The 41,673-nt window shown below is 46.1% G+C and carries 32 protein-coding genes (1 of these 32 cut by a window edge); 8 read left to right on the top strand and 24 right to left on the bottom strand.

Features of this window, described 5'->3' with window-relative positions; translation table 11 throughout:
• The 3 genes from LX69_RS17980 to LX69_RS10445 all read right to left on the bottom strand — a co-directional run.
• On the bottom strand, positions 1–253 hold a 253-nt coding region (locus LX69_RS17980; RefSeq protein WP_221621338.1), incomplete at its 3' end, for a hypothetical protein.
• Positions 254–539: 286 nt separating this feature from the next.
• Complete coding sequence (locus LX69_RS10450) at positions 540–1,307, bottom strand: ABC transporter ATP-binding protein (RefSeq protein ID WP_111445970.1); 768 nt, start codon at positions 1,305–1,307, stop codon at positions 540–542.
• Positions 1,304–2,044 carry an MlaE family ABC transporter permease gene (locus LX69_RS10445; protein ID WP_111445969.1) on the bottom strand — a complete coding sequence of 247 codons (741 nt, stop codon included), beginning with the start codon at positions 2,042–2,044 and terminating at the stop codon, positions 1,304–1,306. Before LX69_RS10445 ends, LX69_RS10450 begins: the two co-directional genes overlap by 4 nt.
• 78 nt (positions 2,045–2,122) lie before the next feature.
• Between LX69_RS10445 and LX69_RS10440 the strand changes: the two genes are divergently transcribed.
• Positions 2,123–3,202 (top strand): mannose-1-phosphate guanylyltransferase, encoded by a 1,080-nt coding sequence (locus LX69_RS10440; RefSeq protein ID WP_111445968.1) that lies wholly within the window; start codon positions 2,123–2,125, stop codon positions 3,200–3,202.
• 71 nt (positions 3,203–3,273) lie between these two features.
• Here LX69_RS10440 and porN read toward each other — a convergent pair whose 3' ends face one another.
• From porN to topA, 7 genes are read right to left on the bottom strand one after another with little or no spacing between them, the layout of a single operon-like run.
• Positions 3,274–4,149, bottom strand: coding sequence for a type IX secretion system ring subunit PorN/GldN (porN, locus tag LX69_RS10435; protein WP_170124328.1), 876 nt, complete (start codon positions 4,147–4,149; stop codon positions 3,274–3,276).
• A gap of 21 nt (positions 4,150–4,170) precedes the next feature.
• Positions 4,171–5,718 carry a type IX secretion system motor protein PorM/GldM gene (porM, locus tag LX69_RS10430; RefSeq protein WP_111445966.1) on the bottom strand — a complete coding sequence of 516 codons (1,548 nt, stop codon included), beginning with the start codon at positions 5,716–5,718 and terminating at the stop codon, positions 4,171–4,173.
• Positions 5,719–5,748: 30 nt separating this feature from the next.
• Positions 5,749–6,744, bottom strand: coding sequence for a type IX secretion system motor protein PorL/GldL (porL, locus tag LX69_RS10425; protein WP_111445965.1), 996 nt, complete (start codon positions 6,742–6,744; stop codon positions 5,749–5,751).
• A gap of 57 nt (positions 6,745–6,801) precedes the next feature.
• Positions 6,802–8,130 (bottom strand): T9SS ring complex lipoprotein PorK/GldK, encoded by a 1,329-nt coding sequence (gene porK, locus LX69_RS10420; RefSeq protein WP_111445964.1) that lies wholly within the window; start codon positions 8,128–8,130, stop codon positions 6,802–6,804.
• 35 nt (positions 8,131–8,165) lie between these two features.
• Positions 8,166–9,257 (bottom strand): PorP/SprF family type IX secretion system membrane protein, encoded by a 1,092-nt coding sequence (locus LX69_RS10415; RefSeq protein ID WP_146260710.1) that lies wholly within the window; start codon positions 9,255–9,257, stop codon positions 8,166–8,168.
• A 21-nt stretch (positions 9,258–9,278) separates the two neighbouring features.
• The gene (locus tag LX69_RS10410; protein WP_111445962.1) at positions 9,279–10,451 is read right to left on the bottom strand and encodes an arginase family protein; all 1,173 of its coding nucleotides are present in this window, start codon (positions 10,449–10,451) and stop codon (positions 9,279–9,281) included.
• A 6-nt stretch (positions 10,452–10,457) separates the two neighbouring features.
• Positions 10,458–12,929, bottom strand: coding sequence for a type I DNA topoisomerase (gene topA, locus LX69_RS10405; RefSeq protein ID WP_111445961.1), 2,472 nt, complete (start codon positions 12,927–12,929; stop codon positions 10,458–10,460).
• 311 nt (positions 12,930–13,240) lie between these two features.
• Between topA and LX69_RS10400 the strand changes: the two genes are divergently transcribed.
• From LX69_RS10400 to radA, 3 genes are all read left to right on the top strand, one after another.
• On the top strand, positions 13,241–15,604 hold the full coding sequence (locus LX69_RS10400; RefSeq protein ID WP_111445960.1) for a transglycosylase domain-containing protein: 2,364 nt from the start codon (positions 13,241–13,243) through the stop codon (positions 15,602–15,604).
• 161 nt (positions 15,605–15,765) lie between these two features.
• Positions 15,766–16,260 (top strand): D-glycero-beta-D-manno-heptose 1-phosphate adenylyltransferase, encoded by a 495-nt coding sequence (gene rfaE2 / locus LX69_RS10395; RefSeq protein ID WP_111445959.1) that lies wholly within the window; start codon positions 15,766–15,768, stop codon positions 16,258–16,260.
• Between the two features lie 2 nt (positions 16,261–16,262).
• A complete protein-coding gene (radA, locus tag LX69_RS10390; protein ID WP_111445958.1) occupies positions 16,263–17,636 on the top strand; it encodes a DNA repair protein RadA in 1,374 nt (457 codons plus the stop codon).
• An 81-nt stretch (positions 17,637–17,717) separates the two neighbouring features.
• On the opposite strand, the gene LX69_RS10385 is transcribed toward radA, so the two are convergent.
• The gene (locus LX69_RS10385) at positions 17,718–19,646 is read right to left on the bottom strand and encodes a glycoside hydrolase family 97 protein (RefSeq protein WP_111445957.1); all 1,929 of its coding nucleotides are present in this window, start codon (positions 19,644–19,646) and stop codon (positions 17,718–17,720) included.
• A gap of 214 nt (positions 19,647–19,860) precedes the next feature.
• On the opposite strand from LX69_RS10385, the gene LX69_RS10380 reads away from it, so the two are divergent.
• Entirely contained in the window at positions 19,861–21,000 is a 1,140-nt protein-coding gene (locus LX69_RS10380) for a hypothetical protein (protein ID WP_111445956.1), read from the top strand.
• Between the two features lie 166 nt (positions 21,001–21,166).
• A complete protein-coding gene (locus LX69_RS10375; protein ID WP_111445955.1) occupies positions 21,167–21,640 on the top strand; it encodes a hypothetical protein in 474 nt (157 codons plus the stop codon).
• A gap of 1,060 nt (positions 21,641–22,700) precedes the next feature.
• Here LX69_RS10375 and LX69_RS10370 read toward each other — a convergent pair.
• Positions 22,701–23,225 carry a DNA-3-methyladenine glycosylase gene (locus LX69_RS10370; RefSeq protein WP_111445954.1) on the bottom strand — a complete coding sequence of 175 codons (525 nt, stop codon included), beginning with the start codon at positions 23,223–23,225 and terminating at the stop codon, positions 22,701–22,703.
• A gap of 268 nt (positions 23,226–23,493) precedes the next feature.
• Between LX69_RS10370 and LX69_RS10365 the strand changes: the two genes are divergently transcribed.
• Positions 23,494–24,555: a glycoside hydrolase family 43 protein gene (locus tag LX69_RS10365; RefSeq protein WP_111445980.1), complete on the top strand. Its 1,062-nt coding sequence runs from the start codon at positions 23,494–23,496 to the stop codon at positions 24,553–24,555.
• Between the two features lie 48 nt (positions 24,556–24,603).
• On the opposite strand, the gene LX69_RS10360 is transcribed toward LX69_RS10365, so the two are convergent.
• The 12 genes from LX69_RS10360 to rplM all read right to left on the bottom strand — a co-directional run bounded on the left by LX69_RS10360 (position 24,604) and on the right by rplM (position 40,650).
• Positions 24,604–25,527 carry an alpha/beta hydrolase gene (locus LX69_RS10360; protein WP_185741712.1) on the bottom strand — a complete coding sequence of 308 codons (924 nt, stop codon included), beginning with the start codon at positions 25,525–25,527 and terminating at the stop codon, positions 24,604–24,606.
• Positions 25,528–25,605: 78 nt separating this feature from the next.
• Complete coding sequence (locus LX69_RS10355; RefSeq protein WP_111445953.1) at positions 25,606–28,068, bottom strand: glycoside hydrolase family 95 protein; 2,463 nt, start codon at positions 28,066–28,068, stop codon at positions 25,606–25,608.
• A 207-nt stretch (positions 28,069–28,275) separates the two neighbouring features.
• Positions 28,276–29,058, bottom strand: coding sequence for a formate/nitrite transporter family protein (locus tag LX69_RS10350; protein ID WP_111445952.1), 783 nt, complete (start codon positions 29,056–29,058; stop codon positions 28,276–28,278).
• 40 nt (positions 29,059–29,098) lie between these two features.
• A complete protein-coding gene (gene pflA, locus LX69_RS10345) occupies positions 29,099–29,824 on the bottom strand; it encodes a pyruvate formate-lyase-activating protein (protein WP_111445951.1) in 726 nt (241 codons plus the stop codon).
• Between the two features lie 203 nt (positions 29,825–30,027).
• Complete coding sequence (gene pflB, locus LX69_RS10340) at positions 30,028–32,247, bottom strand: formate C-acetyltransferase (protein WP_111445950.1); 2,220 nt, start codon at positions 32,245–32,247, stop codon at positions 30,028–30,030.
• A gap of 467 nt (positions 32,248–32,714) precedes the next feature.
• The gene (locus LX69_RS10335; protein ID WP_245934995.1) at positions 32,715–34,496 is read right to left on the bottom strand and encodes a S41 family peptidase; all 1,782 of its coding nucleotides are present in this window, start codon (positions 34,494–34,496) and stop codon (positions 32,715–32,717) included.
• 98 nt (positions 34,497–34,594) lie between these two features.
• The gene (locus LX69_RS10330; protein WP_111445949.1) at positions 34,595–37,096 is read right to left on the bottom strand and encodes a YfhO family protein; all 2,502 of its coding nucleotides are present in this window, start codon (positions 37,094–37,096) and stop codon (positions 34,595–34,597) included.
• Between the two features lie 83 nt (positions 37,097–37,179).
• Entirely contained in the window at positions 37,180–37,887 is a 708-nt protein-coding gene (gene pyrH, locus LX69_RS10325; protein ID WP_221621337.1) for a UMP kinase, read from the bottom strand.
• 118 nt (positions 37,888–38,005) lie between these two features.
• Positions 38,006–38,830, bottom strand: coding sequence for a translation elongation factor Ts (gene tsf, locus LX69_RS10320; RefSeq protein WP_111445948.1), 825 nt, complete (start codon positions 38,828–38,830; stop codon positions 38,006–38,008).
• A 30-nt stretch (positions 38,831–38,860) separates the two neighbouring features.
• A complete protein-coding gene (rpsB, locus tag LX69_RS10315) occupies positions 38,861–39,700 on the bottom strand; it encodes a 30S ribosomal protein S2 (RefSeq protein WP_111445947.1) in 840 nt (279 codons plus the stop codon).
• Positions 39,701–39,802: 102 nt separating this feature from the next.
• Positions 39,803–40,189, bottom strand: coding sequence for a 30S ribosomal protein S9 (rpsI, locus tag LX69_RS10310; RefSeq protein ID WP_111445946.1), 387 nt, complete (start codon positions 40,187–40,189; stop codon positions 39,803–39,805).
• 5 nt (positions 40,190–40,194) lie between these two features.
• Positions 40,195–40,650, bottom strand: a complete 456-nt coding sequence (rplM, locus tag LX69_RS10305) for a 50S ribosomal protein L13 (RefSeq protein ID WP_111445945.1) — start codon at positions 40,648–40,650, stop codon at positions 40,195–40,197.
• 383 nt (positions 40,651–41,033) lie between these two features.
• Between rplM and LX69_RS10300 the strand changes: the two genes are divergently transcribed.
• Positions 41,034–41,673, top strand: partial view of a TonB-dependent receptor gene (locus LX69_RS10300; protein ID WP_111445944.1) — the start only. Its footprint extends 1,463 nt past the window's final position; the window shows 640 of its 2,103 coding nt (coding positions 1–640); its start codon is at positions 41,034–41,036; its stop codon lies off the right edge, out of view.

Raw genomic sequence — 41,673 nt, 5'->3', positions numbered from 1 at the left:
ACCTTGTATTTAGGTACTTCCCAATATTTTCAAAGATCGTTTCTTGTTGCTTTCGCTTTGCTTGGCTTCCCAAGCGGGCTGCAAAGATAAAGACTTTATTTTTGAACTTCCAAATGTTTTTTCTTTTTTTTTTCGTGACCGAAACCGGTGAAGGTCGATGGTCAAAAGTGAAAAAAATCAGTATTTCAATGGTTTCGTCTTCCGGCTGTGTGTCGCTCTCGTTCGAGCGTCGTGACCGTTTTTGCGGCTGCAAAGATAAAGGATTTATTTTCTAACTTCCAAATCTTTTTTCAAAGTTTTTTCGGTCGGCGTTTTTCGGTGTTTTGTCACCTTATTCGGCCTTTTCATCATCCCTTGTCGGCAGGCTTCCCGTTGAAAGCGGATGCAAAACAACGGCTATTTTTTTGCTTTTCCAAATCATTCGGGCTGTTTCTGGCTAAAGAAATGCTTAAATAGTGTTTTCAGGCTTAGCACGTGGGGGTTACGAGAGAGAGGAAACTGGAATAGCGATAATCAATTCTTTGAATTCCTTATTTGCATTAGCATTTCGCTAGAGAATGCACCCGCCGTATCTTCTTAAATAGTTCCGAAGCAAAAACGAAATCATTCAAAACTTCATTGTCTGAATCAAAAATTTCATCCTTGGTTCCTTCCCAATGCTTCACTCCCTCATGTAAGAATATAATCTTTTCACCAATTCCCATCACCGAATTCATATCATGTGTATTCACAATGGTGGTAATGTCATATTCGGTGGTAATCTCCCGGATCAATTCATCAATTACAATAGATGTTCGTGGATCAAGACCTGAATTTGGTTCGTCACAAATCAAATAACGCGGATTTAAAGAAATGGCACGAGCAATCGCAACCCGCTTTTGCATACCGCCACTAATCTCAGAAGGATAACGTTGATTTGCATTTTCTAAATTAACCCTCTTCAAACAAAAATTGACCCGTTCATCTTTTTCAGACAAACTCATATTTGAAAACATATCCAATGGGAATCGTACATTTTCTTCCACTGTCATATAATCAAACAACGCTGATCCCTGGAATAACATCCCGATTTCCTTCCGGATGTTTTTTCGCTCCAATGAATTCATCCCTATAAAATTTCTTCCATCATACAAAATTGCACCATCATCAATTTGATGTAGCCCCACTATCGATTTAATCAAAACTGTTTTACCAGAGCCACTCTGACCGATAATTAAATTTGTTTTACCTTTTTCAAAACTCGCACTAATATCATCCAATACAATCCGACCTTCAAATGATTTCCTTAATCCAACAATCTCGATCATGTTAACAATAATTGAGTAATCAACAGGTTAAAAAGCAAAATCTGAATACTACTTACCACAACTGCTTTAGTACTTGCTACGCCAACTTCCAAGGCACCACCTGAAGAGAAGTAACCCCAATATGCAGAAACAGTGGAGATAATAAATGCAAAAATGACAGACTTAATCAATGAATAAACCACGTAGAAAGGATTAAATATATATTGAATCCCATAAATAAAATCATCAGAAGGCACCAACCCGGTTAGTAATCCGGCAAGCCACCCTCCTAACAATCCGATCCCCATACTCATCACAACTAAAAAAGGAAAAATAAAAACACACGCAAGTACTTTGGGTAAAACTAGATAATTAACAGAGTTGATCCCCATGATATCAAGAGCATCAATCTGTTCAGTAACTCTCATCGTACCTATCTCTGAAGCAATATTCGAGCCAACACGCCCAGCCAATATTAAACAGACAATGGTCGATGAGAATTCTAATATAATGGAATCACGGGCAACCAAACCGACTGTAAATCGAGGGATTAAAGGACTAAAAATATTCAATGATGTTTGCCAGGTAATGACAGCTCCCATAAACACCGAAATTATAGCCACTATTCCAATTGACTTTAAACCCAAACTTTCTACATCCCGCAAAAACAAACGAGCAAAAATCCCATGTTTCTCTGGTTTATCAAAGATCTGTCTTACAAACAATGAATATCGCCCTATGTGGAAAAACACACTCATACTGTTGAATAAATAGAAATAGCTGCTAATTTAGCGCATTCTTTCATATATTAAAGAAACAAATACCTACAAATAATTATGGCAACACAAAATACCTTCTGTGTGATTATGGCTGGCGGTATCGGCAGTCGATTTTGGCCGCTAAGTAAAGAAAACAGACCTAAACAATTTCTCGATATCTTAGGTACAGGCAAAACGCTTATTCAGCAAACCTACGAACGCATCCTCCCTTTGTGCCCGCAGGAGAACTTTTATGTCGTCACAAATATAGAATATAAACAAACAGTCCTGGATCAGCTCCCGAATTTGTCTCCCCAACAAATTCTTACCGAACCAACTCGCCGCAACACGGCCCCTTGCATCGCTTTTGCAAATGCGCATATTAAAAGAAAAAACCCGAATGCTCTAATTATTGTAGCTCCATCTGATCATTTAATTACCAATGAAGACGTCTTTAGACATAACATCTCAGACGGACTAAAATTCGTCGAAAAAGAAAAAGCTTTACTCACTTTAGGTATTAAACCTCACCGCCCAGAAACAGGTTATGGATACATCCAAATTACTCATGACAACCAAGATAATCCGGTAAATTTTCATCCTGTTAAAACATTTACTGAAAAACCGAACCTAGAATTGGCCAAAGTGTTTTTTGAAAGTGGTGAGTTCTTTTGGAATTCAGGTATTTTTATTTGGTCTTTAAATTCTATTCAAGATGCATTTCAAAAATTCCTACCTGACATGCATGATCTCTTTGAAAACTATTCTCTCGCAATCAACACACCCGATGAGAATAAAATACTTAGCGACACTTTTCTTACATGTAACAGCATCTCTATTGACTATGGCATAATGGAAAAGGCACATAATGTCTACGTGCAAACAGTAAACTTCGGCTGGTCGGATTTAGGTACCTGGACAAGTTTGTTTGAACATTCACAAAAAGATCATAACAACAACGCCATAGTAAGCGGGAAAGTCTTATTGTACCAGTCTAAGGATACTGTGGTTCACTTGCCGGAAAACAAAATTGCAGTCATTCAGGGACTAGAAAATTATATTGTTGTCGAATCGGAAGAAGCACTACTCATTTGTCCCAAACAAAACGAACAACAAATTCGACAGTTTGTTACAGATGTAAAAACAGAACTCTTGTAAAATAAAATCAATAAAAAGAAACAAAAAAAAGGAAGGCTTAAACCTTCCTTTTTTTATTAATATCTACACTATTAAAATTCCCACAAATCATGTTCAAAAGTGGCAATTTCATTTTTTATCCGTTGTGACTCCAACATAGCATCTAAGCCCTGAGCATATTGATCTATTTGACGATTATTATATACGTTTGCTTCTTTCACGATATACGAATTAAAATATCGTTTGGCAAAAATATCATCAAATGTTCGTCTTTGAGCATCATTCTTCGGATTAAAAACCTCATGACTGGCAAAAAGATCCCTTGCTTCATTAAAATAAATCCAGCAAACTTGTTTCTTCTTTACCTGATCATTAGTGCCGTCGGATTCAACAAATTCTCTGATGGGACAAATTCCTAAAATTCGTACATCTAAGCGAGAATAATTGCGATCGAAAAACCAGATCTCCTTAACAAGCAACTGCTTAATCTCATCGGGTTTCATTTCTCCCTCGATAACCTTTTTTTCAAACAAACCTGTCACAACATTTTGAACCTCATGAGTATCTCTGACAGCACCCATCTCATACTTCAATTGATCAAAAGACATGATCGTTTGAAATTCATCATTTGTTTTGGTTGAAAAAGCTGTTAACCCCTTAGATTCAACACCATGCATAATCAAATTTATCAAACTAAATCGATCATCCATACGCTGAATTGGATAATATAGCGGCAAATTGATTCTTTCACGCAAATCAACAATACGCCATACCTTCTTAGCCCACAAAACATCTGCTTCACGGATATATGGAAATGGAATGGGGCGATTATTTTTAACGTGATTCTTTTCAAACAAACCATTCAATCGCTGTGATTCAGTTGTATCACGCTCTTGAACACCTTGCGCCTGACCTGACAATGATACCATCATCAAACCCATTGCCATTATGAAGAACACCTTTTTCATGGTATGCATGTATTATATTTTTCAATCCAATGTTAAGGAAATACCCCCTAAAGCCTTTGAAACTTTATCGGGTCCAACAGCGCGAATCTCAGTTATAAAAACTTTCGATCCACGACCTAAGCTTCTAATCAATTCTTTCTGAGCTGGCGTGAAACGGTTATTTGTTGACGGTTCATCCACACTGTAACCATTCTTAACTGCTGAAACAACAAATCTAGTCACATTGTATTCTAATTCGAAATCAAAATCTTCCATTTCAGCGAAAACACCTGTTTGCTCTAATAGTAAACTCTTTGATATCTTACCTTCTGACTTACCAGCTACTTTAGCAATAGGAGCCGGAATACGCTTAATACGAAAATCCATACTTCCCAGGTTACGTTTTTTCCCATCAATATCAGCAGATACTGATATTGTGGACTTTCCACCAGCCGTTCCTGGTTTAACCCGAACCATATAACCATCTCCTTTTTTTGTAAAGGTAGCATTTGTCATTGATATAGACAACTGATTAGAATTGGCTCCCGGAGCTGATATTGTTACAGGATTTTCAACCCCCTCGTAAAACACATTCATCTTAGTGGGGGATATGACAACCATTGGGTCAATTACTTCATATTCACTTTTTACCGTGTAAGTCTTAGGGGTTCCGTCGGGACCAAAAAGTTGAATTTCAGCATTAATAGGCTTTTTCCCTGTTGAACTTGCAGGTACCCGCAACAAACCAATACCTTTCTCAACAGGAATATCAGAACCATTAACCTTAATTTTAGTATCTGCAGTAGAATCAGATGCAGCGACCATCACTTGAGCCAAAAATTCACCGCCTCTAATTACAACCTTAGAGTTAGCAATGACCAAAGGCTCAATTTTATTAAATTTAAACGTCCCTTCATCATTCTTTGATAGCAAATACCGCAATACATCAGCCTCAGCATTACGTACATCACTCGTTAATTTGCTCATCAATGCCAAAGAAGCAGACATTGGTAAATGTTCAAATTTTTCACTTTCCCATGATCTTTGAATACCCTCTTTAGCAGTTGGATCAGAGGTGCTTAGCATTGCGGAGACATTACTCCTGAGTACGCTGTCAGTTTCAATATACCCCAACAACATATCCTTTAGCTCATTGATCTTGGCTTTAAGTTGTTTTGAACGATCTCCACCCTGCTCAACAATCATCACCTGAGCCGCAATATCCTGATTATCAGCCCCTGTGTAATTATCAGGTGTGGCATTAGGATCATCACTCACTTTCTGAACCATGTACAGTTTAAGATCATTTATTTGTTTTACCAATTCATCTGCTGCAACACGAATTTTCTGAGCATTTTCCCACGATTGTGTGGCTCGAGGATTTACAACAGCGGCATTTTGCAAATCGCCATATAAAATACCACACTTCTTTTCAACAGTACTAACAGATTGTTGTATGCTTTTATCAACCAACTCGAAAGCTTTCAATAATTCACCCGAAACATTTAAAGCCAACATAGCCGTAAGGAAAAGATACATCATACCGATCATCTTTTGCCTCGGGGTTTCGGGACAGTTTCCTCCACTCATAAGTTAAGATTTTTTTGAGTTTGAAAATAGTTATCTAGTCCCTGCATTCATTGCACTCAGCATATTGCCATATATGGTATTTAACTCACCAATAGACTGACTCAGCTTTGAAACCTGTTCTTTATATTGTTTCGTTTCGTTAACCGACTGCAACAATTGCTCTTTCACATCATTCATGCCTTTAATCATGGAATTAGCAACCTCAAACTGTGCTGAATTATTTTTTAATTGTAATTCATACATCGAGTTGATTGAAGATAAATTCTTATTCATACCATCCATTTGCTCAGCATATGATTTACTACTATTGGAAACACGGTCTATTTCCTGGCTCATAGCTTGAGTCAAACGTGTATAAGAACCACTCATCGCTTCAGTAGAACGATTCAATTCTTCTACAAATTTTTTGCCTGAAGCATTTAAGTCGTCTGCCAAACGAGAACCACTCTGAGTTATAGCCTGAGCTGTTGAATCATAAGACTTAGCGAGTTGCGAAGCTGAATCCTCAAGCAACTTGACTGATTTAGTCTGAGTAGAAGTCAAATTACCAACAGACTCAGATGCCTGTTTCAGATTCTTCAAGTAAGAATCAGTAACTAAAGAAGCATCTGTCAAATCAGAAAGTTGTGATGTTGTATTAGAAAGTTTTTTAATTCCCTCAGCTAACTTTTCTACAACAGCAGGTTCTAAATGCCCACTTTCAATTAAAGCAGCTAAATCACTTCCGCCACCACCATGACTCACTCCTGATTTAACGCCACCTGCATGATGAGACTCTTTAGGCTCAAGACCAACAAGTTCTGGGTAAACCAAACTCCAATCGGGCATTTGATGGGGAGGTTCAAAAGCAGATAAGAAGAAAATAATGATTTCGACACCCATCCCAATTACCAACATCGGGCCAGCACCTGGATAGTGTTGAATTTTAAATAATGCTCCTGCTAAAACGACGGCTGCACCCCAACCATAAACTTTTGCCATTAATTTTTTATACCCGGGGCTTTCTACCAATTCTGTAAGACTCATATGACCTGAATTTTTAAGATTTACTTCAAAAAAATAATTATAGATTAAGAATATTTATCAATCTCCAATATAATCACGCACACATCTAAAGCCAACATAAGATTTTGATGAATCCTGGTATTCATAAGTACGCGTACCAGTTTGAAGGAAATACGCAACGTCTTTCCAAGATCCACCTCGAATTACTTTACGCTTCATCACGGTAGGATCATCGGGTAAAGCATTATACTTATATGTGGGATTAAAATCATGAGTAAAACTGTAAGAAGACTCATCAAAAGATCCTGAAGTCCATTCAGCAACATTACCAGCCATATCATAGAGACCAAAATCATTTGGTTGATATGTTGCCACGGCAACCGTATTCATTCCTCCATCATCACCATAACGACCTCGTAAAGGCTTGAAGTTCGCAAGGAAGCAACCTCTATCGTTACGGGTATAATACCCTCCCCATGGGTACATGCCATTGTCCAAACCGCCTCTTGAAGCATATTCCCATTCAGCTTCAGTAGGTAAACGATAATCCATTACCCAAGGTTGACCTTTCGACAACAAGAAATTATTGAGCAATTGAGTTCTCCAGACACAAAATGCTGAAGCCTGCTTCCAATTTACACCTACAACGGGATATTCGTCAAAACCAGGATGCCAAAAATACATTTGTGTCCAAGGTTCGTTAAATGAATAGGTGAAATCAGCAATCCAACAAAGCGTATCAGGATATACATTCACGCGATCCTTCATAATAAAGGCAGAACGATCGGCAATCGCCTTTTCTTTACCATCTAAACCAATGACAGTTCCTTCGTACTTTTTTGTTTCGAAGTTATATCGATTAGATTTTTTTGCAGCTTGCATCAAATCAACCCATTCGTAATCGTACATTAACTTACGAGAATCAATCTCCTTACGACGAAAAAATCTCTCATTTTCAGGAAGGAACATTTCATCAAGGATTTCAGCATACTCCTCATTGGTCCAATCTAAATCAGCACTCCAATCCAAGATAGGCGGATTCAATTCATTCCCAAACTGATCTTCAGTAATTAAAAACTCTTCAAACTGATCGCCCAATAGTCGACGAGCAATTGAATCACGAACCCAATAGACAAATTGGCGATACTCACTGTTGGTAATTTCGGTCTCATCCATCCAGAAAGAACGCATTGAAACCGTTTTGGTTTGTGAGGTCAAAGCCCAGGAAACATCTTGGTCGTTAGGTCCCATGTTGAAGCTCCCGGAAGGGATAAACAACATACCGTAAGGATCCGGCTCATAAAAAGATCCTAATGCCGGAGCTCCTACCAGCTCTCCGTTCCCAGACTTTGAACAACTGCTGAGAATCAGGAGCGCCATACTAAACAGGGCAAGTACTTTCTTCATATTCTGTGTGTATCTGAATTATTCAAATCTCAAAACTATAAAAATCTGACACTTTTGTAACTTTTTCCTTTTTTATCAATTCTTAAATCAAACTGATAACCTACCATAATCTCGTGCGAACCGCCATAATTAGCAGCAAATTGAGAAGCCGGAATATCATAACTGTAACCGATTTTCAGTCCATTTTTCATTTCTATTCCTAACAAAACAATTACAGCATCCTGAAAACGATACCCCAAACCACCCCAGTACCGCTTTTTAAAGGTAGCAGTCATATCAATTTCACCTTGATAAGATGCGACATCAGACATTAGAAGCACTGAAGGTTTCAATACAATTGGTCTGTCAGGTATCGCAAACTCATATCCACCGGTTGCATAAAAAGTTCTGCGAAAATAGTGAAAATAATTGTCATCAAAATCAGGTTGCGGATTAAAGAGGTGCAAAACAGAAAATCCGGCATGCCAATTATGGGTTTGATAAAAGACACCAATCCCCAAATCGAAAGCATTTCCAGATAATTCAGAAGAAACCATTAATCCATCCTGATTTGAATGAAAATCGGACAACCCATATTTATCGCCCAGATACCACTCCGGCTTCAAAACATGATTGATCACCCCCATGCTTACCCCTGCATTTAACATCCCATCTTGAAGACGAAAGATTGCACTCCCCATCAGGTTGATTGCAATTTCGTTGAAAAAGCCGATTTGATCATTTGAAAAAACAATGCCCAAACCTGCTTCATTCCCCAAAAAGTTTATCGGAAAATCGGCTCCAAAAACCGTTGTTTTTGGTCCACCACTGACACCAACCCACTGTTGTCGGCTACCAGCGACTAAATTAACCAATTCGCTACTACCGGCATAAGCTGGATTCAATGACAATTCATTAAACCTATATTGACTACTCAATGAAGTCTGTTGCGACACGAGAACAAATGTATTGCAAAATAATACAAAAAATGTTAGTGCACCACAGCTTCCGTCAAATAATGGTCGAATAATGATTTTATTCTTTTTAAAGCCATTGTTAAAACTATGAAACAATTGGTTCAAAAAAAAATAATTCAACCGCAAAAAGAACATTAATTTTTTACTGCCAAAAGTCCCCAAAGGTTTCAAGAATTAGTGTTTTTCAATATATCAAAACTGATTTTCAACAGAAGAACAATCCATTGACCGAAGCACGACCCACCATTGCTCAGGCACACTGCCTTCGCAAAAATTCTTATAATCAGCTTCAGAGCAAGCAATAACACGAGCGCAGTCATCATTTTTTAACTCCACCCACCATCGATTATTAGTGGGGTTACAGAAAAATTGGATGTCAAGACCGATTTCATCCTGGCAAACATGGAAATTGGCATAACTATCCAAACTACGCATCGGGTAATCTCCATAACGAAAAGCGATGCCTTCGATTACATGCCAAAAGATCTGAGCAGCCAAGATGACAGAAGACCCTGTGACATCGGTTTCGGCTGTCAGTTCAAAAAGACCAAAAACACGCATTTGATCACTTAAACCGGCATACCAGCCAATCTGACAAGCCTGATGAGCAGAAAGACCATTTGGCATGGGTATTGCCTGCCCCGGCATATCTGCATGTGCAATGGCAGAAACATCGAAACTGACACAGTGTGTATCGCGTAATACAGGTTCAACCAGATGAATCCCATCGCCGCGCAAATCGCCCAATCGAAGAACCTTCATGCCATTGTCGGCAATAATTTCATCTTGAGTATTGCCAACAAGATATTTTTGAGTTGCAACAAGCGAAACATGATCGGGAAAAACAGCATTAGAGTTCCGCAATGACATCAAAAAATTATTGGCCAATGCTTCATCCGAACCACCATCATCCATTAAAGCATCCACTACACATAAATGAGCATCAGGTAACACTGATTGCATGCCAACATACAATGGAATTGTAAAATCCTGACTACCACCAATAACAATCAACGGGATTTGTAACTCAGAGAAATAACGAGCAACCTCCCGCATGGCAACATACTTATCTATAATTGAGTTCCCCAACACATTACCAAGCTCGAGAATCCTTACCGAACGACTGTTTCGTCGCAATCCGTATAAATAAGGACGAATAAGCTGGGGTGTTAGCCTGCAACCCAGATTGTTACATGAATTAACAGATTCGTCGATGCCGGCAATTGCTACTTGAAAGTCAGCAATCTGAAGATGCTCCAAATCATGAAGCCTAACAATCGAAGAAACGACTGCATCCTGCTCCGGTAAAAGCCTCCAAGGCCTCACCTTTACAGGCTGAAAGAAATGCTTCAATTGATTATGCATGGAACATCAAGATTTTTTTGCAGACTTAGCGCCTGATTTAGTGGTTGTTTTTTTAGTCGTCGTTTTTTTTTGCGCAACCTTTTTTGACGTGGCTACATCAGATTTTGACACCGCCGCCTTTGCAGTCTTACTAAAACGCCCAGATTTTTTGGGAGCAGGCTGACTTTCAATCAACTTCATGCAATCGTCTTTACTCAACGTAGCTGCATCAGTATTTTTAGGGATTTTGTAATTCCCTCCATTGAAAGAAATGTAAGGTCCCCATCGACCGTTCAAAATTTTCAGCTCAGGTTCATCATCAAACGCGCGAATCAGTTTGTTATTGTCCTCTTCACGTTTATCTAAAATGAGTTGAATGGCACGTTCCAATGAAATTTCATAAGGATCGTCGCCCTTTTTGATAGAAACGAATTTACCATTGTGACGCACATAAGGACCAAAACGCCCAATGGCCACCACGACTTTATACGATTCAAACTCGCCCAAATCTCGGGGCAATCGGAATAAATCCAAAGCCTCGTCAAGAGAAATGGTTTCGATGTGTTGCCCGGTACGAAGGCTGGCAAATCGAGGTTTTTCCTCTGAATCAGGATCACTTTCCCCAATTTGAGCCATCGGGCCAAAACGCCCAATTTTTACCAACACAACTTTTCCGCTTTCGGGATCATTTCCCAAAATACGTTCACCGGTATTGCGTTCGGACTTTTCGATGGTTTCTTCAACCTGTAAATGAAAAGGTTTATAGAAACGATCAATCACCTTTTGCCAAACCAATTTTCCTTCAGCAATTTCATCAAACTCCTTTTCGACATTGGCAGTAAAGTCAAAATCCATGACTTTTTGAAAGTATTTGACCAAAAAGTCATTCACAACAATGCCAATGTCGGTCGGGAACAATTTATTTTTTTCGGCACCTGAAATTTCAATTTTTTCGGAGTGGAGCACCTGGCCATTTTTCAACAGGAGATGCTGATACTTCCGCTCCACACCAGGACGCTCTTCCTTCACCACATAACCGCGCTGTTGAATGGTAGAAATGGTGGGCGCATAAGTAGATGGTCGCCCAATTCCTAATTCTTCGAGCTTACGCACCAAGCTGGCTTCAGTGTACCTGGCAGGTTTTTGATTCCAGCGCTGCCGAGCTTCAGCTTCAGAAAGGGTGAGCACTTGATTCTTCTCGACCGGAGGCAATAAAAGGGACTGTTCGTCATCGCCTTCTTTGTCATGGTCGTTGGATTCGATATATACTTTAAGGAAACCATCAAACCGAATCACTTCACCGGTTGCAACAAACTGTTCAGACTTCCCTTGAACACTAATAGAGATGACCGTCCGTTCAAGCTGAGCATCGGCCATTTGAGAGGCGATGGTTCGTTTCCAAATCAGCTCATATAACCGCTGCTCAGCAGAAGAGCCGACAATAGTTTCGTCCTGCAGATAAGTCGGACGAATGGCTTCGTGAGCTTCTTGAGCCCCTTTGGCTTTGGTTTTAAATTGGCGTGTATAATGATATTTCTCACCCATTTGCGAACGAATGACAGAGGCAGCCGAAGCAATGGCCACATCAGAGAGATTCACCGAGTCGGTACGCATATAGGTGATTTTCCCGGCTTCATAGAGTTTTTGAGCCACTGACATGGTTTGACTCACAGAGAAGCCGAGCTTACGAGCGGCTTCCTGCTGCAAGGTTGAAGTGGTAAAAGGTGGAGCCGGAGATTTGGTAGCCGGTTTTTTCTCAACATTATCAACAAGAAACGAGGCATTGACACAATGCTGAAGAAATTCACGTGTTTGCTCAAGTGTTTCAAAACGACGCGACAATTCGGCCTTGATAACCTGAACCTTTCCTTTGGACTCGGCAACGGTAAACACGGCGGCAACACGGTAGCTATCTTTGGATTCAAAATGAAAGATTTCACGTTCACGCTCCACCAACAAACGAACCGCAACGGACTGAACCCGACCTGCAGAGAGGCTTGGTTTCACTTTTTTCCAAAGCACTGGAGACAACTCAAATCCGACCAATCGGTCGAGCACACGCCGGGCTTGCTGGGCATCGACCAAGTGCTTATCAATCGCACGCGGATGTTGTACCGCTTTGAGGATGGCATCTTTCGTAATTTCATGAAAGACAATGCGACGCGTAGAATTATCCTTCAAATTAAGCTCTTCGAAAAGATGCCATGCAATGGCTTCTCCCTCACGATCCTCATCGGAAGCGAGCCAAACCGTTTGTGCGTTTGCGGCCAAACTTTTGAGTTCACGCACCACCTCCTTTTTGTCGTCGGAGACCACATACTGAGGCTGATAATTATTTTTGATGTCGATGCCAAAATCCGCTTTGGCCAAATCACGGATATGACCATAACTGGATTTCACCACAAAATCGCTCCCCAAGAATTTTTCAATGGTTTTAGCTTTGGCAGGCGACTCGACAATCACCAGGTTTGTAAGGGCATCAGTTTGTTTTTTAGCCATCAGAATATCTTTGCGCGCAATGCTCGTTAATTGATTTAGCGGTCAAAAATAAAAAAATAATTCCGACCATGTCAATAAAACATTTGATGAAATCAGGCGTCGACCCGAGCAGGTGATTAAATTTACTATTTTTACGGCTCACATTTCGTTGCCGAAAAAGCGGAATGCTCCAAGAACAACACAGCTCAACTCACCCTCTAAAAGGCCGTGTCCAGGTGGCGTTCTGCCGTGTCAACAAACATCCTTTGATAAATTAATGATGAATTCTAAACAACCGTCTTAACCTTGATAATTGATTAAAAATATTGCCAATGAAATTCATTCAACGCCCCATCGACAAAAGGATAGCCCTTTTCTGGGGTCTATTTAGCGGCATGCTGCTGTTGGTTTTGCTGTTTTTCTTCCTCTTATCAGTGGGAGCCCTCGGCTTTATGCCCTCATTTGAAGAACTTGAAAATCCCAAAAGCAACCTGGCCACCGAAATCATTTCGGCCGATCAACAAGTTTTAGGAACATTTTATGAGGAAAACCGAAGCTATTCAGATTATGAAGAGCTGTCGCCCCATCTGATCAATGCCCTTGTTGCCACAGAAGATGCCAGATTTCACAGTCACTCGGGAGTCGATGCCCGTGGTTTGGGTCGGGTGTTTTTCAGAACCATTTTAATGGGCGACAAAAATGCAGGAGGGGGCAGCACCATCACCCAGCAGCTGGCCAAACTGCTGTTTCACGATCGTGCCTCCAACATTTGGGAGCGCGGCAGTCAAAAACTCAAAGAATGGATCATTGCCATTAAACTGGAACGGAGCTATACCAAAGAGGAAATCCTGACGATGTACCTCAATAAAGTCCCATTTATATATGATGCCTTCGGGATTAAATCAGCCACGAAGACTTTTTTCAACACCACACCCGACTCCATCAAAATCGAACATGCCGCGGTATTGATCGGGATGTTGAAGAATCCTGCATTATACAATCCCGTTCGTCGACCCGAGTTGACAGTCCAACGAAGAAATGTGGTAATGGGTCAAATGATGAAAGCCGGTCACCTGACCCGTGCAGAGTTCGACTCACTGTGCGCCCTTCCGCTTGGATTGGCGTTTAAACGCATGGATCACATCGAAGGTCTGGCACCTTACTTTAGGGAACACATCCGATTAATCATGTCGGCCAGTGAACCCAAACGCGAACGTTACCCCAGTTATCTCATTCACAAATATGAAGAAGACAGTGTGGAATGGGTCAACAACCCCCTTTACGGATGGATTAACAAGAACCTGAAATCAGACGGAACCAAATATGACATCTATCGCGACGGACTTAAAATATACACCACCATTGACTCGCGCATGCAGCAATATGCCGAGCGAGCCATGACCCAACATTTGGGGGGTGAACTGCAAGACGCTTTTTATGAAGATAAAAAAACAGCCCGTCGCCCGCCATTCACCTTTCGCCTGACACCCGAACAATACGACAACATCATTCATCATGCGATGCGCAACACCGAGCGTTATCGCCATCTGAAGGAAAGTGGCGCCAACAAAGACAGCATCAACAAAGTGTTTAACACCCCGGTGCCCATGAAAGTATTCTCATGGAAAGGCGACAAAGACACAGTGATGACCCCCCGCGACTCCATCTTATACTACAAATTTTTCTTGCGGGCAAGCATGCTCTCCATCGACCCACTGTCGGGGCACATCAAAGCTTACGTGGGCGGACCGAATTACAAACATTTTAAATACGACATGGTGTCGTTAGGCAAGCGGCAAGTGGGATCAACCATCAAACCGTTTGTTTACACCCTGGCCATGCAGGAAGGACACTCGCCCTGCGACCTTGTGCCCAACGTTCCCCAAACCTTCACACTGCCCGAAGGAGGCAGCTGGACACCCAAGAATTCCTCCGACGCGCGCGAAGGGGAGATGGTATCTTTGAAATGGGGACTGGCCAACTCCAACAACAACATCACTGCCTGGGTGATGAAACAATACAACCCCCAAGCCGTGGCCAACATGATTCACACCCTTGGCGTGAAAAGCCACATGGATGCCGTTTACGCATTGTGCCTGGGAACCCCCGAACTGTCGCTGATGGAAATGACAGCCTCGTACTGCACCTTTGCCAACAAAGGCGTGTACACCGAGCCCATCATGGTGACCCGCATTGTGGATAAATTCGGCACCGTAGTGGCCGACTTCCACCCGCGCCGTCGGGAAGCCATCAGCGAGACCTCGGCCTTCCTCATGCTCAATCTGCTGCAAGGAGTTATCAACCAGGGAACCGGGATGCGCTTGCGGGGAGCAAAATATGGCCTTCGCGGCGAAATAGGCGGCAAAACCGGCACCACCCAAAACCACTCCGACGGTTGGTTCATTGGGGTGACCCCCAACCTGGTGACAGGCGTATGGGTGGGTGGCGAAGACCGCGACATCCACTTTGACCGACTCAATCTGGGGCAGGGAGCCAACATGGCATTACCAATTTGGGGACTTTACATGAAAGGCGTATACGGCAACAAAGCAATCAAAATCACCGAAGACGACACATTTGAACGCCCGGCCGACTTCAACATTGACCTCACCTGCAGCGATTCGCACCAGGTGTCGGCCAACGAGGGCGAAATAGACGAAGCCCCGGCCACGGAGGAAGGTGACATCTTTTTTTAAGTTAAGAGTCGCAAAGTTGCAAAGTGCCTAAGGGAAGAAGTGTAGAAGTGTAGAAGTGTAGAAGTGTAGAAGAAAGAATATCGAATTGCGATAGAGAAATCCAAACAAAACAGCCCTGCTCTCCTCACTGGGAAATGAAAAGAGGGCAACATGATCAACCCATGAACCACTACGAGCAAATACAATCAAAAATAGTGACCCGCCAGCAGGCGCAACAGCAAGTGGCGCAATGGCAAAAGGCGGGCGAAAAAATCGTCTTCTCCAATGGCTGCTTCGACCTGGTGCACCGTGGCCACGTGGAATACCTGTCGCTGGCGGCCAACAAAGGCACGAAGCTGGTGCTCGGCCTCAACACCGATGCGTCGGTGAGTCGCCTCAAAGGCCCCTTGCGCCCATTGGTGGACGAACAGTCGCGGGCATTCCTGCTGGCCGCATTTTCGTTCATCGACCTGGTGGTGTTGTTTGACGAAGAAACCCCCTACGACCTCATCAAAGCCATTCAGCCCGACGTGCTGGTAAAAGGCAGCGACTACAAGCCCGAAGAGATTGTGGGATACGACATCGTGACCGGACGCGGCGGTACGGTCGAGACCGTCGACCTGGTGGAAGGCTTCTCGACCACCAACCTGGTGAAAAAAATTAAGGAGACCCACTGACAATGGCCAAAAGCAAAACCGTGTTTGTGTGCACTGCCTGTGGCGCCGAATCACCCAAATGGATTGGCAAATGTTTTTCGTGCGGGGGGTGGAACACCTATCAGGAAGAGGTGGCCGTGAAGCAGGACAAAACCACCCTTCGCAAAGGCCTGGTATTGGACAGCACGGGCAACAACCGCCCCATGCCGGTGTCGCAGGTGTCGCTGGTAGATTTGCCGCGCATCGACACCCAAAACGGCGAACTAAACCGCGTGCTGGGCGGCGGGCTGGTTCCCGGCTCCATGGTGCTCATTGGCGGCGAACCCGGCATTGGCAAATCGACCCTGGTACTGCAAACCGCCCTGATGCTTCAGACCCAAAAAATCCTTTACGTATCGGGCGAAGAGAGCCCGCAGCAGATTAAACTCCGTGCCGAACGCATCCTGCCCGGGGGCACCGACACCTGTTACATTGTGAGCGAAGTGCTGGTGGAACGCATCCTGGCACACATCGAAAACACCCGGCCCGACCTGCTGGTCATCGACTCCATTCAAACACTGGAGACCGATTACATTGAATCGACACCTGGCAGCGTGTCGCAAATACGCGAATCGACGGCCATATTACTGAAAGTGGCCAAAGAGAAAAACCTGCCCGTGCTGCTCATCGGCCACATCAACAAAGAAGGGAGCATTGCCGGCCCTAAAGTCCTGGAGCACATGGTGGACGTGGTGCTGCAATTTGAAGGCGACCGCAACCACATGTACCGCATCTTACGTTCCATCAAAAACCGGTTTGGCTCCACAGCCGAGCTGGGCATTTTTGAGATGCAGGGCAGCGGGTTACGCGAAGTCACCAACCCGTCGGAGCTGTTGCTGGCTCAGCACGACGAAGCACTGAGCGGCGTGGCCATTGCCTCGGCCGTGGAAGGATTGCGCCCGCTGATGATCGAAGTGCAGGCATTGGTAAGCACAGCCGTGTACGGCAATCCCCAACGCTCGGCCACCGGGTTCGACCTGCGACGGCTCAACATGCTGCTGGCCGTGCTCGAGAAACGTGCCGGATTCAAACTCTCGGCCAAAGATGTGTTCTTCAACGTTGCAGGAGGGCTCAAAGTGAACGATCCGGCCATCGACCTGGGTGTGACCTGCGCCATCCTCTCATCGAACATCGACATTGCCATCACCCCCGGCACCTGCCTGGCAGGCGAAGTGGGTCTGTCGGGCGAGATACGCCCCGTCACCCGCATTGAACAACGCATTGGCGAAGCCGCCAAGCTGGGCTTTCAGCGCATCATCATCCCCAAGCTCAACAAAGGGATTGACTTTAAGAAATCGAAAATTGAAGTCCTGCAAGTGGGCAAAATTGAAGAAGCCTTCAAGCTGCTCTTTTCGTAATCCCGCACACATGAGACATTCAAAAAAGCCGTCCCCACCAGGGAGACGGCTTTTCCATTTACAAACTAATTAAACTACAAATCAATTCACATTGGGATAAAAGGCCACAAAGCCGCCATAAGGTTTCAATTCGATGTCGATGCGTTGATTGACGTCACGACTGACAAACGAATCGGCTTCAGAACCATCGGTGATGAGCGTGCCGGCAGGAGCCGCAAAGGAGGCATCGACCGAAAGTTGGCGAGGCGAGTTTTCGCCGTTGATGGCCACCACATACCAGCCGTTGTCGGCCTGGCGCGCCATCACCACGTATTTGCCGGGATAGCCATCGATAAATCGGGAGGCGTTCCAGCGCGTTGGAAGATTCTGCAAGAATGACTTCACAAAGTCGGGCACTCCGGCCAAACCGTCAGGAGTTTCGGCCATGTGCTGCACGCCACTGGTGAAGAGCACGGGCAAGGCCAGTTCAAAACCATAGGTCGTGCGACGATTGATGCCGGGAATGGACGAGAGGTTCATGGGGGTGAAATCCATGGGGTCGAACACGTTTCGGGTGAAGGGAAGCAAAGCACAGTGCGAAGGCGCCAGATCGGCATTTTGCTGCTCAAAGGTGATGAACTCAAACCCCTTGATGGCCTCGATGGTGACCAGGTTGGGATAAGTGCGCTGCCATCCGCGCGACAGCGTGGCTCCGTGGCAATTGACCATCAACTGATGATCGGCCGCATCTTCGAAAATATCGTGATAATATTGAATCATCGACTGGCCATCGCCGCCAAAAAAGTCGACTTTGATGCCTTTGATGCCCATTTGGCGAATGCGTTCGAACTCAGCACGGCGAGCCTCGCGGGTGAGCAACATGCTTTTGGGCGTGTACTCGGTCGAATTCCAATCGCCCGAAGAGTTGTACCAGAGAATGAGCCCCACATTTTTGGATGCCGCGTAATCGGCCAGCTCCTTCATTTTATCGTAGCCGATGTTGCGATCCCAGTTGACATCGACCAGGCAATAGGCCCAATGCATGTCGGCCGCAAAGTCAATGAAGCGTTTTTGAGTGTCGTAGTTCACCGAGTTATCTTTCAGGATGGCCCAGCTCCACGAGGCAATACCGGGTTTCACAAACGAGAAATCCTTATCGATGGCCGGAGCGGCCAGGTCGGTGCCCAGGGTTGACTCGACGATGTTGCCGAGGTTTCCCACAGCCATGATGCGCCAGGGCGACTGCCAGGGCAAAACCGACTGCGGGTTGACGCCGCCATTGGTGAAAGCTTCGCGCGGGTCGGGGAATCCCACTTTAAAGGTGTTGGCACCCGCATCCACCAGTCGGGTTCCGCAATAGGTGCGATGCAGATCGGTTTCGGAGATGAGCGTCCAAACGTCGCCCGAGTTGAACAACGCCGGGTAAATCCATCCGGCCTTGAGGGGAGCGGGCGTTCCGGGCGCCACCTCCATCACGTAATGCTCCTCGTAAGAGTTGTTGGTTTGGCACCATCCGGTTTTGGCCTCAGACATGGGCTGCAGCCAGCTTTTGGTGCTGTCGGGGAAGTGAAACGAGGTGAGCTCATCGACAATGGATCGCACCACCGACACGTCGTCCGCCTGCGGGAACCGATAGCGGAAAGCCACGGCATTGTTGGAAACACGAAACACCACTTCCATCACCTTGCCCGAACTGCTGTGAAGAGTCACCACCTGCTCGTTGGCCTGGTAAGTCACCTGCGCTTGCTTGCCGGTGAGCAGTTCATACCGGTCGGTCACCTCCACGGGCTCACTCACCCCCTGCCATGAGAGATTGCGGCTAAAGTCCTCGTCGGCCATGACGATGCCCAGACGCGAGGGCAACAACACGGAGTCATTGCCATAAAGCACCGAGTAATGCACCATGCCGCTATCGCCCAGCGATACCGAAACTTTCATTTGCCCGTTGGGGCTAAGCACGTCCACCTGCGAGGGACGGGAGCATCCCACCAAAATGGATAAGAAAACAAGGGGAACCCATAATTTTTTCATAGATGTACTGTTTTAATGACAAGATGATTCCATCGAACAGCCGAAGAGATCGGGATCCGGAAAGAGAAAAACCGGCTGCTGATTTGTTGACGAATGTTAACTTTGCTCAAAAATAATCAATCCCATGAATCCCCATAGCATCCGCATCCATAATAAAAGTGGACAAACCGTTATAAATATATCATCAACCGCCACTCAAACACCACCGCTCCGTATGTCAAAGCCCGTTCGCATCATTGTCGCCGCCCTGTTGTTATGCATGATGAATCTCCCCGTCCATGGCCAGTTCAACTACGAGCGACTGCATCATTACGCCGAGTTTGACACATTGGATGCCGACAAGCTCTTTTTCAGAATTGATAACCACAACTTCTTTAAAAACTACGAATATTTTGGCGACTACACCGAGGGATACACCATGCTGGGACACGACCTGGCACCGTCGTTCCTTTACTATGCCGGCAACCGGGTGCGCTTGCAGGTCGGCGCCCATCTGAAGAAATACAGCGGTGAGCAGGATTTTTCGGAGATAAAACCCATCATTTCGCTGCACAGCCGGCTCACGCCCCATCTCGACATGATCATTGGCACACTGCGGGGCACCGTGCACCACAGCATACTCGAGCCCATCCTCGATCCCGAGAAGCTTTACGCATCGCCCCTCGAAAACGGACTGCAATTTATCTACAACAGCCGCCAATGGCATGCCGACACGTGGATCAACTGGGAGCAGTTTATCAGGCATGGCGACAACAAGCCCGAGAAATTCACCTTTGGACTGAGTTCGACCTACCACCTGTTGCGCGATTCGGCCCACTGGCAAATCAGCATCCCCGTGCAGCTATTGGCCGCGCACACCGGAGGGCAAATCAGCAACTTCGACGAACCCATGCAAAGTCTGGCCAATGTGGCCATCGGTTTCGAGTTTTCGCGCAAGCCCGTGGCCTCGCGCATCGACGAGATAAAATGGACCGTGTCGGGACTGGGATATAAAGATTTGACCAAAAAGTCGGGACTGCCCTTCACCACGGGCAAAGCCTTTTACACCACCCTGCAAATGACCACCCGCCAGCTGCAACTGATGGTGGGTTACTATGGCGCCACCAACTATGTGGCACCCCGGGGCAGCGCCCTCTTCCAGTCGGTGTCGGACTACAACCCGATTATTTACAGCAAGCACCGCAACCTGGCAACAGGCAAAATGCTGTTTACCCATCAGCTATACCGCGACATCCGCCTGGGGGTGATGGCCGAGGGATACTACGATTTGGATGCCGGCCAGCTGGAATATGCTTATGGCGTGAATTTGATGCTGATGCCCTCGTGGTTTTTATTGAAGAAGGCCATCAATTGACAGGGCAAGGCACCCGGGGAAACATCGGGATGGCATTTCCGCACCCCCCTTTTGGGTTGATTGATGCCCCCTTTTTATCCTGATTTTTAACAGAACTTAAGGTTTGGACTTGCATAAATCGATGAAGCGATTAATTTCGCATTGAACAAAACTTAATACTGTTTTTATGAATCCAAATCTTCATGCTCAACAAATTCCGGCGCAAACGCTGACGGAGGTTCAACGCAAACTGACCGAAGTAACCACTCTGCTGAGACCTTACATGGCATCGCTCACTGTGGCCGATCGTCAGGTGTTGCCCAAAATGGGCGAAAAAACCCTGGCATTCGTCACCAAAGCCCGAGAGTATGCCGGCCAACAACCCGAGCTATTGCCCGCTTACATCAACAAGGCCGATTTTGACATTGATGTGGCCGATGCTGTCAACCTGATTGCCCTGAAATCGCAAATCGACCAGATGGCCTCGCTCATCGACGACACCATGCTTCTGGCCGGCAGCGAAGCTTACACAGCATCGCTGGCCTTTTACAACAGCGTGAAACAGGCCGCCCGCCAAAACGTGCCAGGCGCCAAAGTTATACACGATGATTTATCGGCTCGCTTCGCCACCCGAAGCCGAAAGGTGGAATCTACTCAATAAGTGGCAGGCCCGGTGCATCACCGGGCTTTTTTTTTACCCGATGACTCCACCGCGTTGACCCCCATCGACTCAAAAACTGACAAACTGACACGCACAACCCCCAACGTCCTACCAAAAACTGACAACGTCCTACCAATGGGGTAGGACGTTGTCAGTTTTTGACCTCCCATCGACCCAAAAACATGCGACATCGACCAAAAAAAACAGGACGTCGCATTTAAAACACAGGACGTCGCATTAAAGAAACAGGGCATCGCATAAAAAATACAGGACGTCGCATTTAAAACACAGAAGGTTGAACCAATCTCATGCAACATCGAGTCAAAATGAGAGAACAACGCATAAAACAGATGCGATGTTGACAAAAAATAATGCGACATCGCCTCAAAAAAAGTCGACACCGCTCGAAAAACATGCGACATCGTCTCCAAAAAACAGACAAGCGAGTATAATAAATGCAACATCGGATGTTTTAAATGCGCTGCCGGATGTTTCAGACAGAACATCGCATTAAAAACTGACAATCACGACAGTTTGAGAGCGGTGAGCAAAGCAAAAAAGAGGGAAAGGGAATGACGAAAGCCGTCAGAATGAGAAGTGGTGACCATCCACATGATTATTGGTAATATGAGTCACCAGGTAACGGTTATCGCGTTCAATGTCGTTTAGTTAGTGACAATCGAATAAAAGACAAGAAGAATTTTAGACAGCAGACAGATCGATTAGACTGAGAAGACGAAGAAGACAGATCTAATTATCTTTCCTTATCTCATCATCTGTCTCATCGTCTTACGTCTTCTTCTCTTAACTTAACGACATTGGTATAAAATTACTCATTTTACAAGCCGATGGGTAAAAATTATCAAACAGACCATTGATTGAAGCATCACAGAGTCAGAATAAACGCAAAGGCGCGAAGGCGCTGAGTTATTTTGTTACGCCATGAGTTTAAATAACAAAGCAGATAACGCAAACGAGTCATATCGTCGATAAAAAAACAGAGAGTCGCGGCGATAAAAAGATGACGCCTCAACATGGAACATCCACATCAGGAAAAAACTCATCCACCCCCCTTCCACACATACCGCCAATGGATGCTGCCCCAGTGCTGTCCTGCATAGTCGATGCCGATGCGGGGTGAGGTGATGTAAGGCTGGGGCGGCAAATGCGGGTCGAGTTCGACCCACAGGCGTTGCGAGGTGAGTAACGACTCGCCATAAAAACTCTTATCGAGAAGCAGTGCCCTGCCCAGTCGGCCGGGGCCCGACACCTCGCGGCAGCTACGAATGAGGATGGCCTGCGGATGGTCGGCCGGACCGGTGACAATATTGAGCAGCCAATACATGCCATAAATGAGGTAAACATACACGAGACCGCCCCGGTGGTACATCACCTCGGTACGGGGCGTGCGCCCCTTGGCAGCATGGCAGCCCAAATCCTCTTCGCCACGGTACACCTCCACCTCCGAAATGGTGAAACGAGCCAGCGAGCCATCGGGAAAACAGCGCACCAGGGTTTGCCCCAGCAAGCGTGGCGCCACCTCCAGGGCATCGAGGGCGAAGAAATCGGCATCAGCACGACTCATGAAAAAATTATTGGTTGACAAATCCATCGGCATCACTTACATTAACCCGGAAACAAGCATTCGGGCGTGGGTCAAAATTATCAGTTTATTGCCAAACCACATGCTGCGGCACATACAAAACATCCCCATCTGTCCACTCCAAATATCAAACATGAGGCATAAAAATGTGTTGAAAAGGGTATTTTTGAAAAAGGCCAGAAGATGTCATAATCGACAACACTGCGACCTTCGCATCCACAATAATCAGGAACCAAAAAATAGTAAACGCATGAAAACACAGCATCTGATCATCCGCATCACCACGGTTTGCCTCCTGCTGGCAGGCCTGTCGACCCAGGCTCAAAAACTGAAAAAGAATCAGTACCCCACCCCGCTCATCGAGCAACGTGCCGACCCCTTTGTGACCCGTGCCGCCGATGGCACCTACTACTTTATTGCCACCGTGCCCGAGTACGACCGCATCGAAATTCGCAAAGCCCCAAGCATCGCCGCCCTGGCACAAGCGCCGGCCGTGGTGGTGTGGCGCAAACATGCCAGCGGCCCCATGGGCAACCACATTTGGGCGCCCGAGATGCACCGCATTGACGGCAAATGGTACATCTACTTTGCCGCCGGCTCGGCCAAAGACAAATGGGCCATTCGCATGTATGCCCTCTCCAATAGTTCGGAAGATCCCACCACCGGCCAATGGGTGGAAGAAGGTCAGGTGAAAAGCCACCGCGATGAGTTCGCCCTCGATGCCACCACCTTTGAGGTGAACGGCCAGCGTTACATGATTTGGGCCGACCGCGCCTCGAGCACAGTGGTGAACACCGGCCTTTACATCGCTCACATGACCAGCCCCACCACGCTGGGCGACAAACAAGTGGTCATCACCCAGCCCGAGTACGACTGGGAAATTAAAAAATACCGAGTGAACGAAGGGCCGGCCGTGCTTGTGCGCAATGGCAAGGTGTTTCTCACCTTTTCGGCCAGTGCCACCGATGCCAACTACTGCATGGGCATGATGTGGGCCAATGCCGATGCCGACCTGCTCGACCCCGCCGCGTGGCACAAGCTCGACAAACCGGTGTTTTACACCAATGAATCACTCAAGCGTTTTGGCCCCGGGCACAACAGCTTTACGGTGGCCGAGGATGGCAAAACCGATGTAATGATTTACCACGCCCGCGACTACAAGGACATTACCGGCGATTCGCTGTACGATCCCAACCGTCACACCCGCGCCCGCGTGGTGAAGTGGAATGCCGATGGCACGCCCGACTTTGGCCAGGAGCTCAACGATCAGGAGATGGCGCTGAAAAAAGCCCCAAAGAAAAAGAAAAAATAAACCGCCCATAAAATCAAAGCCGCCCGGAGACACACTCGGGCGGCTTTTTTATTTCACGGGGGTGAGCCACCCCATTTCGCGCATCCAGGCTTCGCACAATTGCGGCCACAAGTTGGTGGTTGGGGGATTATTGCGCAGGGCGATGCTGTGCCCTCCGGCAGGAAACAGATGCAGTGAAGCCTGCACGCTGTTGGCCACCAGAGCTTGATAATAAATCAGGCTGTTACTCACGGGCACCGTCGCATCGTCTTGGGCATGCACCACAAAGGCCGGCGGGGTAGATGGCGTGACATGCTTCTCGCACGAAAACCGGCTCACCAGCTCGGCGGTTGGCGACGCTCCCAGCAATGCCTTTCGGCTGCCGGCGTGCGCCAGTTCGCCCATGGTGATGACGGGCGACACCAATATTTGAAAGTCGGGCAGAAACAATTGCCGGGCAATGGTGTCGCTCACCGAAGTCACATTTTCGGTCCAGGTGCTGAGCGACGCGGCCAGATGTCCGCCCGCCGAGCATCCCATCACCCCCACCCTTTGGGGATGAATGCCCCAGGCCTCGGCATGAGACCGAATGAGCTGCATGGCACGTTGGGCATCCTGCAAGGGAGCCAAATGGGGCTGCATCAAATCGGGCGACGCGGGCATGCGGTACATCAGCACAAAGGCATTTACCCCAAAGGTGTTGAACCATTTGGCCAGCTGAAACCCGGCAATCTGGTAAGTCAGCTTTTGGTAGCCGCCCGGCGGGCAGATGAGCACCGCGGCACCGGTATTCTCTTCGTGCGACGTGAAAAATGGATAGATGCCGGGCACATCCACCTGCGTGACCCGCTCGCGCGCCTCGATGCGATCGAGGCGCATGCCCTTGGAATTAGGCATCTCACCACGGCCCCACAAGGGTATCAACGCTTGGGATTGGGCAAATTGAGCAGTCGTCAGCATCAGCAAAAAAAGGAGTTGCAACAGCAGTTTCATGGACAGATATTTTTTAGGTAAAAACGGACAGAACTCACATCAAGGGGCGAAAGCGAAATAAGCACACAAAGCTCCATTTCATTTAAACGAATAACTTTTACCGGGCATGGTCACAAAGTCGAACAGCAAGGTTTGTGGCAGCGTCACCCCCACAAGGTTCACTTGGTCATTCATTAAAGGGGGCTTGATTACCGAAGCAGCCATCAACGGATTGGGGCATGGACTGTCATCGGCCGCCGGAGTGAGCACGACCTGTCCCGAGAGCGCATTAGGCAGACGCAAACGACACATCCCGCCAATGCCCGAATGCACGGTCAAAGCCGTCACACGGCCGTTTGCCCAGGACATGTCGATGGTAAAGGCCCCGCGAGCGCGCAGCCCTTTCACCGCACCGGTATTCCAAGCATCGGGCAAAGCCGGCAGCAGGTGAATGGCCCCATCGTGGCTCTGAATCAGCATCTCGGCAATGCCGGATGTACACCCAAAGTTGCCGTCAATCTGAAAAGGAGGATGAGCATCAAAAAGATTGGGATAGGTTCCGCCCTTTTCTCCCTTCATCTCGAGGGGAGCCGGTGCTATTTGATCGCACAGCAACTTGAAAGCGTGATTGCCATCGAGCAGACGAGCCCACAAGTTCACTTTCCACCCCATGGACCATCCGGTAGAGACGTCGCCACGATAAATTAAGGAGTTACGCGCAGCCGCGAACAACTCGGGCTGCATGCGGGGCGACACCTGATTGCCGGGATAAAGGCCATAAAGGTGCGACACGTGCCGATGATGGTCGCCCATGCGATCCCAATCGCTCAACCACTCCTGCAACTGGCCGTGCTGACCAATCTGCATGGGCGGCAAGGCTTGACGCATCACCCGGAGAGAGTCGGCAAACGAGGGGTCGATGCCCAACAACTCGGATGCAACAATGGCGTTTGAAAACACATCGAATACCAACTGATTGTCCATGGTGGTGCCGGCCGTGAGCGACACCCCTTTGCGATGGGCGTTCTCGGGCGACATGGATGGCGACACCACCAGCCACCCATTCTTAGGCTCGCGCTGCAACACATCGGCGTAGAATTGCGCACATCCTTTTAAAATGGGATAAACGCCCTTAAGAAAAGAGACATTGCCACTATATAAATAATGCTGCCACATGTGCTGAGTGAGCCAGGCACCGCCCATGGGCCAAAGGCCATAAAAGGGTCCGTCGATGGGGCCGGTGAAACGCCAGATATCAGTATTGTGGTGCATGACCCATCCGCGAGCGCCGTACATTTCACGGGCAGCATCGGCACCGGTTTGGGCGAGGTCGTGCAGCATGGCAAACAAGGGCTCATGCAATTCGGACAGGTTGGTGACTTCGGCCGGCCAATAGTTCATCTCGGTATTGATGTTCACGGTGTATTTGCTATCCCACGACGGCTCCAGCAAATCGTTCCAGATGCCTTGCAAATTAGCCGGCTGGGTGCCGGGGCGCGAAGACGAAATGAGCAGATATCGTCCAAACTGAAAATACAAAGCCGCCATTTGCGGGTCATTGCCTTTGGCAAAATCAATCACCCGTTGGTCGGTGGGCTTCTTCACTGCATCGGTCACGCCCAGTTCAAGCTGCACCCGATCGAAAAGGGTTCGATAATCACGTTCGTGATCGCCTTGCAATTGCGGGTACGATTTGGCTTTGGCTTTATCTATGATATTGGCAGCCATCAAAGCAGCATCCCCACTGATGTCGCGATAATTTTTAAAATTAGTCCCAATGGACACCAACAGGGTCACCGAATTTGCTCCCGTGATGGTAATCGTAGAGTCGTTGCAGAGCAAATCACCCCCTTGCACAAGCGGCAACACCTGAGCACTGAAAGCCACGCGTCCTTTTTTGTTTTCAAAATCGCTGCCCGTGCCTGAAAGCATCAATTGACCACCGTCAACCACAACCCGCTTGGACTGATGGGGTGAACTCATCGACAACGTGCACGAAATGTGTTTCTTTTGGCTGGCAGTGAGCCTGACCACCATCACCTGGTCGATGGCCGAGGCAAAATATTCGCGCTGAAAAGTGACCTCCCCAACCTGGTAAGTGACTTTTCCAATGGCCCTGGCAATATCCAGTTCACGATAATAGTTAACGGCCTGTTCATGCCCGGGGAAATCTATCCATAAATCGCCAACAGTTTGGTATGGCATGCCATAGTTGTTATCCCCTCCTACCCGACGCGGGAAACGGGTCAATGCCAAATCCTGAGCTTCATCTTCCCTTCCTGCAAAAATCAGCTCACGCACCTGAGGCAAAACCTGATTAAAACCCTTAGGCAAATTATTGCCAGGCTCGCCAGCCCAAACGGTCTCTTCGTTCATCTGCAACTGCTCGCAAGCCGGGTTGCCGAAAAACATACCACCCAAGCGGCCATTGCCAATGGGCAGTGCCTCCACCCAACGGGAAGCAGGTTGAGTGTACCATACTTTCAATAAATCATGATTCGCTGATTGAGACAACAGAACTGCGCACAACAGCCACGACAGAAAGGTGAGAGATTGTTTCATAATATTGATTGAAGCGGATGAGTTAAATAATTACATCAATCAAAAATAAGGTGAGAAGACAGACCACATTGTGACATTCTGACTAAATGATGAGAAAAACTGACCAAAGTATTCATTGCACTCCCAATCAAACAACCGACCATCATGAGAAATAAAAAAGCCGGCTTGCATTCACAAACCGGCCAATACATTCAACACACCACAACCTCAGTCGCGGTCATACACAACCCAATACAACCCACCGGTCAACAACGATCCGCCCACAATATTGCCCAAAGTGGAAGGGATTAGGTTATTCACAATGATGTCCATCCACGACACATTGGCTCCATACATCCAGGCAGTGGGCAGGAAAAACATATTGGCAACGCTGTGTTCATATCCCATGGCCACAAAAGCCATCACGGGAAACCAGATGGCCAAAATTTTTCCGGTGATATCCTTGGCCGCAAAAGCCAGCCACACGGCCAATGCCACCAGCCAGTTGGCTCCAATCCCTTTGACAAACACCTTATAAAAAGGAGCAGAGGTTTTGATGTCGGCAATGTGAAACAACGTCGATTTCCACGGGTCGTTGGCAAAAACATCTGTCAAATAAGCCAACACGAACCCCACGAATAAGGCTCCCACAAAATTACCCAGCCACACCAGTGTCCAGTTTTTAAACATGGCCGTGACCGGCATTTTCCGACCAAACACCGGGGGAATGAAATACGCAGTATTGCCTGTGAATAAATCGGCCCCTGCCACCACACACAAAATGAGCCCGAGGGGAAACACGGCACCGAAAATAAACTTCTGCAAACCGGGATTGGTTTCAGCCAGGCCGGGTAAGCCGCCCCCCACAACCATGCTCAGCAAGCCGCCCAAGGCAATGTAAGCACCTGCCATAAAGGCCAGCACCAGGGTTTTCGAAACATTCGTTTTTGCTTTGTAGCGAGCCGTTTCGTGCACCCGCTCCAATATTTCTTTAGGGGAATAATAACCCATTGGTAAAATCAAGTTGTAAAAAGTGAGTTTATGGAGGTCATCAATTCACAACAACCTCCCTAACGTATTTCGCGAAAATGTCGCGAGCCTCATTGAGCTGTTCGGCGGTATTGGTTGGCACGTCTTCAAGTTGATAATCCCAACCCAAAGCTTCGTACTTGTGAACCCCCAACTTATGATAAGGCTGAATCTCCAGTTTTTGCACATTGTCCATCTTTTCGAGGAATTCTCCCAAATGGTGCATATCCTGCACATCATTGGAATAGCCGGGGACCAACACATACCGTATCCACACCGGCTTGTTCTGCTCTTGCAGATAACGGGCAAATGACAACGTACGACCATTGGCCATCCCGGTAAGCATTTGATGCTTTTCAGGATGAATGTGCTTGATGTCGAGCAATACCAAATCGGTGTACTCGAGCAAAAGCTTCACATCGGCCGTGAGAATGCTGCCATTGGTGTCGATGCACGTATTAAACCCTTCATCCTTGAGCATCTTAAACAAAGGAATCAAATCACGCGCCTGCATCAAGGGTTCGCCGCCCGACACAGTGACACCGCCCCTGGCACCAAAAAACGGGCGCTGATTGCGAGCCATCTGCACAATGCTTTCGGCCGTGTAATGAATCCCCCCCAAACATTCGATGGTATCGGGATTGGCACAATAAAGGCACTTGAAATTGCATCCCTGCAAAAAAATCACCAACCGAATACCGGGGCCGTCAAAGGTGCCCAGCGATTCCACCGAATGGACTCTTAACATGCGACAATGTTTGAATGAAAACAGTCTGTAAGGTACAAAAGAATACCCCCCAACGCCAAGTGATGCATTTAACCGAAGAAGTTGCCAAGATTTTTATTGAAAAATATCACACAGTCACCCGATGACAACCTCAACAAAAAACCAGGCATCCTCCTTCGTTTAAATATCTATAAGATGGGATAACCCAATAATGACTCGGCGATTTACATCGACTCAAAAAAACTGCGGGCAATCACATCCTGCTGCTGTGCACGGGTCAGGCGAACAAAATTCACCGCGTATCCCGACACGCGAATGGTTAACTGCGGATAATTCTCGGGGTGCTCCATGGCATCTTCGAGCATCTCGCGATTGAGCACGTTCACGTTGAGGTGGTGAGCCATCTTTGAGAAATAACCATCCATAATTGCCACCAGGTTTTCCTGACGAACTTCGGCAGTTGGCCCAAGGGTCTTGGGAACAATGGAGAAGGTATTGGAAATACCATCGAGCGAATCGGTATAGTCAATCTTCGACACCGAATTCAACGACGCAATGGCTCCACTCTTGTCGCGACCATGCATGGGGTTGGCACCGGGTGCAAAAGGGACGCCTTGCGCGCGACCATCGGGTGTGGCACCGGTTTTCTTGCCATAAACCACATTGGAGGTAATGGTGAGGATAGACAGCGTTGGTTCGGCATTTTTATAGGTTTTCATCTCTTTGAGGATGCCATTGAGATAGGCAGGGATTTCTTTGGCGAAAATGTCAACCCGGTCATCGTCATTGCCATAGCAGGGATACTCACCGTTGATGAGGAATTCGGACGAAAGACCTTGATCGTTGCGCACCACAGTCACGTTAGCATGCTTGATGGCCGAGAAGGAGTCGGCCACAATGCTTAAACCGGCAGCACCGTAAGCCAGATTGATTCGAGGGTTGGTATCCACCAAAGCCATTTGCGATTTCTCGTAGTAATACTTGTCGTGCATGTAGTGGATGATATTCATCGACTCGTTATACACACGAGCCACCTCTTTCACTGCAAGTTTGAAATTGGCCATCACTTCATCAAAATCGAGCACATCGGACTTTAAGGGGGGGATGTTTTTCAACACCTGCTTTCCACTCAATTCATCACGACCGGCATTGATGGCCAGCAACAACGTTTTAGCAAGGTTGCAGCGTGCACCAAAAAACTGGATATGCTTGCCAATTTCCTGAAACGATACACAGCAGGCAATGCCATAATCGTCGCTATTGCGGGTGCACTGCATCAGGTCGTCGTTCTCGTACTGAATGGACGAAGTATCGATAGATACCTGAGCACAGAATTTTTTAAATCCTTCGGGCAGTTTCTGCGACCAAAGCACAGTCATGTTAGGCTCAGGAGAAGGCCCAAGGTTATATAACGTTTGCAGGAAACGGAACGAAGTTTTGGTCACTTTGTGACGGCCATCCATGAGGGTTCCACCAATGGCTTCGGTCACCCAAGTGGGGTCGCCGGCAAAAATCTCGTTGTAAGCATCCATGCGCAGATGGCGAACGAGGCGAAGCTTCATCACAAACTGATCAATAAACTCCTGAGCCAGCTCTTCTGTGATTCGCCCTTCGGCCATATCGCGCTCAATATAAATATCGAGGAACGACGACACGTTACCCAGCGACATGGCAGCACCATCCTGCTCCTTCACCGCAGCCAAATAGGCCAGGTAGACCCACTGCACGGCTTCCTGCGCAGTTTCGGCCGGGCGCGACAAGTCGCATCCGTATATTTCACCCAATTGGCGAATGTGCGACAATGCCTTGATTTGCTCAGCCACTTCCTCACGCAAACGAATGCGTTCGTCAGTCATGGGGCCATTCAATCCGGCAAGGTCTTTCTTTTTGGCTTCAATCAGTTTGTCGGTACCATAAAGCGCCATGCGACGATAGTCGCCAATGATTCGCCCGCGAGCATAATTATCGGGCAAACCGGTAAGAATCCCCAAAGAGCGGAACAAACGAATCTCAGGTGTATAGACATCAAACACACCATCATTGTGTGTTTTGGCATAATTGGTAAAAATGTCTTTCACCCGGTCGCTCACCTTCATCCCGTTTTCTTCGCAAGCTTTTTCTACCACGGCAATGCCACCATAAGGCTTCATGGCACGACGCAGCAATACGTCAGTCTGAAGACCCACAATCATTTCAAGGTCTTTATTAATGAACCCGGCCTGATGAGAAGTCACCGTGGAGATGGTTTCATTATCAATGGAACGAACGCCATTACGCTCCCGCTCTTCGGCAATCGCATCAAGGCAAATCTGCCATAGTTGCTTGGTTCGCTCAGTAGGTCCGCACAAAAAGCTGCTATCCCCGTCGTATGGCGTAATGTTTTGCGCCACAAAATCCCTTACATCAATGGCTTCCTGCCACTTCCCCGCTTTGAACTGATTCATGTGATTCAAGGTTTGTATCGATCAAACAAATGATTTAAAATGTCATCTTCATATAACAATTGAAAACCCAAAAATGTTATCTAAAGATTCCACTGCAAAAATACTATTGTAATCCATAGATTACAATAGCCATTAATGGGGATTGTGTTTTTTTAACAAGCACCTCATTTATTGGACATAGGAAGCCCCCGTATGAAAAACTGGGAAAAGCGATCAAAATCACCTTCACCCCCTAATATTTAGAGAAATATTTCGCTATTTGGATGAGTTTTCTAATACAAACCCCTCATTTTTGACTTAGCAATCAGAAAAACAAAAGATGTCAAAACATGCCGTAAAACATCTTTTTGACGTTTTTTATAAAATGACACAACCACATTGCAACGGCACACACCCTAAAACATGAAAAAAGAAACCCCCAAAGAAGCAATGTTCAATGGGGGCATTATTCTTATGTCTCACATATTTTAATTCAAATCCACAGATTTAACACGCTTATCGCCTGCATGACTGGGTATCAAACCCGAGAGAAGCCCTTTATACTCGCCTTGAGGATTGGCAAATAACTTTTTAGCGGCATCCAACTCCTTGTCGTTTCGCAATGAATAGATGTGAAAACCACGTTGATAATAGTAACGCTTCACGATCTCCATCCCTAACAACTCGCGAATATCACTCTTGAACAATTCCATATCCTTTTTCACATCCAGGGCAATCACCTTTTCGAGATGCTCAAATTCCTGTTTTGCGGAATTGTAATAATCTTCGCGCGTAGCTGTCTCTTTTAATTTTTTAAAGAGATCCTGAGTCTTTGACTCATAAGTGAAATCCATTTTTGAAGCTACAAATTCTTTAAACGCGTCATACACCTGATCAGTCACCTCAAAACGATCAGCACTTTCAATTTTTGGGTTTTTCAATACAAACTCAGTCGCAAAATCAAAAAACACTTGTTGCAGAACCAATGCAATGGTCAAATTGCTGGTCTGAATCTGCTCTATGGTGACATCGGGAGAAACACCACCCCCATCAAACACCTTGCGACCATTTAAAGTTTTGAATTCTTTAATGAGCGAATCGGGCACCAGGCCGACACTCCCATCTTCGTTGCGTTGCGAATAATCGATGGCTTGAATACAACGCCCGCTAGGAATGTAATATTTGGCAGTGGTAACCTTCAATTGCGTGTTGTACGAAAGTGGACGAGTGGTCTGAACCAACCCTTTTCCAAAACTTCGCTGACCGATAATCACGGCACGATCCAAATCCTGTAATGCCCCGGCAACAATCTCAGAAGCAGATGCCGAGCCTCGGCTAATCAACACTGCCAGCGGCATCACCGTATCAATGGGCTGCGCAATGGCTTTATAACTTTTGTCCCACTGCTTAACCTTACCACGAGTTGCCACAATGTCACTACCCTTTGGCACAAAGAAATTCACCATTTTGATGGCCTCATCCAACAATCCGCCTGGATTTCCCCGCAAATCAATAATGACTTGCTTGGCATGCTGGTTGTCACGTAAATCAAGAAAAGCTTGTTTCACTTCATCGGCACAATTCTGAGTAAAGCTACTCAGCACAATTAACCCTGTTTCATTGTTCACCATCCCGTAATAAGGCACGGGGTTAATCTGAATTTTTTGCCGAGTGATGTCGAACACCAGATGCTTCTTTTCTCCGGGGCGTTCAATTTTAACTTTAACCGTCGTCGAAGCCGGTCCTTTAAGTTTTTCACTCACATCCGACGTATTTTTTTCGACCATTGAATGACCATCAATCTCCAGAATGCGGTCTCCGGCACGTAAACCATTCTTCTGAGCAGGAAACCCTTCATAAGGCTCGCTAATCACAACATATTGCCCGTTTTTACTTATCAATGCCCCAATTCCACCATATTCGCCGGTGGTCATGGTCTTGAAATCATCCATATCCGACTCGGGAATATACTGAGTGTAAGGATCCAAAGACTCCAACATGTTATCAATCCCGGTTTTAATCAACTGCTCGGGATTGGTTTCATCGACATAATAGCTATTGAGCTCACGAAAAAGCGTGTAAAAAATATCGAGATTTTTGGCGATGGTAAAGTTCCGTTCATCGTTATTGAACGCCACCAAACCGGCCGAAAGCAACAGCAACAATGAAATCATGCCAATCCATCCGGCACGGCGAAACCTGCTTCGAATATGCAACTTGGTATTATTATTGACTCCTGTCGATTCTGATGTATGATTTTGGGATGACATAACCTTTTCCTCCTTCAATTTAAATTCATCAATACAATTAATTTGTGTTTCTCATTCATACCTCTAAAGAGGCAAAAAGTTGCAAGTAAACACAATCATCAACTCACCTTTTTCTTTTTCATTTCCGAATACACCCAGAGACCGATTAGCGCCAAAATCAATACAGATCCCAAGGCACTCACCATCTTCCCTACTTTATATGATGATGGCTCAAAACGGAACTCAATGGTATTTTCACCCGCCGGCACCATTAAAGCCCTCAATACATAGTTGGCCTGAAGGTGAGGCACAGCTTCACCGTTGATATAGGCATTCCAACCCTTTGAATAATAGATTTCGCTAAACACGGCCAACTGCTTTTGAGTCGATGAACTCTTATACACCAATCGATTGGGAGCATAATCAGTCAACACAATGGTTCCCGATACCGAATCGACAACGCAACCGTCAACCAGCGAAGCAAACTTTTTCGCCACAACAGCCACATCCGAGAGTTGCACCTCTCCCAACGCGGCAATTTCCTCATCAGCATTATTCGCAACCATTACGTCGGACACAAACCAGGCATTGCCCATGGCAGACGTATTGACAATGGGAGCAGCCTCGGGATGATAAGCCAAATAACGTGTATTGAGCATATTGACCACTTGCATCGTCGACAACAAGGAATCGACATTACCGGTATAACCTTTTTGAAGCGCTTGTGTCAACTGCTGCCAATTGGCACTGATATAACGGTCAATCAAATCCTGATATCGACGCAGTTTCGCACCATGGTACCCGCCAACAGACTTATGAAAATAGGATGTATAGGCATCGTTAAATGGATTGCGATAAAGCGTTAACACACGGTAATTGGGATCCTCATCAGCCAATATCTGCTTGTCGCAAGCAGTGGCCACAAAAGCTTGGGCTTCACGTGGTGACTTAAAATGATCGGCATTGAGATAACGCTTGTCAATGCTCCACATATCAATCAACACCAAAATGGCCAATCCCGCTGTCATATATGTCACCGACAACTTATGAGTTACAAAGAACCAAATAGAAGCCGAAGCCAACATGATAAAGAAAAACGAACGCAAGGCATCGGCCTTCAACAAATCGATGCGAGCCAACTTGAGGTTATCGACCAACTGATCGAACATGGCTGCATATTGCGGATTTTGCTGAACCATTTGTTGCTTTTGATCCAAAATGGCTTTCAACTCATCAGCACTGATAAAATCGAAAAACATACCCGGAAAGAGATAAAACAAGATGCTTACCCCTGCAGTCAGCACCAAAGAGACCAAAAACCACTTTCCATTTTGGCTTACCAGTTCGGGGCGCTTAATGATTTCCTGCAAGCCCAAAAATGCCAACACAGGCATCGTGAGACCTGCTATCACCAACGCCATTTCAACGGTACGGAACTTGTTATAAAGCGGGAAATAATCGAACATCAAATCGTTGAACAACGGAAAATTCTTTCCCCAAGCCAAAAACAGCGACAGCACCGTCGCTGCAATGAGCCACCACTTCTCGGATCCCTTATAAACAAAGGCACCCAACAGAAACAAGAAACAGATGATGGCGCCCACATACACCGGCCCCGAAGTAAACGGACGACCGCCCCAATACTGACTTTGCTGAGCCACCATACTACGGAACTGCGCATCTACATTATCGAGCAATTCGGGATTGTTACCAATGGCTTCGGAGGCACCCCCAACCACGTTGGGCACCATCAGGGTAAAGGTCTCTTTCACGCCATAACTCCATGCCATGGCATAATCCTTATCCAGCCCAGTACCGACTTTTTGTCCATCAGCAGCAGATAATTCCGATGCTCCCCGAATGCTATACTTACCATACTCATAAGTGGTCCACAACGAGGTGAGATTAGGCAGAACAGCCAACATGGCTGCCACCGAGAGAATACCGGTGGTTTTCCAAAACATGGTTAATGTTTTCTCCTTATAAGCATCCACCAAACGCACCACTACGATGACCAAAACAAGCAGTGCTAAATAATAGGTGATTTGCGGATGGTTGTAACCGATTTCCATCCCCAGGGTAATGGACAACATCAAGCCACCAAGCCACTTATTTTTATTATAAGCCAACAACACAGCTGCAACCACGGGCGCCATCAAAGCGATGGCATAAGCCTTGGTGATGTGTCCTGCGATGATTATTATTAAGTTATACGACCCAAATGCAAAAGCAATGGCTCCTATCAGGCTCAGCCACTTATCGACCTTCAGGCTCAACAACAACACATAAAAGCCAAGCAAATACAGAAACACGATGGCCATGGTCTGAAACGGCAAACCCAATCGCGTGGCCTTATTGAGATAACCAAACAGACTGGCCGACGAATCGCCCTTGATTTGATAAGCCGGCATGCCGCCAAACATCGAATTGGTCCACATAGAGTGTTCCCCAGTGGCAGCATGATGATCGACCAGTTCCTTTGCCATTCCCTTGGCATGAATGTCGTCCATTTGCGGCAATTTTTTGCCCTCTAAAACCGGACTGAAATAAGTGACGCTTAACGCCACAAAAATAACGATAGCCAGCAAGTAAGGCCAGCACTTCTTAAAGAGTTGAGCCATGTATGGTTTTTTTAATAACGCCCGTGAATTTAACAAATATTACCGAGCCATGCATCGGGTCATCCCGAATATCATCATAACAATCAATTATGCACCAAAGTTCCTATCTTCTCGCCCTTGACAACCTTGATCAAATTACCGGGAGTATCCATGTCAAACACAATAATGGGTAAGTTGTTCTCTTTGCACATGGTGGTTGCAGTCAAATCCATCACTTTCAAACCACGATGATAAACCTCATCGTAAGTGATGGTATCAAATTTTACCGCCGAAGGATCCTTCTCCGGATCGGCCGTATAAATCCCATCCACACGAGTCCCTTTCAGCATCACGTCGGCCTCAATCTCAATGCCACGTAGCGACGAACCCGTGTCTGTAGTAAAATAGGGATTGCCTGTGCCTGCGGCCAATATCACCACTTCGCCTCGTTCAAGTGCCTCAATGGCCTTTGGCTTGGAGTAAAACTCACCAACCGGCTCCATGCGAATGGCCGTCAGCACCCGCGCCTTCACATCCAAGTCCTCTAACGCCGAACTTAATGCCAACGCATTAATAACAGTGGCCAACATACCCATTTGATCGCCCTTGTAGCGATCGACCCCTTTTGACATTCCACTCAGACCACGAAAAATATTACCACCACCAATGACGATGCCGACCTGCACGCCTAATTTTACAATGTCGCGAATCTGCGTCGCATATTCATTTAACCGACCGGTATCAATACCGTGACCTTGTGCGCCCATAAGGGATTCGCCACTTAACTTTAAAAGGATGCGTTTATAAGTCATGATTTTTCTAGTAAAAGTCAATTTTTCAAAACGGCTTCAATGTTAATAAAAACAATGCTACCATAAAACACAAAAAAAGGGGCAAAAGCCCCTTTTTTATAATGATGGTTCAAAACCATTAATTGTTCAGCGAAAAACGCTTGAAAGAAGTTACAACCAAACCTTTGCTTACCCCATCAAGGTATTGCTGAATGGTTTTTTTGTTGTCCTTTACAAACTCTTGCATCATCAAAGTGCTTTCTTTGAAGAATTTGTTCACACGACCTTCGGCGATTTTATCGAGCATGTTCTCAGGCTTGCCTTCGTTGCGAGCCAGTTCACGAGCAATTTCGCGCTCTTTCTCTACAATTTCAGCAGGTACAGAAGATGAATCAACTGCAACAGGAGCCATTGCAGCTACCTGCATGGCAACGTCTTTACCAACTTGTACCTCAATGCCAGCTTGGTTAAATGCAACCAAAGTCGCCAATTTATTACCAGCATGAATGTAAGCAGTTACCGTTTCACCTTCGATGGTTTCAAAAGCGTTGATCTCCAACTTCTCACCGATAACACCAACTTGTGCAGTAATCACTTCCTGAACTGTGGAATCTTGCAAAGGTAAAGCCAACAATGCTTCTTTAGTCGCAGGCTTGTTAGCCAAAGCAACATCAACAATCGAATTAGTCAGAGCAACAAAACTTTCGTTTTTAGCAACAAAGTCAGTTTCGCAGCAAAGTGCAACTAACACCCCAAATTTGCCATCGTTGGTCTTAGCCAACACGCAACCTTCAGTTGTTTCGCGATCAGCACGTTTGTTGGCCACGGCCTGTCCGCTCTTGCGGATAAATTCAATGGCTTTATCGAAATCACCATCGGTTTCGGTAAGGGCCTTTTTACAGTCCATCATACCGGCGCCGGTCATTTGGCGCAATTTATTTACATCAGCAGCTGTAATAGCCATGATTTATATTTTTAAAAAAAATTCAACAAATTATTCAGCGTCATCAGCATCTACTTCATCGGCGTCGATTTCCTCTTCGTCAATGTCAGCAGCTTCGTCTTCAAACTCTTCAGTTTTCTTTGCTTTAACGCGCTTTCCACCTTCGTTTTTACCTTTTTCAGGCTCGTTGTCTTTTTCAAGCTTACGCTCTTCCAAACCTTCTTTGATGGCAGCAGTCATAATACCGGTAATCAACTCGATAGATTTGGTCGCATCATCGTTAGCAGGGATGATGAAATCAACGTTAGAAGGATCTGAGTTGGTATCAACCACACCAAACACAGGAATACCCAAACGGTTCGCTTCACGAACAGCAATGTGCTCTTTCATCACATCAATCACAAACATGGCAGCAGGAAGACGAGTCAAGTCAGCGATGCTTCCCAAAGTTTTTTCCAGTTTTGCGCGTTGACGAGAGATTTGCAAACGCTCGCGTTTTGACAAGTTGCTCCAAGAAGAAGGATCTTGCATCAACTTATCGATGGTACTCATTTTTTTCACAGCCTTACGGATGGTAGGGAAGTTGGTCAACATACCTCCCGGCCAGCGCTCACAAACGTATGGCATGTTTACGGCACCTACTTTTTCAGCCAAAATTTCTTTAGCTTGTTTTTTGGTGGCAACAAATAATATTTTCCGGCCCGATTTAGCGATTTGTTTCAAGGCGTTGGCAGCCTCGTCAATTTTGACAGCGGTTTTGTGCAAGTCGAGGATATGAATCCCGTTACGCTCCATGAAGATATAAGGAGCCATGGCAGGATTCCATTTTCTTTTAAGGTGACCGAAGTGAACTCCGGCATCCAATAATTCCTGAAAATTAGTTCTAGGCATTTTGTTTTTTTTAGTCGTTTACATTCTTTGACGTTAACAACCGGCCAGTAGTCTGCCTTGCAGAGTCTTTCCGGTTTAGATACTAAACGTACCCGAAAAATATTAACGTTTACTGAACTGGAATCTCTTACGAGCTTTGGGACGTCCCGGTTTTTTACGTTCAACCACACGTGAATCGCGAGTCATGAAACCTTCGGCACGCAGAGCTTTCTTGTCTTCGCCGTTGATTTTCACCAGGGCACGGGCAATTGCCAAACGCAATGCTTCAGCCTGACCTTTGATACCACCACCATTCAGGTTTACTTTGATGTCGTATTTTTCAACACAACCTAAAGTCGACAATGGCTGTTTCACAATGTATTGAAGCGTAGCAGCCGGAAAGTAATTTGACAACTCACGGTCGTTAATGGTGATTTGTCCCTTGCCTTCTTTGAGATACACGCGAGCGATAGCCGCTTTTCTACGTCCAATGGCGTTTACTACTTCCATAATGCTTATTTAATTGAATTTAAGTCAATAACCTTGGGCTGCTGAGCCTGGTTTTTGTGCTCGGCACCTACATACACGTGCAGGTTGCGATACAATTGGGCACCCAACTTGGTTTTGGGCAACATCCCTTTCACGGTTTTTTCAACCAGTTTTTCGGGACTTTTTGCAAATAATTCTGCGGGAGAAACTTCTGTTTGACCACCGGGATAACCGCTGTGGAAGAAGAATACCCTGTCGTTCCATTTGTTTCCTGTCAAACGGACTTTGTCGGCGTTGATAATGATCACATTATCGCCACAATCTACGTGAGGAGTGTAGTTTGGCTTGTATTTACCACGCAAAAGTTTGGCAACTTTTGAACCCAATCGGCCTAACACCTGATCGGTGGCATCTACAATAACCCACTCTTTCTGAACAGTAGCTTTGTTTGCCGAGATCGTTTTGTAACTTAACGTATCCACTGTCTTTTTTTTGATTAAATTAAACCAACTATTTACTGAAACTCGTTTGCACAATCATCCCCCGCCCCGTTTTTACCGACCAACCGCTGACTGTTGACCGATGCGTAAAAACCTGTGACTGAAAAAGATTGTACTTTGGCACGGATAATAACAGGGCGCAAAAGTAGCGCTTTTTTTATTACAAACCAATAAATTGCATTTTTTTTACGCCAGGTGAAGCATCTACACAATCGGCCGTCTTAATTCGAGATTCGACACATAAAATCAACATCAGATCATAGAAAACACACTATCGAGATAAAATTTAACACAGATTAACAAAATGCCAAAATACTTTTAAACTTCTATTTATTTTTGTGGCGAATTTTTAAACCTTAATTTTAATGAAAAGAGAAATCAGAAAGGCATCTTTATGCCTGATTGCGGGGACATTGTGCCTATTTGCACCAATAAAAGCTCAGGAAAATCCCCAAACCCCTTCCGGTCAAAAACAGGAATCGATTGAAGACTTAAGCTTTTTGTCAATCGAAGAATTGGTTGAACTGATGAATCAACCCATCTATTCCGTCTCAAAACAAAAAGAAAAAATTTCGGAAGCACCCATGTCGGTTTATCAAATCTCCAAAGATGAAATCAACCGATGGGGGGTCAGATATTTATACGAGACACTGGGACGTGTACCGGGTTATACTTTTTATAATACTGACTACTACGGTCAATACGGAGTAATGGCCAGGGGCTGGCAATCTATCTGGCGCTATGGCTATAGCATTGAATTAATGCCGGTGGTTGATTTTGGTCACTCATCATTTCCAAGTGAATTTTTTGGAAACTTGGAAGCTGTACGAGGCCCAGCCGGGTTAGCTTGGGGTAGCAGCGCAAACGCCGGTTTGGTGAACGCCAATTTGAGAAGCGACCTCAACGGAGCTGAAGTGGTGGCACAATATGGCAATTACAACCAATACTCGGTGAGTACCATGTATGGTCATCAGTTCAAAGACAACAACGGGTCGATGTTCATCG

It is taken from the genome of Breznakibacter xylanolyticus (genome assembly GCF_003254275.1).
Lineage (GTDB): Bacteria > Bacteroidota > Bacteroidia > Bacteroidales > Marinilabiliaceae > Breznakibacter > Breznakibacter xylanolyticus.
The sequence above is the reverse complement of the archived record's forward strand: the minus strand, read 5'-3'. Positions and strand labels throughout refer to the sequence as shown.

What these genes read in the sequence shown, in the direction of transcription:
- LX69_RS10450 (WP_111445970.1), bottom strand. Translation starts at nt 1,307, where the DNA reads ATGATCGAGATTGTTGGATTAAGGAAATCATTTGAAGGTCGGATTGTA.
- LX69_RS10445 (WP_111445969.1), bottom strand. Translation starts at nt 2,044, where the DNA reads ATGAGTGTGTTTTTCCACATAGGGCGATATTCATTGTTTGTAAGACAG.
- LX69_RS10440 (WP_111445968.1), top strand. Translation starts at nt 2,123, where the DNA reads ATGGCAACACAAAATACCTTCTGTGTGATTATGGCTGGCGGTATCGGC.
- porN (WP_170124328.1), bottom strand. Translation starts at nt 4,149, where the DNA reads ATGAAAAAGGTGTTCTTCATAATGGCAATGGGTTTGATGATGGTATCA.
- porM (WP_111445966.1), bottom strand. Translation starts at nt 5,718, where the DNA reads ATGAGTGGAGGAAACTGTCCCGAAACCCCGAGGCAAAAGATGATCGGT.
- porL (WP_111445965.1), bottom strand. Translation starts at nt 6,744, where the DNA reads ATGAGTCTTACAGAATTGGTAGAAAGCCCCGGGTATAAAAAATTAATG.
- porK (WP_111445964.1), bottom strand. Translation starts at nt 8,130, where the DNA reads ATGAAGAAAGTACTTGCCCTGTTTAGTATGGCGCTCCTGATTCTCAGC.
- LX69_RS10410 (WP_111445962.1), bottom strand. Translation starts at nt 10,451, where the DNA reads ATGCATAATCAATTGAAGCATTTCTTTCAGCCTGTAAAGGTGAGGCCT.
- topA (WP_111445961.1), bottom strand. Translation starts at nt 12,929, where the DNA reads ATGGCTAAAAAACAAACTGATGCCCTTACAAACCTGGTGATTGTCGAG.
- LX69_RS10400 (WP_111445960.1), top strand. Translation starts at nt 13,241, where the DNA reads ATGAAATTCATTCAACGCCCCATCGACAAAAGGATAGCCCTTTTCTGG.
- rfaE2 (WP_111445959.1), top strand. Translation starts at nt 15,766, where the DNA reads ATGAACCACTACGAGCAAATACAATCAAAAATAGTGACCCGCCAGCAG.
- radA (WP_111445958.1), top strand. Translation starts at nt 16,263, where the DNA reads ATGGCCAAAAGCAAAACCGTGTTTGTGTGCACTGCCTGTGGCGCCGAA.
- LX69_RS10385 (WP_111445957.1), bottom strand. Translation starts at nt 19,646, where the DNA reads ATGAAAAAATTATGGGTTCCCCTTGTTTTCTTATCCATTTTGGTGGGA.
- LX69_RS10380 (WP_111445956.1), top strand. Translation starts at nt 19,861, where the DNA reads ATGTCAAAGCCCGTTCGCATCATTGTCGCCGCCCTGTTGTTATGCATG.
- LX69_RS10375 (WP_111445955.1), top strand. Translation starts at nt 21,167, where the DNA reads ATGAATCCAAATCTTCATGCTCAACAAATTCCGGCGCAAACGCTGACG.
- LX69_RS10370 (WP_111445954.1), bottom strand. Translation starts at nt 23,225, where the DNA reads ATGAGTCGTGCTGATGCCGATTTCTTCGCCCTCGATGCCCTGGAGGTG.
- LX69_RS10365 (WP_111445980.1), top strand. Translation starts at nt 23,494, where the DNA reads ATGAAAACACAGCATCTGATCATCCGCATCACCACGGTTTGCCTCCTG.
- LX69_RS10360 (WP_185741712.1), bottom strand. Translation starts at nt 25,527, where the DNA reads ATGAAACTGCTGTTGCAACTCCTTTTTTTGCTGATGCTGACGACTGCT.
- LX69_RS10355 (WP_111445953.1), bottom strand. Translation starts at nt 28,068, where the DNA reads ATGAAACAATCTCTCACCTTTCTGTCGTGGCTGTTGTGCGCAGTTCTG.
- LX69_RS10350 (WP_111445952.1), bottom strand. Translation starts at nt 29,058, where the DNA reads ATGGGTTATTATTCCCCTAAAGAAATATTGGAGCGGGTGCACGAAACG.
- pflA (WP_111445951.1), bottom strand. Translation starts at nt 29,824, where the DNA reads ATGTTAAGAGTCCATTCGGTGGAATCGCTGGGCACCTTTGACGGCCCC.
- pflB (WP_111445950.1), bottom strand. Translation starts at nt 32,247, where the DNA reads ATGAATCAGTTCAAAGCGGGGAAGTGGCAGGAAGCCATTGATGTAAGG.
- LX69_RS10335 (WP_245934995.1), bottom strand. Translation starts at nt 34,496, where the DNA reads ATGTCATCCCAAAATCATACATCAGAATCGACAGGAGTCAATAATAAT.
- LX69_RS10330 (WP_111445949.1), bottom strand. Translation starts at nt 37,096, where the DNA reads ATGGCTCAACTCTTTAAGAAGTGCTGGCCTTACTTGCTGGCTATCGTT.
- pyrH (WP_221621337.1), bottom strand. Translation starts at nt 37,887, where the DNA reads ATGACTTATAAACGCATCCTTTTAAAGTTAAGTGGCGAATCCCTTATG.
- tsf (WP_111445948.1), bottom strand. Translation starts at nt 38,830, where the DNA reads ATGGCTATTACAGCTGCTGATGTAAATAAATTGCGCCAAATGACCGGC.
- rpsB (WP_111445947.1), bottom strand. Translation starts at nt 39,700, where the DNA reads ATGCCTAGAACTAATTTTCAGGAATTATTGGATGCCGGAGTTCACTTC.
- rpsI (WP_111445946.1), bottom strand. Translation starts at nt 40,189, where the DNA reads ATGGAAGTAGTAAACGCCATTGGACGTAGAAAAGCGGCTATCGCTCGC.